At 68.8% G+C, this 55,894-nt stretch carries 56 protein-coding genes (2 of these 56 running past the window's edge); 41 read left to right on the top strand and 15 right to left on the bottom strand.

What is annotated here, in order from left to right; translation table 11 throughout:
- From SH203_RS14220 to SH203_RS14185, 8 genes are all read left to right on the top strand, one after another.
- Positions 1–115: the final stretch of an outer membrane lipoprotein carrier protein LolA gene (locus tag SH203_RS14220; protein ID WP_087121614.1), read on the top strand. It extends 569 nt beyond the left edge of the window; 115 of the gene's 684 nt are visible here — the last part of the coding sequence; its start codon lies beyond the left edge, outside the window; its stop codon occupies positions 113–115.
- 68 nt (positions 116–183) lie between these two features.
- On the top strand, positions 184–747 hold the full coding sequence (locus SH203_RS14215; RefSeq protein WP_143275742.1) for a hypothetical protein: 564 nt from the start codon (positions 184–186) through the stop codon (positions 745–747).
- On the top strand, positions 744–1,430 hold the full coding sequence (locus SH203_RS14210) for a DUF2459 domain-containing protein (RefSeq protein ID WP_087121612.1): 687 nt from the start codon (positions 744–746) through the stop codon (positions 1,428–1,430). The genes SH203_RS14215 and SH203_RS14210 overlap by 4 nt, the downstream gene beginning before the upstream one ends.
- 88 nt (positions 1,431–1,518) lie before the next feature.
- Entirely contained in the window at positions 1,519–1,974 is a 456-nt protein-coding gene (gene rbfA, locus SH203_RS14205; protein WP_087121611.1) for a 30S ribosome-binding factor RbfA, read from the top strand.
- A gap of 82 nt (positions 1,975–2,056) precedes the next feature.
- Positions 2,057–2,989: a tRNA pseudouridine(55) synthase TruB gene (gene truB / locus SH203_RS14200; RefSeq protein ID WP_087121610.1), complete on the top strand. Its 933-nt coding sequence runs from the start codon at positions 2,057–2,059 to the stop codon at positions 2,987–2,989.
- A 72-nt stretch (positions 2,990–3,061) separates the two neighbouring features.
- Positions 3,062–3,331, top strand: a complete 270-nt coding sequence (gene rpsO, locus SH203_RS14195) for a 30S ribosomal protein S15 (protein WP_087121609.1) — start codon at positions 3,062–3,064, stop codon at positions 3,329–3,331.
- Between the two features lie 241 nt (positions 3,332–3,572).
- Positions 3,573–5,804, top strand: coding sequence for a polyribonucleotide nucleotidyltransferase (gene pnp, locus SH203_RS14190; RefSeq protein WP_087121608.1), 2,232 nt, complete (start codon positions 3,573–3,575; stop codon positions 5,802–5,804).
- Positions 5,805–5,952: 148 nt separating this feature from the next.
- Complete coding sequence (locus SH203_RS14185) at positions 5,953–7,788, top strand: DUF885 family protein (RefSeq protein ID WP_087121607.1); 1,836 nt, start codon at positions 5,953–5,955, stop codon at positions 7,786–7,788.
- Between the two features lie 12 nt (positions 7,789–7,800).
- On the opposite strand, the gene SH203_RS14180 is transcribed toward SH203_RS14185, so the two are convergent.
- The gene (locus tag SH203_RS14180) at positions 7,801–8,946 is read right to left on the bottom strand and encodes a DUF1176 domain-containing protein (RefSeq protein ID WP_087121606.1); all 1,146 of its coding nucleotides are present in this window, start codon (positions 8,944–8,946) and stop codon (positions 7,801–7,803) included.
- Entirely contained in the window at positions 8,943–9,155 is a 213-nt protein-coding gene (locus SH203_RS14175; RefSeq protein ID WP_087121605.1) for a DUF2945 domain-containing protein, read from the bottom strand. The genes SH203_RS14180 and SH203_RS14175 overlap by 4 nt, the downstream gene beginning before the upstream one ends.
- A 312-nt stretch (positions 9,156–9,467) precedes the next feature.
- Here SH203_RS14175 and SH203_RS14170 point away from each other — a divergent pair, with 312 nt between their 5' ends.
- From SH203_RS14170 to SH203_RS14160, 3 genes are all read left to right on the top strand, one after another.
- Positions 9,468–10,688: an NADP-dependent isocitrate dehydrogenase gene (locus SH203_RS14170; RefSeq protein ID WP_087121604.1), complete on the top strand. Its 1,221-nt coding sequence runs from the start codon at positions 9,468–9,470 to the stop codon at positions 10,686–10,688.
- Between the two features lie 103 nt (positions 10,689–10,791).
- Positions 10,792–11,394: a DUF2939 domain-containing protein gene (locus SH203_RS14165; protein ID WP_087121603.1), complete on the top strand. Its 603-nt coding sequence runs from the start codon at positions 10,792–10,794 to the stop codon at positions 11,392–11,394.
- Between the two features lie 34 nt (positions 11,395–11,428).
- Positions 11,429–11,983: a DUF2939 domain-containing protein gene (locus SH203_RS14160; protein WP_087121602.1), complete on the top strand. Its 555-nt coding sequence runs from the start codon at positions 11,429–11,431 to the stop codon at positions 11,981–11,983.
- 233 nt (positions 11,984–12,216) lie between these two features.
- Here SH203_RS14160 and alaS read toward each other — a convergent pair whose 3' ends face one another.
- The 3 genes from alaS to SH203_RS14145 form a co-directional block, all read right to left on the bottom strand.
- Positions 12,217–14,874 carry an alanine--tRNA ligase gene (gene alaS / locus SH203_RS14155; RefSeq protein WP_087121601.1) on the bottom strand — a complete coding sequence of 886 codons (2,658 nt, stop codon included), beginning with the start codon at positions 14,872–14,874 and terminating at the stop codon, positions 12,217–12,219.
- A 111-nt stretch (positions 14,875–14,985) separates the two neighbouring features.
- Positions 14,986–15,852 (bottom strand): pirin family protein, encoded by an 867-nt coding sequence (locus SH203_RS14150; RefSeq protein WP_087121600.1) that lies wholly within the window; start codon positions 15,850–15,852, stop codon positions 14,986–14,988.
- A 38-nt stretch (positions 15,853–15,890) separates the two neighbouring features.
- Positions 15,891–16,499, bottom strand: coding sequence for a hypothetical protein (locus SH203_RS14145; RefSeq protein WP_087121599.1), 609 nt, complete (start codon positions 16,497–16,499; stop codon positions 15,891–15,893).
- A gap of 206 nt (positions 16,500–16,705) precedes the next feature.
- On the opposite strand from SH203_RS14145, the gene sdhC reads away from it, so the two are divergent.
- Genes sdhC through SH203_RS14110 form a run of 7 tightly spaced genes read left to right on the top strand, consistent with a single transcriptional unit; the run spans position 16,706 to position 21,706 of the window.
- On the top strand, positions 16,706–17,170 hold the full coding sequence (gene sdhC, locus SH203_RS14140; RefSeq protein WP_200808962.1) for a succinate dehydrogenase, cytochrome b556 subunit: 465 nt from the start codon (positions 16,706–16,708) through the stop codon (positions 17,168–17,170).
- A complete protein-coding gene (sdhD, locus tag SH203_RS14135; RefSeq protein WP_087121598.1) occupies positions 17,167–17,571 on the top strand; it encodes a succinate dehydrogenase, hydrophobic membrane anchor protein in 405 nt (134 codons plus the stop codon). Before sdhC ends, sdhD begins: the two co-directional genes overlap by 4 nt.
- An 8-nt stretch (positions 17,572–17,579) precedes the next feature.
- Entirely contained in the window at positions 17,580–19,364 is a 1,785-nt protein-coding gene (gene sdhA / locus SH203_RS14130) for a succinate dehydrogenase flavoprotein subunit (RefSeq protein WP_087121597.1), read from the top strand.
- A gap of 1 nt (position 19,365) precedes the next feature.
- Positions 19,366–20,160, top strand: a complete 795-nt coding sequence (locus SH203_RS14125) for a succinate dehydrogenase iron-sulfur subunit (protein WP_087121596.1) — start codon at positions 19,366–19,368, stop codon at positions 20,158–20,160.
- A 55-nt stretch (positions 20,161–20,215) separates the two neighbouring features.
- Positions 20,216–20,536 (top strand): 2Fe-2S iron-sulfur cluster-binding protein, encoded by a 321-nt coding sequence (locus SH203_RS14120; protein WP_087121595.1) that lies wholly within the window; start codon positions 20,216–20,218, stop codon positions 20,534–20,536.
- Between the two features lies 1 nt (position 20,537).
- Positions 20,538–21,353 carry a kinase gene (locus SH203_RS14115; RefSeq protein ID WP_087121594.1) on the top strand — a complete coding sequence of 272 codons (816 nt, stop codon included), beginning with the start codon at positions 20,538–20,540 and terminating at the stop codon, positions 21,351–21,353.
- A complete protein-coding gene (locus SH203_RS14110; protein ID WP_087121593.1) occupies positions 21,350–21,706 on the top strand; it encodes a PilZ domain-containing protein in 357 nt (118 codons plus the stop codon). Before SH203_RS14115 ends, SH203_RS14110 begins: the two co-directional genes overlap by 4 nt.
- Here the strand turns inward: SH203_RS14110 and SH203_RS14105 are convergent.
- Positions 21,703–22,551 (bottom strand): haloacid dehalogenase-like hydrolase, encoded by an 849-nt coding sequence (locus tag SH203_RS14105; RefSeq protein WP_087121592.1) that lies wholly within the window; start codon positions 22,549–22,551, stop codon positions 21,703–21,705. The genes SH203_RS14110 and SH203_RS14105 overlap by 4 nt on opposite strands.
- Positions 22,552–22,592: 41 nt before the next feature.
- On the bottom strand, positions 22,593–23,111 hold the full coding sequence (locus SH203_RS14100; RefSeq protein ID WP_087121591.1) for an S-type pyocin family protein: 519 nt from the start codon (positions 23,109–23,111) through the stop codon (positions 22,593–22,595).
- 113 nt (positions 23,112–23,224) lie between these two features.
- Between SH203_RS14100 and coaBC the strand changes: the two genes are divergently transcribed.
- Genes coaBC through SH203_RS14085 form a run of 3 tightly spaced genes read left to right on the top strand, consistent with a single transcriptional unit; the run spans position 23,225 to position 25,294 of the window.
- Entirely contained in the window at positions 23,225–24,454 is a 1,230-nt protein-coding gene (coaBC, locus tag SH203_RS14095; protein WP_087121590.1) for a bifunctional phosphopantothenoylcysteine decarboxylase/phosphopantothenate--cysteine ligase CoaBC, read from the top strand.
- On the top strand, positions 24,451–24,909 hold the full coding sequence (dut, locus tag SH203_RS14090) for a dUTP diphosphatase (RefSeq protein ID WP_087121589.1): 459 nt from the start codon (positions 24,451–24,453) through the stop codon (positions 24,907–24,909). Before coaBC ends, dut begins: the two co-directional genes overlap by 4 nt.
- 34 nt (positions 24,910–24,943) lie before the next feature.
- The gene (locus SH203_RS14085; protein WP_087121588.1) at positions 24,944–25,294 is read left to right on the top strand and encodes a DUF3147 family protein; all 351 of its coding nucleotides are present in this window, start codon (positions 24,944–24,946) and stop codon (positions 25,292–25,294) included.
- Here the strand turns inward: SH203_RS14085 and SH203_RS14080 are convergent.
- Positions 25,291–26,238, bottom strand: coding sequence for a DMT family transporter (locus tag SH203_RS14080; RefSeq protein ID WP_087121587.1), 948 nt, complete (start codon positions 26,236–26,238; stop codon positions 25,291–25,293). The two genes, SH203_RS14085 and SH203_RS14080, sit on opposite strands and share 4 nt — an antisense overlap.
- Positions 26,239–26,245: 7 nt before the next feature.
- Positions 26,246–26,758 carry a protein-export chaperone SecB gene (secB, locus tag SH203_RS14075; protein WP_087121586.1) on the bottom strand — a complete coding sequence of 171 codons (513 nt, stop codon included), beginning with the start codon at positions 26,756–26,758 and terminating at the stop codon, positions 26,246–26,248.
- A 199-nt stretch (positions 26,759–26,957) separates the two neighbouring features.
- Here secB and timA point away from each other — a divergent pair, with 199 nt between their 5' ends.
- Positions 26,958–27,599, top strand: coding sequence for a TIM44-related membrane protein TimA (timA, locus tag SH203_RS14070; protein WP_087121681.1), 642 nt, complete (start codon positions 26,958–26,960; stop codon positions 27,597–27,599).
- A 62-nt stretch (positions 27,600–27,661) separates the two neighbouring features.
- The gene (locus SH203_RS14065; RefSeq protein WP_087121585.1) at positions 27,662–28,741 is read left to right on the top strand and encodes an MltA domain-containing protein; all 1,080 of its coding nucleotides are present in this window, start codon (positions 27,662–27,664) and stop codon (positions 28,739–28,741) included.
- A 24-nt stretch (positions 28,742–28,765) separates the two neighbouring features.
- Here the strand turns inward: SH203_RS14065 and SH203_RS14060 are convergent, their stop codons facing one another.
- Complete coding sequence (locus tag SH203_RS14060) at positions 28,766–29,233, bottom strand: universal stress protein (RefSeq protein ID WP_087121584.1); 468 nt, start codon at positions 29,231–29,233, stop codon at positions 28,766–28,768.
- An 82-nt stretch (positions 29,234–29,315) separates the two neighbouring features.
- A complete protein-coding gene (locus SH203_RS14055) occupies positions 29,316–34,181 on the bottom strand; it encodes an NAD-glutamate dehydrogenase (protein WP_087121583.1) in 4,866 nt (1,621 codons plus the stop codon).
- A 447-nt stretch (positions 34,182–34,628) separates the two neighbouring features.
- Here SH203_RS14055 and SH203_RS14050 point away from each other — a divergent pair, with 447 nt between their 5' ends.
- Positions 34,629–35,534 (top strand): hypothetical protein, encoded by a 906-nt coding sequence (locus SH203_RS14050; protein WP_087121680.1) that lies wholly within the window; start codon positions 34,629–34,631, stop codon positions 35,532–35,534.
- On the opposite strand, the gene SH203_RS14045 is transcribed toward SH203_RS14050, so the two are convergent.
- A complete protein-coding gene (locus SH203_RS14045) occupies positions 35,535–36,695 on the bottom strand; it encodes an aminotransferase class V-fold PLP-dependent enzyme (RefSeq protein ID WP_087121582.1) in 1,161 nt (386 codons plus the stop codon).
- Positions 36,696–36,778: 83 nt separating this feature from the next.
- Positions 36,779–39,628: a preprotein translocase subunit SecA gene (gene secA, locus SH203_RS14040; RefSeq protein WP_087121581.1), complete on the bottom strand. Its 2,850-nt coding sequence runs from the start codon at positions 39,626–39,628 to the stop codon at positions 36,779–36,781.
- Positions 39,629–39,922: 294 nt separating this feature from the next.
- Here secA and SH203_RS14035 point away from each other — a divergent pair, with 294 nt between their 5' ends.
- Genes SH203_RS14035 through SH203_RS14010 form a run of 6 tightly spaced genes read left to right on the top strand, consistent with a single transcriptional unit; the run spans position 39,923 to position 43,312 of the window.
- A complete protein-coding gene (locus tag SH203_RS14035; RefSeq protein ID WP_087121580.1) occupies positions 39,923–40,780 on the top strand; it encodes a peptidylprolyl isomerase in 858 nt (285 codons plus the stop codon).
- Positions 40,777–42,168, top strand: coding sequence for a bifunctional glutamate N-acetyltransferase/amino-acid acetyltransferase ArgJ (argJ, locus tag SH203_RS14030; protein WP_087121579.1), 1,392 nt, complete (start codon positions 40,777–40,779; stop codon positions 42,166–42,168). The genes SH203_RS14035 and argJ overlap by 4 nt, the downstream gene beginning before the upstream one ends.
- Before the next feature lie 41 nt (positions 42,169–42,209).
- Positions 42,210–42,425, top strand: coding sequence for a hypothetical protein (locus SH203_RS14025; protein ID WP_143275741.1), 216 nt, complete (start codon positions 42,210–42,212; stop codon positions 42,423–42,425).
- Positions 42,422–42,691, top strand: coding sequence for a type II toxin-antitoxin system RelE/ParE family toxin (locus SH203_RS14020; RefSeq protein WP_159457574.1), 270 nt, complete (start codon positions 42,422–42,424; stop codon positions 42,689–42,691). Before SH203_RS14025 ends, SH203_RS14020 begins: the two co-directional genes overlap by 4 nt.
- Positions 42,688–43,098 carry a (deoxy)nucleoside triphosphate pyrophosphohydrolase gene (locus SH203_RS14015; RefSeq protein ID WP_087121576.1) on the top strand — a complete coding sequence of 137 codons (411 nt, stop codon included), beginning with the start codon at positions 42,688–42,690 and terminating at the stop codon, positions 43,096–43,098. Before SH203_RS14020 ends, SH203_RS14015 begins: the two co-directional genes overlap by 4 nt.
- Before the next feature lie 25 nt (positions 43,099–43,123).
- Positions 43,124–43,312: a Flp family type IVb pilin gene (locus tag SH203_RS14010; RefSeq protein WP_087121575.1), complete on the top strand. Its 189-nt coding sequence runs from the start codon at positions 43,124–43,126 to the stop codon at positions 43,310–43,312.
- Here the strand turns inward: SH203_RS14010 and SH203_RS14005 are convergent.
- Complete coding sequence (locus SH203_RS14005; RefSeq protein WP_087121574.1) at positions 43,309–44,211, bottom strand: methyltransferase domain-containing protein; 903 nt, start codon at positions 44,209–44,211, stop codon at positions 43,309–43,311. The two genes, SH203_RS14010 and SH203_RS14005, sit on opposite strands and share 4 nt — an antisense overlap.
- Here SH203_RS14005 and SH203_RS14000 point away from each other — a divergent pair.
- From SH203_RS14000 to SH203_RS13980, 5 genes are all read left to right on the top strand, one after another.
- On the top strand, positions 44,210–45,004 hold the full coding sequence (locus SH203_RS14000) for a ComF family protein (RefSeq protein WP_087121573.1): 795 nt from the start codon (positions 44,210–44,212) through the stop codon (positions 45,002–45,004). The genes SH203_RS14005 and SH203_RS14000 overlap by 2 nt on opposite strands.
- Positions 45,005–45,066: 62 nt before the next feature.
- A complete protein-coding gene (gene grxC / locus SH203_RS13995) occupies positions 45,067–45,324 on the top strand; it encodes a glutaredoxin 3 (protein ID WP_087121572.1) in 258 nt (85 codons plus the stop codon).
- 4 nt (positions 45,325–45,328) lie between these two features.
- Entirely contained in the window at positions 45,329–46,168 is an 840-nt protein-coding gene (locus tag SH203_RS13990) for a carbon-nitrogen hydrolase family protein (RefSeq protein ID WP_087121571.1), read from the top strand.
- A gap of 7 nt (positions 46,169–46,175) precedes the next feature.
- On the top strand, positions 46,176–46,625 hold the full coding sequence (locus tag SH203_RS13985) for a DUF1178 family protein (protein WP_087121570.1): 450 nt from the start codon (positions 46,176–46,178) through the stop codon (positions 46,623–46,625).
- Positions 46,625–47,122: a GNAT family N-acetyltransferase gene (locus SH203_RS13980; protein WP_087121569.1), complete on the top strand. Its 498-nt coding sequence runs from the start codon at positions 46,625–46,627 to the stop codon at positions 47,120–47,122. The genes SH203_RS13985 and SH203_RS13980 overlap by 1 nt, the downstream gene beginning before the upstream one ends.
- On the opposite strand, the gene SH203_RS15555 is transcribed toward SH203_RS13980, so the two are convergent.
- Positions 47,119–47,424 (bottom strand): UrcA family protein, encoded by a 306-nt coding sequence (locus tag SH203_RS15555; RefSeq protein ID WP_159457573.1) that lies wholly within the window; start codon positions 47,422–47,424, stop codon positions 47,119–47,121. The two genes, SH203_RS13980 and SH203_RS15555, sit on opposite strands and share 4 nt — an antisense overlap.
- Before the next feature lie 247 nt (positions 47,425–47,671).
- On the opposite strand from SH203_RS15555, the gene typA reads away from it, so the two are divergent.
- From typA to SH203_RS13945, 6 genes are all read left to right on the top strand, one after another.
- The gene (typA, locus tag SH203_RS13970) at positions 47,672–49,504 is read left to right on the top strand and encodes a translational GTPase TypA (protein ID WP_087121679.1); all 1,833 of its coding nucleotides are present in this window, start codon (positions 47,672–47,674) and stop codon (positions 49,502–49,504) included.
- A gap of 43 nt (positions 49,505–49,547) precedes the next feature.
- Entirely contained in the window at positions 49,548–52,247 is a 2,700-nt protein-coding gene (gene glnD / locus SH203_RS13965) for a [protein-PII] uridylyltransferase (RefSeq protein ID WP_087121567.1), read from the top strand.
- 36 nt (positions 52,248–52,283) lie between these two features.
- Positions 52,284–53,879, top strand: coding sequence for a murein biosynthesis integral membrane protein MurJ (gene murJ / locus SH203_RS13960; RefSeq protein WP_087121566.1), 1,596 nt, complete (start codon positions 52,284–52,286; stop codon positions 53,877–53,879).
- 125 nt (positions 53,880–54,004) lie between these two features.
- Positions 54,005–55,054 (top strand): tryptophan--tRNA ligase, encoded by a 1,050-nt coding sequence (gene trpS / locus SH203_RS13955; protein ID WP_087121565.1) that lies wholly within the window; start codon positions 54,005–54,007, stop codon positions 55,052–55,054.
- A gap of 75 nt (positions 55,055–55,129) precedes the next feature.
- Positions 55,130–55,822, top strand: coding sequence for a GNAT family N-acetyltransferase (locus tag SH203_RS13950; protein WP_087121564.1), 693 nt, complete (start codon positions 55,130–55,132; stop codon positions 55,820–55,822).
- Between the two features lie 14 nt (positions 55,823–55,836).
- Positions 55,837–55,894: the beginning of an OsmC family protein gene (locus SH203_RS13945; protein ID WP_087121563.1), read on the top strand. 407 nt of this gene lie beyond the right edge of the window; 58 of the gene's 465 nt are visible here — the first part of the coding sequence; its start codon is at positions 55,837–55,839; the stop codon falls past the right edge of the window.

Raw genomic sequence — 55,894 nt, 5'->3', positions numbered from 1 at the left:
CGATCCGCAAGGGGCGCGCACCCGAACTCAGCTGACCTCGCTGCAACCGGCGTCGAACCTGTCGGCGCGCCTGTTCCAGCTCAGCGATCCGACGCGCCGCCCCGGCCGCAACTGATCGCATGACGACGCGGGACGGGGTCGAGTGACCATTCCTCAACCCCTGTTCCCTTAAGGCTGTCGGTCATGAGCGCGACCGTCCCGCCGTCCGGCGTCCCATCGTTGAAGTGGACCGTGGCGGCGGGCGTCGCGGCGTTCGCCCTGTTCCTGCTGGGCGCCCTGGTCGTCGAGCCTGCGCTGAACCGGCTGATCGAGCCGCAGTCGGCGTCCGCCGGACCCCTGGCCAAGGGGCAGGTGGTGATCGGCGATCCGGTGGTTTCCGGGCGGTATGTCTCGACGGGTTCGGACGCGCGCACGCCGCTGGCGGTCCAGGTCGCAGGCGGCGGCCTGACGGTCGAGGGGGCGGGACGTCTGACCACCACGCCGCACCGTCTGGTGGGCGCCGACCAGAAGGCCGACGGGGCGCGCACCTTCGCCGAGGCCATGGGTGCGCCCGCCGCCGCCCAGATCGAAATCCGCCGGGTTCTGGCCGACGAGGACAGCCGGCTGTGCGCCGGTCAGGCCGTGGGCTGGCTGGCGCTGGCGATGCGGCGAGACGGCTTTCTGCTGATGCCCGTGCGCCAAGGACCGCCGCCCGGCGCCTTGGCGGCCCAGGATCGGCTGTGCGCCGTGCGGGACTTCGGCCGGTGATCCGCGCGCTGATCCTGGCGGCCCTGATCGGCGCGGCCGCCGCCCTGTGGACCTGGACCCGGCCGGGCATGGCGGAGACGGGCGCCCCGCGTGATGCGGTGGTCGTCCAGGTGCTGGACAACGGGTTTCACACCGACTTGGCCGTGCCGCGCGCGGCCCTGATGCGGCGCGGCGGCCCCCTGGCCCAGGCGGCGGCGGGGCTGGGGCCGGGCGACTGGATTCTGATCGGCTGGGGCGACGCGCGTTTCTATGTGGACCAGAGCCCGATTTCGGATCGTCTGCCGGACGGCGCCCGCGCCTTCTTCCGGCCGGGCAACGCCTCGGTCGTCATGCTGGACCCGGCGGCGGTCGATCCCCGACTGAGCCATGGCGAGGACAGCGCGCGGCTGACGCTGACGCAGGCGCAGTTCGACCGGCTGGCCGCCCGGGTGGAGCGGTCGCTGGCGCTTTCCCACGGCGCGGCCCGCATCGTCGCCGCCCGGCCCGGCGACGACGCCCGCTTCTTCGCCAGCCGCGAGACCTTTTCGATCCTGCATCTGTGCAACCACTGGACCGCTCAGGTGCTGAACGCCGCGGGCGTGGCGATCCGGCCGGTCCGGTCGATCACCTCGGTCGAGGTGATGCGGGCCGCGCGGGCGTCGGAAGGGGCGCGAAAACTGGACATGCGCCCGGGGCAGGACTAGACCGCCCGACTTTCGCCTATCCGGCCGGGTCCGATCCCCGGTCGAGCCGGGGATGACGACCCAGCAGGCGAACACGAAGGAGAGGCCGATGGCCCACAAGCAACATACCCGCAACGCCTCCGGCCCGGCAGGACCCAGCCAGCGTCAGCTGCGCGCCGGCGAGCTGATCCGTCACGCCCTGGTCGACATCCTGCGCGAGGAGGACATCCACGACGAGGCCCTGGTCGGCGTCTCCGTCACCGTGACCGAGGTGCGCCTGTCGCCCGACCTGAAGCACGCCACCTGTTTCGTCGAGCCGCTGGGCGCCGGGGTGGAGACCGCGCCCACCGCCGGCCACGAGAGCGAGATCATCAAGGCGCTGAACGCCCACGCCAAATTCCTGCGCGGTCAGCTGGGTCGCCGGCTGGACATGAAGTTCACGCCCGACCTGCGTTTCCGCCACGATGAAAGCTTCGACGCCGCGACCCATATGGACCGCCTGTTCGACGACCCTCGCGTCCGCGCCGACCTGGAACGCCGCGACGAAGACGAGGGCGATCAATGATCCTCCGGCCTCAAACAGCGCGACGCGCTACCGGCCGGGCGTTCGGGCCTCAAGTAGTGCGAAGCACGGTAGGCCAAGAATAATGGCCCGCAAGAAGAAGGGCGAGGTCATCGACGGCTGGGTCTGTCTGGACAAGCCGTTCGAGATGGGATCGACCGAGGCGGTCAGCCGCATCCGTCGCCTGTTCAACGCCCAGAAGGCCGGTCACGCCGGGACGCTGGACCCGCTGGCCAGCGGCATCCTGCCCATTGCGCTGGGCGAGGCGACCAAGACCGTGCCGATGATGATGGAGGCGCAGAAGGTCTATCGCTTCACGATCAACTGGGGCGTCTCGACCGACAGCGTGGACCGCGAGGGCGAGATCATCGGCCGCTCCGACGTGCGGCCCGACGTGGATCAGGTGAAGGCGGCCCTGCCCGCCTTCGTCGGCGAGATCGACCAGACGCCGCCACGTTTCTCGGCCATCAAGGTGGACGGCGCCCGCGCCTATGACCTGGCGCGCGACGGGGTGGCGTTCGAGCTGCCGTCGCGGCGCGTGACCATCCATTCGGCCGAGGTCTCGGACGCCCCGGACGCCGACCATGTCGAAATCGTCATCCGCACCGGCAAGGGCGTCTATGTGCGGTCGCTGGCGCGCGATCTGGCGGCGGTGCTGGGCGCCGAGGGCCATGTCAGCGCCCTCAGGCGCGAGCGCGTCGGCCCGTTCAGCACGGAAAACGCCGTCACTCTGGATTCTCTGGAGGAAATGGTGCATAGGGGCGCCGCCTCGGAAGGCTTGCTTGCCGTCGCGACCGCCCTGGACGACATCCCGGAGCTGGCCGTGACGGAACAGGACGCCTTCTCGCTTCGGCAGGGACGCCCGATCGTTCTGCTCCCCCGTCAGGTGGAAACCCTCAAGGATCGTCTTTCAGGCGGTTCGCGCACGGTTTCAGCCTTTCAGGGCCAGACCCTCGTCGCGCTGTGTCAGTTGCGGGCCGGCCGGTTAGAACCCGACCGCGTTTTCAATCTTTCCTGATCGCCTGATCAGGGGACTCCAACCCGGCCTCATGCAGCGCGACGCGCGGTAGGCCACCAAGGGAGACTTTCGATGTCGGTTACTGCTGAACGCAAGCACGAGATCATCGCCGATAACGCCCGCTCCGCCGGCGACACCGGCTCGGCCGAGGTTCAGGTCGCGATCCTGTCGGAACGCATCGCCAACCTGACCGAACACTTCAAGACCCACAAGAAGGACAACCACTCGCGTCGTGGCCTTCTGAAGATGGTGTCGCAACGTCGCCGCCTGCTCGACCACCTGAACAAGGTCGACGCCGGCCGCTACCAGGCGCTCATCGCCAAGCTGGGCCTGCGCCGCTAAGGCGCCGGACGAGTTTGAATAACGCTTTCGAGGCGCGGGCGGTCACGTCCGCGCCTCGTTGTGCGACTAGAGACGACCGCGCGCCTCGGACCTAAGGCGCAGACGCGAGGGCCAGGCGGTCCTCGACCGGGTCGTTCGCGATGGCGCGGCGCCCCACGGACCTCGGGACTGAACGCCCCGCGCTCCACCCCATGATGGGACCCCGCACGGAATACGCCGTCCGGGATACGAAAGACGAAATATGTTCGACATCAAACGCAAGACGATCGACTGGGCCGGACGCCCGCTGACCCTGGAGACGGGCCGCATCGCCCGCCAGGCCGACGGCGCCGTGCTGGCGACCTACGGCGAGACCGTGGTTCTGGCCACCGTCGTCTATGGCCGCGCCCCCAAGCCGGGCCTGGATTTCTTCCCCCTGACCGTCAACTACCAGGAAAAGACCTTCGCCGCCGGCAAGATTCCGGGCGGCTACTTCAAGCGTGAAGGCCGTCCGTCGGAGAAGGAGACGCTGGTTTCCCGCCTGATCGACCGTCCGATCCGCCCGCTGTTCGTCAAGGGCTTCAAGAACGAGACCCAGGTCGTCGTCACCGTGCTGCAGCACGACATGGAGAACGACCCCGACGTTCTGGGCATGGTCGCCGCCTCGGCCGCCCTGACCATTTCGGGCGTGCCCTTCATGGGCCCGATCGGCGCGGCGCGCGTCGGCCTGATCGACGGCGAGCTGGTGCTGAACCCGACCATCGACCAGGTGCCGACCTCGGACCTCGACCTGGTGGTCGCCGGCACGCAGGACGCCCTGATGATGGTCGAATCCGAAGCCAAGGAGCTGTCGGAAGAGAAGATGCTTGAGGCCCTGATGTTCGCGCACGCGGGCATGCAGCCGGTCATCGACGCCATCATCGATCTGGCCGAACACGCCGCCAAGGAGCCGTTCGACTTCCAGGCCGAAGACCACTCCGACGTGGTCGCCTCGATCAAGTCGCTGGTCGGCGAGGACATCAAGACCGCCTACACCCACGCCGGCAAGTACGAGCGTCGCTCGGGCGTCGACGCGGCCAAGAAGACCGCCGCCGCCAAGCTGGTGAAGACCGACGAGAACCCCGACGGCGTCGACGGCTCCAAGTTCTCGGCCGCCTTCAAGGAATGCGAAGCCGAGGTCCTGCGTCGCGACATCATCGAGAACGCCCACCGCGTCGACGGTCGCGCCCTGGACAAGGTCCGCGCCATCGTGTCGGAAGTCGGCGTCCTGCCGCGCACCCACGGTTCGGCCCTGTTCACGCGCGGCGAAACCCAGGCCCTGGTCGTCGCCACGCTCGGCACCGGCGAGGACGAGCAGTACATCGACAGCCTGCAGGGCACCTACAAGGAAAGCTTCCTGCTGCACTACAACTTCCCCCCCTATTCGGTGGGTGAAGCGGGCCGCATGGGTTCGCCCGGCCGTCGCGAGATCGGTCACGGCAAGCTGGCCTGGCGCGCGATCCGTCCGATGCTGCCGACCAAGGAAGACTTCCCCTACACCATCCGTCTGGTGTCGGAGATCACCGAGTCGAACGGCTCGTCCTCGATGGCCACGGTCTGCGGTTCGTCGCTGGCCCTGATGGACGCCGGCGTGCCGCTGGTCCGTCCGGTCTCGGGCATCGCCATGGGTCTGATCCTGGAGCCGTCGGGCGAGTTCGCCATCCTGTCGGACATCCTGGGCGACGAAGATCACCTGGGCGACATGGACTTCAAGGTCGCCGGCACGTCGCAGGGCATCACCAGCCTGCAGATGGACATCAAGGTCGCCGGCATCACCAAGGAGATCATGGAGCAGGCCCTGACGCAGGCCTCGGCCGGTCGCCTGCACATCCTGGACGAGATGTCCAAGGCTATGGACGCGCCGCGCACCGAACTGGGCGAACACGCGCCCAAGATCGAAACCATCAAGATCGCGGTCGACAAGATCCGTGAAGTGATCGGTTCGGGCGGCAAGGTGATCCGCGAGATCGTCGAGAAGACCGGCGCCAAGATCGACATCGGCGACGACGGCACCATCAAGGTCGCCGCCAACGACCAGGAGAAGATCGACGCCGCCAAGGCCTGGATTCAGTCCATCGCCTCGGAACCGGAAGTCGGAACCATCTACACCGGCAAGGTCGTGAAGGTCGTCGACTTCGGCGCCTTCGTGAACTTCTTCGGCGCCAAGGACGGCCTGGTCCATGTGTCCCAGATCGCTCTGGAACGCGTCGCCAACCCGGCCGACGTCCTGTCGGAAGGCCAGGAGGTCAAGGTCAAGTTCCTGGGCTTCGACGATCGCGGCAAGACCAAGCTGTCGATGAAGGTCGTCGATCAGGAAACCGGCGAGGACATCACCGACAAGATCAACGCCGAACGCGCCGAACGCGGCGAAGCCCCCCTGTCGGAAGACACCGGCGGCCGTCCCAAGCGTGACGGCGACCGCGGCGGCGATCGCGGCCGTCGTCGTCGCGACTAGGCGACGTCGAACCCGAGACGAGAGCGAGGCCCGGCGGAGCGATCCGCCGGGCCTTTTTCTTCGCGGGCCGGGCGACCCTTGCGGCGATTTCACTTGCCGCGCCCGGCCGTGCGGTCTCCATTGCCGCATCGTCCGTGGGGAGAACGTCATGCTGGATCGTCGCCGCCTTCTTCAGTCCGCCGCCCTGGGCGCGGGACTTTGCGCCGTCGGGGGCGCCGCCGTGGCCCGCCCGCAGGACGGCGACGCCGCCGGGGGGACGGACGGCGCCTTCAAGACCTTCATGGACAAGGCGTTCGAGGGCACGCTGGACCGCGCGCCCGAGGTCGTGACCATGTTCGGCCTGGACAAGGGGGCGCGCGCCGCCGCCAAGTCGCAGCTGACCGCCCCCACCCAGGCCGAGGAGGAGAGCCAGCGGGCCTTCATCCGCCAGCAGGCCGCCGACCTGGCCCGGATCGACCGCCGCGCCCTGTCGCCCCGCAATCTGAACTATTACGACAGCATCAAGGACAATCTGGACGGGGTCATCGCCACCTACGCCATTCCTTATGGCCAGGGCGGCTGGCCCAATCCGTACCGGGTCAGTCAGCAGGGCGGCGCCTATCAGTCCACGCCCGACTTCCTGGCCAATCAGCACACCATCGAGACGGCCGCCGACGCCGACGCCTATGTGGCGCGCGTCAACGCCTTCGCCGACGTGCTGCTGGCCGAGACGGATCGACTGAAGGAAGACTATGCGCTCGGCGTCGTGCCGCCCGACTTCATCCTGGCCAAGGCGATCCGCCAGCAGGACGGCGTCCTGGCGACCCCGGCGGCGACCTCGCCCCTGACCCAATCGGTCGTGGACCGCGCCCGCGCCAAGGGCCTGACCGGCGACTGGGGCGCCCAGGTCGAACGGCTTGTGACCGAGCGGGTCTATCCGGCCCTGGCCGCCCAGAACGCCGTCCTGAAGGCGGCCCAGCCGAACGCCGTGCACGAAGCCTCGGTGCGCCGCCTGCCGCAGGGCGAGCAGTATTACGCCAACAGCCTGCGCTACATCACCACGACCCGGCTGACCGCCGACGAAATCCACCGCACCGGCGTGGAACAGATGGCCGATCTCACCGCGCGCGCCGATGGGCTGCTGAAGGCGCAAGGGTTGACGCAGGGTTCGGTCGCCGAGCGGATCAAGGCCCTGGGGGACGACCCGAAGTACGTCTACGCCAACACTGACGCGGGCAAGGCCGAGCTGATCGCCAAGCTGAACGCCCAGATGGCCGACATGCAGGCCCGCCTGCCCAACGCCTTCGGCCGACTGCCCAAGGCCAAGGTCGAGATCAAGCGCGTCCCGCCCGAGATCGAGGCCGGCGCGCCGATGGGCTATTACAACTCGCCCAGCCTGGATGGGACGCGGCCCGGCATCTACTGGATCAATCTGAAGGACACGGCGGAATGGCCGTCCTGGACCCTGCCGACCCTGACCTATCACGAGGCGACGCCGGGCCACCATCTGCAGATCAGCCTCCAGCAAGAGAGCGAGTCCGCGCCGCTGCTGATGAACCTGCTGGGCTTCTCCAGCTATGTCGAGGGCTGGGGGCTATACGCCGAACAGCTGGCCGACGAACTGGGCGCCTATGAGAACGATCCGGTGGGTCAGATCGGCTACCTGCAATCGCTGATGTTCCGCGCCGCGCGCTTGGTGGTCGATACCGGCATCCATTCCAAGGGCTGGAGCCGCGAAGAGGGCATCCGCTACATGATGGAGGCCTATGGCGATCAGGAGGGCGCGGCGACGTCCGAGGTCGAACGCTATTGCGGCTGGCCGGGCCAGGCCTGCGCCTACAAGGTCGGGCACAACGAATGGGTCCGCCTGCGTGAAAAGGCCAAGACGACCCTGGGGCCGAAGTTCGACATCAAGGGCTTCCACGACACGGCCCTGGCCGCCGGCGGCGTGCCGCTGTCGGTGCTGGAGCGGATCGTCAACGGCTGGGTCGCCGCCCAAGCCTGATCGGCGGCGGCCTTACCGCGTGCGCCAGGCGACGGGCCACAGGTCGGCCGGCACGCCGGCGCATTCGCCCATGGTGCTTTCGCGCGTCAGGACGAAGCGCTGGCCCGTCCAGGTCCAGGTCTGGGCCGCGCCGCAGTCGCCGATGCCGCGCCCCTTGGCGAAGGCGGACAGGGTGCGGCTCCCGGGATCGTATCCACCGTTGACGGTGGCGTTGTCAGGCGAGGTCGGGTCCGCCCCCGGGCCGGCGGTCCCGATCAGGGCGGCGGGGCGCGGATCGCGGCCGCCGGGGCCGGTCAGATACCAGTAGTGGGTGACGTTATAGGCGCCCGAGCCGCAGGGCACGGCCCACAGTTCGGTGCGGGCGTCCAGCCGGGCGGACATGACCATGTCGCTGACGTCCGGCACGACCGATTCCTTCAGGCAGTTTCCGACCTCGGTGCGGGAACGGAGGGCGGCGGGCACGGTCTGGTTCTCATCGCCGAAGCCGGTCTGATCGACGGCGGGCCCGGCGGCGACCACGGGCAGCTGGGGGGCGGCCGGCACGGTAGAGGCCGGCTTGTCGCCGCGCCGCATCAGGGCCGTGGGCGTATCGAGGCGACCCTGTTTCTCGTCGATCCACAACAGGGCGGCCGCCGCGCCGTTCAAGGAAATGTCCTGGGCGGAGGCGCCGCGGATGGTGGCGACCTTGCCCTGGGCCAACAGGTCGATGATCGGGCGGGCATCTGAAACAATCTCGCCGATGGGCGCGTCCGCCTCGCTTGCGGCGTTCAGCGCGGCGGCGAAATCCCGGCCGTCGATGGTCAGGCCGATCCGGGGCGGCCCCTTCGCATCGCCGTCGGGCCAATAGCCGAACAGGATATGAGGTCTGGCGTCCGGGCCGGGGGCGAGCGTGATGCGGAGCCAGCCGCCGTCGCCGCCCGAGGCGAAGCCGAAGGCCCAGCAGGTTCCGTCGTTGCCGCAGGTGGCGCTCCAGTCGCGGAACTGCTTCGTCTCGCTGGCGATCTGAAGCACGGGGGCGGCTGCGACGGACGCCGTGGTCGCGGCGGCGGCCGGCCGGGGAGCGTCGGTCTTCCTGGCGGCGTCCCTGTCGCCACAGGCGGCCACGGCAAAAGCAAGGGCGGACGCGGCGACGGCCGCCATCAGGCGCGGATGGATCATGCCTTCTTCAACTCCGACGGCCTGTGCGCCGCGCGTGCGCCGGTCTTGGCGCTCTCGACGATATATTCCGGCCTATCCTTCGACGCCGCAACCTTGTGGCCCTTGATATGGGTTTCGGACGTGACCTTCCTGACCACCTTGCCGGTCGTCGCGCCCTGGCTGTGGTCCCACTTCACCTTGTCGCCGGGCTTGAACGTCTTGTCTGACATGGTCGCGTTTCCTGCTGCGTCGCTTGTCGTTCAGCGATCAGCCTGCGCATCAGTTCCGCATCGACCACCGGCGGCGGCTCGCGGAAGACGGCGATCCATTGGCGGACCAGATCGCGTTCCTCATCCGTCATTCGGTCGTCCGTCGTCGTTTCGAGGTCTGACGGAATCCGAAGGGGCGCATCGGGTTCAGCTTGACGGCGGACGGCTTTTTCCGGGCAGGGTTAACGGCGGGCCGGGGTTTGCGTGAACGCGCGGCCCCGCTATACCGCCGCCACGATATTCCTTCCCCAAAGCTCATAGGCGGACACGCGCATGGCCAAGATCAAGGTCGAAAACCCCATCGTCGACATCGACGGCGACGAAATGACCCGCATCATCTGGCAGATGATCAAGGACAAGCTGGTCTTCCCGTTCCTGGATCTGAAGCTGGACTACTACGACCTGGGCATGGAGCATCGCGACGCCACCGACGACCAGGTGACGATCGACGCCGCCCACGCGATCCAGAAGCACGGCGTCGGCGTCAAATGCGCCACCATCACCCCGGACGAGGCCCGGGTGAAGGAGTTCGGCCTGAAGAAGATGTGGAAGTCGCCGAACGGCACCATCCGCAACATCCTGGGCGGCGTGGTCTTCCGCGAGCCGATCATCTGCTCGAACGTGCCGCGTCTGGTGCCGGGCTGGACCCAGCCCATCGTCGTGGGCCGCCACGCCTTCGGCGACCAGTACAAGGCCACCGACTTCCTGATGCCCGGCCCCGGCACCCTGACGATCAAGTTCGTCGGCGAGGACGGCGAAACGATCGAACACGAGGTTTACAAGGCGCCGGGCGCCGGCGTGGCCATGGCCATGTACAACCAGGACGCCTCGATCCGCGAGTTCGCCCACGCCAGCTTCGCCTATGGGCTGCAGCGCAACTATCCGGTCTATCTGTCGACCAAGAACACCATCCTGAAAGCCTATGACGGCCGCTTCAAGGATCTGTTCCAGGAAGTGTTCGACGAACATTACGCCGCCGAGTTCAAGGCGCGCGGCCTGACCTATGAACACCGTCTGATCGACGACATGGTCGCGGCGGCGATGAAGTGGTCGGGCGGCTTCGTCTGGGCGTGCAAGAACTACGACGGCGACGTGCAGTCAGACGTGGTGGCGCAAGGGTTCGGCTCGCTGGGCCTGATGACCTCGGTGCTGATGACGCCGGACGGCAAGGTGCTGGAAACGGAAGCCGCCCACGGCACCGTGACCCGTCACTATCGCCAGCACCAGAAGGGCGAGGCCACCTCGACCAACTCCATCGCCTCGATCTTCGCCTGGACGCGCGGCTTCAAGCACCGCGCCAAGCTGGACGGCAACACCGCCCTGGACCAGTTCGCGGACACCCTGGAGAAGGTGGTCGTGGACACCGTCGAAAGCGGCTCGATGACCAAGGACCTGGCGCTGCTGGTCGGCGACCAACAGGGCTGGCTGACTACCGAAGGCTTCCTGGACAAGGTCGCCGAAAACCTGCGCGCCGCCCTGCCGGACGTCGGCTGAGCCGCCAGATTCTCCCCCGCTTCGCCGGGGAGGATTACAAGAATGAAGGCCCCGCCGGAGCGATCCGGCGGGGCTTTTCGTTGTGCGAAGGGCCAGGGCGTGCATGATCGGCGATAATGAGGATGCGTTCGTGAAGCGGCTGTTCGGAAATCTGGTGCTGGCGGCGGTCGTCGCTGTGGTGCTGGCCTTCTTCGCCGCGCCGGCGGTGGCCTTCTTCGCCATTCGGTCGGCGGCCGAGGCCAGCGACGTGGCGGGGCTGTCGCGGCTGATCGACTTCGGCGCCGTGCGGCAGGCGTTGCGGCCGCAGCTGGTCGGCCGGCCCGAGGCCCTGGCGCCCGCGCCGTCCTTCCTCGAAGACCCCATCGGCGCCTTCCGGCGACAGTGGGAACAGCAGAATCCGCTGCAGCCGCAGCCGGACGTGAACGCCTATCTGACGCCGGCGGCCCTTTCGGCCCTGTTGCGGGGCGAGGGTCGCTACGCCAACCAGCGGACCCAGGCCGCCGCGACGCCCGGAACCCGGGTCGAGAAGCCCTGGCCGCGCCCGGCCTATTGGAGCGTCAACCGGGTGCGGATGGCGGTCGCCGACCAGGGCGGATCGCGCACCCTGTTCACCTTCGAGCGGCGCGGACCTTTCGAGTGGAAGCTGGTGCATATCGGCCTGCCCGAGGGGACGGCGCCGCTGGTCGCGCCGCAGGACCGACCATGAACCGCCCCGCCATCCGTTTGCCCAAGGAGGGATCATGACCCGCAAGATCGTCGTCGGCCTCGTCATCGCCGGGATCGTCGCCCTGGCCGTCGCCCTGTTCGTCTCGCCCTTCATGGCGGCGCAGGCCATCGTTCGGGCGGCGCGCGCCGGGGATGCGGCGGCGCTGGAGCGGCAGGTCGATTTTCCCGCCTTCCGCGCCAGTCTGAAAAGCGAGCTGAACGCCCGCGCGCGGCTGGAAATCCGCGAACGGGCCAAGGGCGACCGGGGACTGGCGGCGCTGGGAATGCTGTTGGCGCCGTCGCTGGTGCAGGGGGCGGTCGACAACTTCGTCACGCCGCAGGGGGTCGCCGCCCTGGTCCGGTCGGCCGAGACGCCGGAGCCGGAACGGCCGGTGCCCGCCGACGACACCCCCGCCGCGCCCAAGGACAAGGTGCGCCAGTCCTGGGCCTATCGCGGGCTGAACCGCTTCGCCGTGACCCTGACGCGCGACGACCGGCCCGACGACGAGCTGGTGCTGATCCTGGAGCGGCGCGGGCCGTTCAGCTGGAAACTGGCCGGGGTGGACCTGACGCCCGATCCGATGATGTGAGCGGCGGCGAAATTGCACTGCACCCCGAAAAAGGTGCAAAGTGCAACACGGTGCAATTTCGATCCGACGAGCAACCGCGACGCCCTCCCTTTCCGACCGGCCATTATAGGCGCAGTCGGCGCGGCGATAGGCAGATGGTCGCTACCGGCCTCCAAACCGCTGAATCGAAAGGGTTTCGTCGTCGCCGATAGGATGGGCGCCCCTCTCCCGCCGAAGAGAAGGGCGTCATCGTTTCAGGCCAGGACCGTGCGCACGGCCGCCAGACCGTCCTCGGCCCTGGCGCCGTCGGGGGCGCCGCCCTGGGCGAAGTCGGGCTTGCCGCCCGCGCCCTGACCGCCCATCGCCAGAACGGCGGCGCGGGCCAGGTCGGCGGCGTTGACGCGGCCGGTCAGGTCCGAGGTCACGGCGACGGTGACGGCGGCCTTGCCGTCCGTCACGCCGATCAGGGCGACGACGCCCGTGCCGACCTGTTTACGGAAGTCCTCAGCCACGCCGCGCAGACCCTTGCCGTCCACCCCGTCCAGAACGCGGGCGATCAGCTTGACGCCATTGATCTCCTCGGGCGCGGAGGACGCGCCCGAGCCGCCGCCCAGGGCCAGCTGCTTCTTCAGCTCGGCGACCTGTTTCTCCAGCGTCCTGACCGACCCTTGCAGGGTCTCGACGCGGGCCGGGACGTCCAGCGGCTGGATCTTGAAGTCGCGGGCCAGGTTGCGGGCGACCCTGGCCTGACCTTCCAGATAGAGGCGAGCGGCCTCGCCGGTCAGGGCCTCGATGCGGCGGACGCCGGCGGCGACGCCGGTTTCCTGGACCACCTTGAACAGGCCGATGTCGCCGGTGCGGGCGACGTGGGTGCCGCCGCACAGTTCGACCGAATAGGGGGCGTTGCCAAGAGCCGCTTCTGGGACCAGCGAACGGCCCAGCGTCAGGACGCGGACCTCGTCGCCGTATTTCTCGCCGAACAGGGCGATGGCGCCGGCTTCGATGGCGTCAGCGGGGGCCATCAGCTTCGTCTCCGCCGGGACGTTCTGGCGGATCACGGCGTTGACCTCGGCCTCGATGGCGGCCAGCTCGTCCTCGGTGACGGGGGCCGAATGGCTGAAGTCGAAGCGGGCGCGCTCGGCGTCCACCAACTGGCCCTTCTGGGCGACCTGCGGGCCCAGCACATTCTTCAAGGCGGTGTGCAGCAGGTGGGCGGCGGAGTGGTTGGCGCGGGTCGTGGTGCGCTTGTCGGCATCGACCGACTGGGCGACGCGGGCGCCCATCTCCAGCTTGCCGGCCGTGATCTGGACCGACAGGACGTGCAGGTCGCCGGCGTGTTTCTTGACGTCCAGCACCTCGGCCTCGCCGCCCGGCCACTCAAGCACACCCTGGTCGCCGGTCTGGCCGCCGCTCTCGGCGTAGAAGGGGGTCGTGTCGAACAGAACCTCGACGATGTCGCCGGCCTCGGCCGCCTCGACGGGGGCCCCGCCGTTCATCAGGGCCAGAACCTCGCCCGAGCCTTCGACCGCGTCATAGCCGGTGAAGACGGTCGGTCCCATACGGTCGCGCACGGCCAGCCATTCGCCGGCGTTGGCCGACTGGCCCGAGCCCTTCCAGTTCTCGCGCGACCGCTGGCGCTGTTCGGCCATGGCGGCCTCGAAGCCGTCGACATTGACCGAGAAGCCGCGACGGCGGGCCTCGTCCTGCGTCAGGTCCAGCGGGAAGCCATAGGTGTCGGACAGGGTGAAGGCGGTCTGGCCGTCCAGCATGTCGCCGGGCTTGAAGCCCTGAACCGCCGTGTCGAACAGGGTCATGCCCCGACCCAGCGTGGTGCGGAAGCGGATCTCCTCCTGCTTCAGCGTGTCCTCGATGAAGGGCTGGGCGCGAGCCAGTTCGGGATAGGCGTCGCCCATTTCCGCCACCAGCGTCGGCACCAGACGGTGCATCAGCGGGTCGGCGGCGCCGAGCAGGTGAGCGTGGCGCATGGCGCGGCGCATGATCCGGCGCAGGACGTAGCCCCGGCCCTCGTTCGACGGGGTGACGCCGTCGGCGATCAGGAAGGACGACGAACGCAGGTGGTCGGCGATGACCCGGTGGCTGGCGGCGCGCTCGCCCTCGGACCTGGTCGAGGTGGCGTCTTCGGAGGCGGCGATCAGGGTCTTGAACAGGTCCGTCTCGAACACCGAATGCACGCCCTGGAGGACGGTGGTCATCCGCTCCAGGCCCATGCCGGTGTCCACGCTGGGCTTGGGAAGGTTGCGAACGATCTGGTCGTTCTCCTTCTCGAACTGCATGAAGACGTTGTTCCAGATCTCGACGTAGCGGTCGCCGTCCTCGTCGGGCGAACCGGGGGGGCCGCCGGCGATCTTGTCGCCATGGTCCCAGAAGATTTCGGTGCAGGGGCCGCAGGGGCCGCTGTCGCCCATGGCCCAGAAGTTGTCCGAGCCGGCGATGCGGATGATCTTGTCGTCGCCGAAGCCCGTGACCTTCTTCCAGATCGCGGCGGCCTCGTCGTCGTCGATATAGACCGTGACCAACAGGCGTTCGGCGTCCAGGCCGAAGTCCTGCGTGACCAGGTTCCACGCCTTCTCAATGGCGTGTTCCTTGAAATAGTCGCCGAAGGAGAAGTTCCCCAGCATCTCGAAGAAGGTCAGGTGGCGGGCGGTGTAGCCGACGTTGTCCAGATCGTTGTGCTTGCCCCCTGCGCGCACGCATTTCTGGGAGCTGGTCGCGCGCGGATAGGGCGGCTTGGCGGCGCCGGTGAAATAGTCCTTGAACGGCACCATGCCCGCGTTGACGAAGAGCAGGGACGGGTCGTTCTGCGGCACCAGCGGAGCCGAATGCACCTTCTCGTGACCGTCGGCCGCGAAATAGTTCAGATAGGTGGCGCGGATCTCGTTCAGGCTGGGCATGGGCAGGTCTTCGGCTCGGCGGTCGCAAAGGAACCGGCGTCATATAGGGTTTTGTCGGGGAACGCATCATCCCCGCGCGGCGGGGGCGGGCCAGAGAACCACGATGTCTCTTCACACCCTCGGCGGCGGGCCGAACTTGCCGGACTGATAGTCCTGGATGGCCTGGATGATCTCTTCGCGGGTGTTCATGACGAAGGGGCCGTGGCTGAAGACCAGCTCGCCGAGGGGCTCGGCGTGGCCCAGCAGGACGACGGCGTCCGTGGCGGCCGTGATCTGAACCGCGTCACCGTCGCCCAGGGCGGCCAGATTCCAGTGCGGTACGGCGGTTCCGGCGACGGAGACATCGCCCTTCACAACATAGAGGAAGACGTTGCGACCGGTCGCCACGGGCGTCTGGAAGGTCGCGCCGGCGGGCAGGCGGACGACGGCCAGATGGATGTCGATCAGGGACTGGATCGGCGCGGTCACGCCCAGCCATTCGCCGGAGACCGGCTCGACCGTGACGCCGCCCTCGGTGACGAAGGTCGGAATGTCGGCCTTCTGCAGGCCGATGTAGTCCGGCTTCGTCATCTTCAGCCGGGACGGCAGGTTGACCCACAGCTGCAGGATTTCCATCGGCCCGCCGTCACGCTTGAAGGCGGCGGGCGACAGTTCGGCGTGGATCAGGCCCGAGCCGGCAGTCATCCACTGGACGCCGCCCGCCGCGATGATGCTCTCGCCGCCGCCGGAATCGTTGTGCGCCAGTTCGCCGTCCAGGATGAAGGTCACGGTCTCGAACCCCCGGTGCGGGTGGGGGCCGAACGGCAGGCCCGCATTGCCGGGCGCATAGGTCTGGGGCCCGTGGTGGTTCAAAAACAGGAAGGGATCGACCTGGTCCAGGCCGGGACCGGGCACCGGGCGGCGCGTGATCAGGTCGCCGATGTCGTCGCGAACGGCGGCATGCAGACGAAGGACGGGGCGCGGGGCGATCTGGCTCATTCGTCACATATAGGGTGGCGGATGGAGGGTGGCCAGACTCAGCCGGGCCGGGCGACGGTGACGGGCCGGGCGCGGCCGTTCTGGACCAGTTCGCCGCTCCAGCCGTGGGCGGCGGCGCGCAGATGCAGTTCGCCGCCCGCCAGGGGCACGACGGCTGCGGCGCCGTCGAAACCGGCCGGGCCCGCCGCTCCGCCGGGCGTCGAGGCGGCCCGCGCATCCAGACGACGCCAGGCGCCCTCGATCCGCCGCCCCTCGCCCCGGTCGGTCAGGGACAGGGACAAAAGCGGCTGGCCGTCCGGGGCGGCGACGCGCCAGCGCCCGTCCAGCGGACCTGCGCGGCGATCCGCGTCGATCTCGGCCTGGGTCACGCCCTGGTCGTAGGCGATCTCGCCGTCGCCGGGGCTGAACTCATAGCTGCCGACATAGGCCTCGACCGCGACCGGCTGGGTCAGGGGTCTGCGAAGCCGATCGGCGCTCGCGTCGCCCTGGGCCTCTTCCCGGCCGAAGTCGGACGGGGGTTCGAACGGACGGACCACCGGGGCCTGATAGGTCTCCGGCGTGGCGTCCAGAAGGGCGGTCGCTTCGGGCGACGCCGTTTGCGGGGCCGACGAGATAGACGTCGCAGCGAGAAGGACGGACAGCAACATCGGCCCATCCTGCCAAATCGCGCGACCGCTCGCCTAGAGCGGGCAGGTCATTGCGCGAAAACGTGATTCGGCCGAACGGCAAGGCTTGGGCGCGTAACAATCGCCGCTTCTGGCCCGCCGTGCGTTGACACCGGCCCCACGGGGTCACAAAAGCCTTCGCAACCGCACACGGCGATTGAATTCATTCGCTTTTGAGAACCATTCGCATGACCCAGCCCAGCCCGACGCCGGGTGGCGCCGCAAACGACCGAACGGGTCGTTTCGTCACCCAACCGAACGGTCACGTCACGCCCCTGTCGCCCCATATGAGCGTCTGGCGCTGGCACGTGACCATGGCCGCCTCCATCCTGTTCCGCGCCACCATCATCGCCGCGACCGTCGGCGTGCTGTTCGTCGTGGGCTGGCTGGGCGCCCTGGCGTTCGGACCCGAGCATTACGACTGCTTCCTGATGCTGGCGGGATCGCCGCTGGGTCTGCTGGTCGGCTTCGGCCTGACGGCGGTGCTGTTCTCCTTCATCCTGAACGGCGCGCGTCACACCTATAACGACACCGGAAACGGGCTGACGCTGAAGTCGGCCAATCTGTTGTCCAACATCGCCGTCTGGGCGCCGGTCCCGCTGGCCGTGCTGTTCTGGATCGTCCTGTTCGCTGCGGGGAGGGTTTCGCTGTGAGCGGCGTCACGAAGTTCAGGAACAACGTCAAGGTTTCCGAGCGCCACGGCGCCGGCGAATGGCTGACAGAGCGGGTTCTGCTGGTGGCGCTGCTGCCGCTGGGCCTGTGGGTCGCCTCGACCGGCTTTACTCTGGCGGGCGCCGGTTACGACGCCGTCATGGCCTGGTTCGCCAATCCGCTGAACGCGGGCCTGATGGCGATTACGGCGGTGGTCTTCTTCGGCTACCTCAGCCTGGCCTGGAAGGTCGTGCTGGAGGACTATGTGCCGAACGCGGGGACGCGCGGCCTGCTGGTCGTCCTCATGAACATCGTCTTCGTCGTGCTGGCCGCCGCCAGCGTCTTCTTCATCGTGCGGCTGGCGCTGGGCTCGGCGCCGCTGCCCGCCGGCTTCGGAGCCTGAATAGACCGATGGCTGCTTACGAACTGATCGATCACGAATACGACGTCGTCGTCGTCGGCGCCGGAGGCTCGGGCCTGCGCGCCGCGCTGGGCGCCGCGCAGCAGGGGCTGAAGGTCGCCTGCGTGACCAAGGTGTTCCCCACACGGAGCCACACCGTGGCGGCGCAGGGCGGCATCTCCGCCAGCCTCGGCAATATGGGCGAGGACAGCTGGCAATGGCATATGTACGACACCGTCAAGGGGTCGGACTGGCTGGGCGACCAGGATTCTATCGAATATCTGGTCAGGAACGCCCCCAAGGCGGTCTATGAGCTGGAACACTGGGGCGTGCCCTTCTCGCGCACCGACGAAGGCAAGATCTATCAGCGCGCCTTCGGCGGCATGACCCGCAACTTCGGCGAAGGCCCGGTGCAGCGCACCTGCGCCGCCGCCGACCGCACCGGCCACGCCATCCTGCACACCCTGTACGGCCAGTCGGTCCGTCGCGAGGTGAAGTTCTTCATCGAATATTTCGCGCTGGACCTGATCATGCAGGACGGCGCCTGCACCGGCGTCACCGCGCTGCAACTCGACAACGGCCAGCTTCACCAGTTCCGCGCCAAGATGGTGGTGCTGGCGACCGGCGGATACGGCCGCGCCTATTTCAGCGCCACCTCGGCCCACACCTGCACCGGCGACGGCAACGCCATGGTGCTGCGCGCCGGCCTGCCGCTGCAGGACATGGAGTTCGTCCAGTTCCACCCGACCGGCATCTATGGCGCAGGCTGCCTGATCACCGAGGGCGCGCGCGGCGAGGGCGGTTATCTGACCAACTTGGAAGGCGAGCGCTTCATGGAGCGCTATGCGCCGACCGTGAAGGATCTGGCGCCGCGCGACATGGTCAGCCGCTCCATGACCATCGAAATCCGTGAAGGCCGCGGCGTGGGTCCGAACAAGGACCACATCTTCCTGCACCTGGACCATCTGGACCCGAAGATTCTGCACCAGCGCCTGCCGGGCATTTCCGAAAGCGCCAAGATCTTCGCCGGCGTGGACGTGACCAAGGAGCCGATCCCGGTCCTGCCGACCGTCCACTACAATATGGGCGGCATCCCGACGAACTATCACGGCGAAGTCCTGACGCTGCGTGACGGCAACCCCGACAGCGTGGTTCCGGGCCTGATGGCCGTGGGCGAAGCGGCCTGCGTCTCGGTGCACGGCGCCAACCGCCTGGGCTCCAACTCCCTGACCGACCTGGTGGTGTTCGGCCGCGCCGTCGGCCTGCGCTGCGGCGAAGTGGTGGACAAGGCCTCCGCCGTGCCGTCGGCCTCCAAGGCCCAGACCGACGCCCACATGGCCCGCCTGGACCGCTTCCGCTACGCCGACGGTTCGACCCCGACCGCCGAGCTGCGCCTGTCGATGCAGCGCGCCATGCAGGCCGATGCGGCGGTGTTCCGCACCGGCGAGACCCTGCAGCAGGGCGTGGACAAGCTGCGCGCCATCGAGGCAGCCGGCGCGGACATCAAGACCACCGACCGCGGCCTGATCTGGAACACGGATCTGATGGAGACGCTGGAGTACGACAACCTGATCGCCCAGGCGATGGTGACGATCGAGGGCGGTCTGAACCGGACGGAATCGCGCGGCGCCCACGCCCGCGAGGACTATCCCGACCGCGACGACGTGAACTGGATGAAGCACACCCTGGCCTGGAAGCGTCCGGGCGAAGGCGTCCAGATCGACTATCGTCCGGTCCACAACTACACCATGTCGGACGACATCGCCTATATCGAGCCGAAGGCGCGGGTTTACTAAGATGGTCCAGCTCACTCTCCCCAGAGGCTCCAAGCCCACGACCGGCAAGGTCCACAAGGCCGCCCCGGGCGCCAAGGACGTCAAGACCTACAAGGTCTATCGCTACGACCCCGAGGTCGATGCGGACCCGCGCTGGGACGTCTATGAGGTGCCGACCGGCGACCACGGCCCGATGCTGCTGGACGCCCTGATCCACATCAAGAACACCATCGACCCGACCCTGTCGTTCCGGCGGTCCTGCCGCGAAGGCATCTGCGGCTCCTGCTCGATGAACATCGACGGGCGCAACGCCTTGGCCTGCACCAAGGGCTGGGACGAGTGCAGCTCGCATAACATCACCATCGCCCCCCTGCCCCACCAGCCGGTGGTCAAGGATCTGGTGACGGACCTGAGCCTGTTCTACGCCCAGTACGACTCGATCCAGCCCTATCTGCAGTCGGACGAGCCGGACCCCGAGAAGGAACGTCTGCAGACCCCGGCCGAGCGCGAGAAGCTGGACGGCCTGTACGAGTGCATCCTCTGCGCCTGCTGCTCGACCTCGTGCCCCAGCTACTGGTGGAACCAGGAAGAGTATCTCGGCCCGGCGGCGCTGCTGCAATCCTATCGCTGGATCGCCGACAGCCGCGACGACGCGACCCAGAAGCGTCTCGACGACCTGGAAGACCCGTTCAAACTGTATCGCTGCCATACGATCATGAACTGCGCCCAGGTCTGCCCCAAGGGTCTGAACCCGGCCAAGGCCATCGCCGAGACCAAGAAGCTGATGGTCGCCCCCAGCCGCAAGAAGGCGGCCTGACGGATCGGACGCCGGAGGCCCTTGCCTCCGGCGCGCCCTCGGGTAAGAGCGGGCCATGGCCAAGATCACCTACATCGAACACGACGGGACCGAACACGCGGTCGAGGTCAAAAACGGCCTCAGCGTCATGGAAGGCGCGATCCGCAACAATGTGCCCGGCATCGACGCCGACTGCGGCGGGGCCTGCGCCTGCGCCACCTGCCACGTCTATGTCGACGAGGCCTGGCGCGAGGCGACGGGCAAGCCCAGCGCCATGGAGGAATCCATGCTGGACTTCGCCGAAGAGGTCGAGCCGAACAGCCGGCTGTCGTGCCAGATCCGGGTGTCGGACGCCCTGGACGGCCTGATCGTGCGTCTGCCGGAAAACCAGCACTGAAATGAGCGCCGCCGCCCTGGTCGAGACGATCGGCGGCTGGATCGACCATCGGATCATGCGGGGCGGCGTAAAGGGCGCCGTGCCGATCATCGGCTTGGCCGGCTGTCAGGGGTCGGGCAAATCGACCCTGGCGCGCGGGCTGGCCGAACGGTTCGGAGCCGCGACCCTGTCGCTGGACGACGTCTATCTGACCAAGGCGGAACGGGCGGAGATGGCGCGCGCGGTCCATCCCCTGTTCGCCACGCGCGGCCCGCCGGGCACGCATGACCTGGCGCTTCTACACGCGGTGCTGAATCGGTTGACGACGGGCGGGCCGGACGACCGGACGCCCCTGCCCCGGTTCGACAAGATGGCCGACGACCGGGTGGCCGAGGCGGTCTGGCCCGTTGTGACGGGGCGGCCCCGCGCCGTGGTTCTGGAGGGCTGGTGCCTGGGCGCCATGCCGCAGGCGCCGGCGGCGCTGGCGAAACCCGTCAATGGGCTGGAGCGGGAGACAGACCCCGACGGCGTGTGGCGACGGGCGGTGAATGCGGCCCTGGCGCGGGACTATGGCGGGGTCACGGGGCGGCTGGACGCCCTGATCTTTCTGAAGGCGCCGGGTTTCGACGTGGTGCTTGACTGGCGCTGCGAGCAGGAGGCGGAACTGACGGGCCAGCCGGTGTCGGGCGCGCGCCGCGACCAGCTTGGGCGGTTCGTCCAGCACTATGAGCGGCTGACCCGACATATGCTGGACGGCGGGATCGCGCCCGACTTCACGGTGAGGCTGAACGCGCATCGCGGGATCGTCGCGGCCGTTTCGGACGTTGAACACCCATGAGCCTGTTCAAACCCAGGACGGCGATGAAGCCGCCCGGCGAAGACCGTCGCGCCTCGCCACGCCGCGCCGTCAATGCGCGCGGGGTGGTGTGCGGCATGGACATCGAGGTCGCCTGCCTGATCGTGGACCTGTCGGACGGCGGGGTGCGGGTGCGGATGGATCGCGGATCGGCCCTGCCGCGCGAGGTGGTCGTGGTCGATGTCGCCCAAGCCGTGGCCTATCCGGCCGAGGTGGTGTGGCAGCGCGGACAGGAGGCGGGATTGCGCCAGACCGGGGCCAAGTCCCTGCGCGGCGTGACCCCGGCGCGTCTGGTTCCGGCGCGCGATGCCTGGCTGAGGGCCGGCGGACGTTAGAGGCCGGCCGGCATGCATCCGGCGTTGATGGCGATGCGGCCGACCAGACCCTTGACGATCAGATCCAGCGCCGAACCCTCGCGATAGTCGGCGGCGGCGACGAAGTTCACCCGGTCCTCCGAGATCAGGGAATAGACCTTCTTCTGATCCTTCTCGCTCGAGCGCGGATCATAGACGGCGATGGAGAAGCCGCCCTTGGTGTGCATCATCTTCATGGTGGGAACGTCGGTGTCGCCGTCGCCGATGAAGATCATCCGGTCGAACGGCACCGGGCGTTCGTCGTCGGGGATGAAGTGGTTGATGCGTTCGTGTTCCCAGTGGTTCTTCACGCCCTTGTTGATGCGGAACAGATACTGGGTCTTGGTGGTGTAGTTGACGCCCACCGCCGGCCAGGCGGCCTCGTCCTTGTCGTCATAGACGTAGTGGGAGGCGAAGACGTGGGTCAGGGCGGGGCGGATCGGCGTGCCGTCGATCATCTCCTCCAGACCGGCGGAGATGATGTAGTGTTCGATCTCCAACCCGTACCGTGCGCCGAAGGCGTTGATGCGGTCGAACCAGCTGAGGTCCTTCAGCCCCTCGAACAGGGCGACCTCGCGCCCGTGGTCGCGCAGGGTCTCGCGCGTGACCGGCGCGCCGTTCTGACGCGCGTGGTGCAGCATCAGCTGCATATACATCAGGATGCCGTCGCCGTCGGCGTCCTTGGTCAGGCGCTCGGCCTCGCCCCAGAAGGCGCCGATGTCCATGCCCACCGAGGGGATGAAACTGACCTCCTGCATGTTTCCACGGGCCAGGGTGCCGTCGAAATCATAGATCAGCGCGGTCTTCAGCGGAGCTTTGTCGGCCATCAGAGGGGGTCCGGTGCGTCAGTCGAACCCCGCCCTCTATATCAGCCGGCCGCCCCCGTCGATTGTCGCCGCCGGCCGAAGGTGGGGGCCGCCGTCTTCTGCTCGGCCCAATAGGCGGCGCCCTCCCTCGGCTTGAACATGGTGCGCGGCGTGCCGTTGCGGGCCACCACGGCGAAGGTGTTGGTGGAGGCCTGATAGATCAGGGTGTCGCCGTTCGGGCGTTTGACCGTCTCCACGTCGCGCGGCGTCTTGGTGGTGAAGGCCGTGACCTTGGCCAGATAATCCTCGGCCGAGCGCGCGCCGAAGTCGGCGCCATTGCGGTCGTAGAGACGGCTGATCTTGGCGTCGACCGTCTCGCGCCGGTTGGCGGTCAGGACGGGTTTGGCCTCGGGTGCGGAAACGGTCTCCTCGACCGGCCCGGCCGTGTCCGCCAGGGCCATCGGCCTGGCCTCGGTCGTGCGGTCTCGCGTCTCGACCGCCGAGGATCGATCGCACGCCCCCACGGCCAGCAGCAGCCCGCCCATGGCCAGCACGGCCGCCCCCCTTATCGTCGTCTTCATTCCCCAACCCCTCAAGATACCCGCGTGACGCGACGAAAGCACAACTTCACTGTTCGCGCAATGTTCTTGTCGTGCGTCTCGACGGCGTCATGCAGGGTCGCTAGATCAGGGTCATGGACAGCCGCCCCCTCACCCATCGCAAGATCCTGCTGATCGTCGGCGGCGGCATCGCGGCCTATAAGGCGCTGGAGTTGGTCAGGCTGATCGCCAGGGCGGGCGGACAGACACGGGTGATCCTGACCGAGGCGGGGGCCGAGTTCGTCACCCCCCTGTCGCTGGCCGCGCTGTCGGGCCATCCGGTGCGGTCGGGCCTGTTCCACCCCGACGACGAAACCTCCATGGGTCATATCGAGCTGTCGCGCTGGGCCGATCTGGTGGTCGTGGCCCCGGCGACGGCGGGCCTGATCGCCAAGGCCGCGAACGGTCTGGCCGACGACCTGGCCTCCACCGCCCTGATCGCCACCGACAAGCGGGTGCTGCTGGCGCCGGCGATGAACGTGCGGATGTGGGAGCATCCGGCGGTCCAGGCCAATGTCGAACGGCTGAAAACCTTCCCCGGCTTCCACGGCGTCGCGGTCGTCGGGCCGGACAGCGGCGAGATGGCCTGCGGCGAGTTCGGGCCGGGCCGGATGGCCGAGCCCGCCGCCATACTGGAGGCCATATCGGGCCTGCTGGCCGGCGCGGCCGGACACCCGCTGGCGGGGCGCAAGGCGGTGGTGACGGCGGGGCCGACGTTCGAGTCGATCGACCCGGTGCGGGGCCTGACCAACCGCTCCAGCGGCAAACAGGGCTACGCCATCGCCGCCGCCCTGGCCGAACTGGGCGCCGAGGTGACGCTGGTGTCGGGGCCGACCGCCCTGGCCGCGCCGACGGGCGTGACGCGCATCGACGTCGAGAGCGCGCTGGAGATGCAGTCGGCGACGCAGGACGCCCTGCCCGCCGACATCGCCGTGCTGTCGGCGGCCGTCGCCGACTGGCGCGTGGACATCATCGCGGGCGGCAAGATCAAGAAGGGGCCGGGCGGGCCGCCGACCCTGGCCCTGATCGAAAACCCCGACATCCTGGCGGGCGTCGCCGCGCCGGGTCCGAACCGCCCCCGTCTGGTGATCGGTTTCGCCGCCGAGACGACCGAGCTGGAGGCCAATGCGCGCGCCAAGCTGTCGAGGAAGGGTTGCGACTGGATCATCGGCAACGACGTGTCCGACGACGTCTTCGGCTCGGACGGCAACGCCGTTCTGCTGGTGACGGCGGAGGGGACGGAAAGCTGGCCGCGCCAGTCCAAGACCGCCATCGCCCGCGCCGTCGCCGCCCGCATCGCCGATCATTTCAAGGCCGCCCAATGACCCGACCGACCGCCATCCAGATCCTGCGCCTGCCGCATTCGGAGGGCCTGCCCCTGCCGGCCTATGAGACGGCCGGATCGGCGGGGATGGACCTGCGCGCCGCCGTGCCGGAGGACCAGCCCATGACCCTGGCGCCCGGCCAGCGCGCCCTGGTGCCGACGGGTCTGAAGATCGCCCTGCCGCTGGGCTACGAGGCCCAGGTGCGGGCGCGGTCGGGTCTGGCGCTGAAGCACGGGATCATCTGCCCCAATGCGCCCGGCACCATCGACAGCGACTATCGCGGCGAGTGCGGCGTGATCCTGGCCAATATCGGCGCCGAACCCTTCGTCATCCGCCGGGGCGAGCGGATCGCCCAGCTGGTGATCGCCCGTCACGAGCGCGCCGACTGGATCGAGGTCGAGGCGCTGGACGAGACGGCGCGCGGCGCGGGCGGGTTCGGCTCGACCGGGCGATAGGCGCTCTGCCGACCATGCGTGGGATCGACCGACAGTGATCTATTTCGTGCTGAAGGCCGCGATCTCGGGCCTGTTGATCGCCGCCGTGTCCACCCTGGCCAAACGCTATCCCGGCGTGGGGGCGCTGGTGGCGTCGCTGCCGCTGGTGTCCGTGCTGGGCATGATCTGGCTGTGGCGGGACCGGCCCGACGTGGAGAATATGGCGGACCACGCCCAGGCGACCTTCTGGTATGTCCTGCCGTCCCTGCCGATGTTTTTGGTGATCCCGGTGATGCTGCGTCATGGGGTTCCGTTCTGGGTGGCCTTGGCGGCAGGATGCGCCCTGACCATCGCGCTTTACGGACTGATGACCTGGATAGGCCCGCGTTTCGGGCTGCGCCTCTAGACCGGCGGCGCGGTCGGCTGGATCAGGCGTTCCTGGCGGCGGACGTGTTCGCGCCAGGCGGTGTAGAGGCCGCTGGAGGCGATCAGGGCGGCCCCGGCCAAGGTGCTGAGCGTCGGCGTCGTGGACATCAGCCACCAGCCGAAGACGACCGCGCCCACGATCTGGAGATAGTCGAAGGGCGCGACGACGGCGACCGGCGCCTTTTGCAGCGAGGCGGTCATGAACAGCTGGGCCAGCCCCCCGACGATCCCCGATCCGACCAGCAGGACGAGGGTCTGGGGCGAGCGCCAATGGCCGACGAAGGGCAGCAGGATCGCCCCCACGATCGACGAGCCGACGAAGAACCAGAAGACGATGGCGGCGACATGTTCGGTGTCGCGCAGCTGACGCAGGGTGATGGTCACGCCCGCCGTCAACAGGGCCGCCATCAGGCCGAAGGCGATCCCCACGACCGGCACGGCGTGATCCGCGCCCGGCCGCATGACGATGACCACCCCGACGAAGCCCACGGCCACGGCGGCCCAGCGACGCGGCCCGACGGCCTCCTTCAGGATCAGGAAGGACAGGATGGTGGCGAAGATGGGGGCGGTGAAGCTGAGCGTCGTGGCGTCGGCCAAAGGCAACAGCGTCAGGGTCTGGAACACGCACAGGATCGAGACGATGCCCAGGGCGCTGCGGCCGACATGGGCCAGGGGGCGGCGCGTGGTCAGGCCCGAAAGGCCGCCCGGCTGGGTCAGCACCCAGACCAGCACCACCGGCAGGCCGAAGAAGGCCCGGTAGAACAGCATCTCGGGCGCGATCACGCCGTCCAGAGACGCCAGTTTCAGCAGCGCCGCCATGATGGAGAAACAGCCCGCCGCCGCGATGCGCAGGCCGATGCCGCCGGCGATGTCCTCGCCGGCGGGAGTCACATGGTCGCGCCCCGGTCGCGCAGGGGCGGACATGGCCGGCTCAGGCCTGGCCGGTTTCGACCGGCTGCTGGGCGATCTGCTGCTGGCGCGCGATATAGATGGCGGCGAAGTCGATGGGGTCCAGCTGGAACGGGGGATAGAAGCCGCCGTCGGCCGTGGCGCCCGAGATGATCTCGCGCGCGAACGGGAACAGATAGCGCGGGCATTCGATCAGCAGCAGCGGCTCGATGTCCTGCTCCTGGACATTGGCCAGCTGGAACAGACCGCCATAGACCAGTTCGACGTGGAAGACGGGCTGGTTCTCGTGGGTCGCCTTGACCGACAGCTTCAGGTCCAGCTCGAACAGGCCGTCCGGGCGACCTTGGGCGGCCATTTCGACGCCCAGGTCGATGGCGGGCTTGCCGTCGATGCGCAGGGATTCCGGCGCGCGGGGATTCTCGAACGAGAAGTCGCGGACGTACTGGGCCAGGATGCGGAAGCCGGGGCCGGCGGGCTGGCCCTGCTGGGTCTCGCCTTGCTGGGGCTGTTCGGCGGGAGGAGCGGCGTCGGTCATGAGGCGGTCTTCTGAGCGATCTGAGGCCGATGAGGCCGGAATGAGGCGCCGCGACTACCATGCCGGGACGCTTGGCCGCAATGTCGCGCGCGCGATTGGGGGCGCGGTGCGCCTTGCCTCGCCCTATATGACACCCTAATCACGCCAGACAGCCGTCCGGCGCGCCCGTCGCCCCGTTACAGGATTTTCCGCCTTGAACCTGCCGGTCCAGTTCCAGATCGTCGTCTTCGCCGTGATCGCGGCCATCGTCCTGTTCCAGCTCTACAATGTGCTGGGCAAGCGCGTGGGGCGTCAGCCGCAGGAAGACGCCAAGACCCCCGTGGCCGGGCCGACGCCGAACGAGACCGCGGCGCCGGCGCCCGCCATCGATCCCGCGACCCTGGCCTCCATCGCCACCCTGAAGGCGCGCGATCCGGCTTTCGACCCCGCGCGGTTCCTGGACGGCGCGCGTCAGGCCTATGAGACCATCGTGCGCGGCTACGCCTCGGGCGACCGGGCGGCGCTGGCGCCCCTGCTGAAGCCCAATGTCATGGCCTCGTTCGAGGCGGGCATCGCGGCGCGCGAGACGCGCGGCGAAACGGAGTCGGTGGAGTTTCTGTTCCCGCCGCGCGCCGACCTGGAAGGGGCGGCGGCCGAGGGCGACAAGGCCGTGGCCAAGGTGCGCTTCCTGGCCGAGTTGCGCAGCCGCGTGACCAAGGCCACGGGCGAGACGGCCGATTCCGAGACGGGCGAGCCGCTGGTCGAGGAACGCCGCACCGCCGAACACTGGACGTTCGAACGCACCCTGGGCGCGGCCGATCCCAACTGGGTCCTGGCGCGCGTCGAGCCGGCCAACGCCTGATGGCCCGCCTGGGGCGGCCTGCTGTCGCAAGGCTGGGCGCCGGACCGCTGAGCCTGGCGGGGATGATGGTTCTGGCGGCCTGTTCGTCCGGCCCCACGACGCCGCAGCGGCCGCCGAACGGCGCCCTTCCCGGCGGCCCCGTCGCCTATACGCCCTCGCCGACGCCCGTTGCGCCGCCGCCCGCGCCGTCCAACGCCCTGAGCCCCGCCGTCCTGCCCGGCTGGAACGACGAGGATCATCTGGCGGCGTTCCGGGCCTATGTGGACGGGTGCGGGGCGGCGCGCGACGACGCGGCCCGCCGCGTCTGCGCCCGCGCCAAAGCCATGGCGACGACCATGACGGTCACGCCGTCGGACGCCCGCGCCTTCTTCGAAGCCAGTTTCAGCGCCGTTCCGGCCGCCACCGCCGATGGGCGGCCCGGCCTGCTGACCTCCTATTTCGCGCCCGAGTATCCGGCGCGCCGCCAGCCGGACGCCGAGTTTTCGGCCCCCGTCCTGCCCAAGCCCGCCAATCCGCGCGCGGCGGGGGACCGGGCCTATATCGAATCCGCCGCCCGGCCCGATCAGGCCCTGGCCTGGATGCGGGCCGAGGACCTGTTCTTCCTGCAGATCCAGGGCTCGGGCTATCTGACCTTCGAGGACGGAACGCGGGGACGCGCCGCCTACGCCGCCGACAACGGCAAGCCCTTCGTCGGCATCGCCCGGCCGATGGCCCAGCAGGGGCTGCTGCCGCAGAACGGCACATCGGGCGACGCCATCCGGGGCTGGCTGGCCAGTCACAGGGGGTATGAGGCCCAAGCCGTGATGGCGCTGAACCCGCGCTACATCTTCTTCCGTCTGGACCCGGACGATGACGGCCATCCGGCCGGGGCGGCGGGCGTGCCCCTGACCGAGCGACGGGCCATCGCGGTCGATCCCGCGCACTGGCGCTATGGCGAACTGGTCTGGCTGGAGGCGGACGGCGGCAATCTGCGCGGGGCCAGCGCCAGCTATCGCGGACTTGCGATGGCGCTGGACACCGGATCGGCCATTCGCGGGCCGGTGCGGGCCGATCTCTATATGGGCCGGGGCGACGCCGCCGGGGCCGAGGCGGGAACCGTGCGCCATCCCTTGCGGATGTGGCGGCTGGTTCCGAAGGGCTAAGGCCCCTCCCCTTTCGCCGAGCGCCTAGGCCAGGTCCTCGATCTCGTCCTCGGTCAGTTCGCCGGGAACGATGGTGACGGGCAGTTTGCGCCCGCCGACCTGGGCGCCGTTCTTGATGATGGCGGACACCAGGGGGCCAGGCCCGCGCGAGCCGGTTCCCGCCGCCAAAACCAAAATCTTGATGTCCGGGTCGGCGGCGACGACCTTCTTGATGGCGCCCTGGGCGTCGCCGGTCTCGATCAGAAAGACAGGGGCGGCGCCGGATCGGGCCATCGCCTCTTCACCGAGTCGATTGAGCAGGCCTTCCGCCTCCTCGCGCTGCTGGCGGGCGATCTCCTCGCGGGCGCCCGACCAGTGGGCGTCGCTGTCGGACGGCAGGACGCGCAGCATGACCACGCGCCCGCCCGTCGATCTGGCCCGGCGCGAGGCGAAGCGCAGGGCGGACGCGAACTCGGGACTGTCGTCAACGACGACGAGGAATTTTCTCGGCATGGCGGGCCCCTCAACCTGATGTCGGACGAGAAGAGGCGGCTGAACGGACAGTCCGTCAAGCCGCCTCGGTCTCAGTCGTGCATCAGACGCGCGTCGCGGCCGAGGCCAGGTCGCGGATCGTGGCGTTGGCGATGGTCAGTTTGGCGAAGGTCCAGCCCGAACCGGACTGTTCGATCTCATCCACCGAGGCGCGCACGCCCTCCACCGCCGCCTGTTTGGAGCCGATCCAGGCGTCCACGGCGCCCTCGGCCGCATCCTCGCTGACGCCCACCGACGGATCGGAGGCCCCGGCGACGGCGCGGGTCAGGGCCGCCTGTTCGTTCATCAGATCCTCGATCAGACGACGGACGGCCAGACGGTCGAAATGATCCGCGGACGGAATGGAGCCGGCGGCGGCGCGCAGGCGGTCGAAGTCGAAGGCGGCCCCGACCTGGTGATACAGGCGCGCCATGGCCGCGACCGGCCAGCCCGTCTCCTGCGCCAGATCGCCGATGTCGGAGGCGGCGACCAGCGGACGCATGATGGCGATGCTGCGCACCAGATCCTCGGGCGCGCCCAGGTCGGCGAAGGTCTTGACCCGCGCGTCCAGCCGCCCCTGTTCGAACCGCGACAGCACCGGCGCACCCTCGGCCTGAAGGGCGTCGGCGATGGGGCGATAACGGTCGATCAGGCCCTGGACCGACACGCCGGCCTTGGCGCGGCGGGCCATCCAGAAGGTCTGGCGACGCAGGACCATGGCGATCTCGCGATAGAGGGCGACCTGGGCCTTGGCCGAAATCTTCAGGTCCAGACCCGAGACGGCGTCCCAGGCCTCGTCCAGACGGAAGACGCGGCGCGCGGCCTCGAAGGCGATGATCAGGGCGGTGGTGTCGCATTCCGCCGAGCCGCGCAGGCGGTCGGGGAAGGTCGGGCCGCACATATTGACCACTTCGTTGGCCATGACGGTGGCGATGATCTCGCGCCGCAGCCGGTGGCTCTTCATCTCCGGCTCGAACCGGGCCAGGGCGTCGGGGAAGTAGCGGACCAGAATCTGTTCGAAGAAGGGGTCCTCGGGCGCGTTCGAGGCCACGATGTCGTCGGACAGCTCCAGCTTGGCGTAGGCGGTCAGGACCGCCAGCTCGGGCCGGGTCAGGGCGATGTCGCCCGCCATCATCTCCTTGACGCGGACGTCGTTGGGCAGGCCCTCGACCTTGCGGTCCAGCTTTCCGCGCGCCGACAGCGCCTGCATGAACCGCTGCTGGGCGTCGAGCGCGCCGGACCCTTCGGCCTGCTGCAGGGTCAGGGCCAGGGTCTGGTCGTAGTTGTGGGCCAGCACCTTCAGGCCCACCTCGTCGGTCATGGAGGCCAGAAGCGGCGTGCGCTCGTCCACCGGCAGGACGCCGTTGGTCACGGCCGAACCGACCAGGATCTTGATGTTGACCTCGTGGTCGGAGGTGTCGACCCCGGCGGAGTTGTCGATGGCGTCGGTGTTGATGCGGCCGCCGTTCTGGCCGAACACGATGCGGCCCGCCTGGGTGAAGCCCAGGTTGGCGCCCTCGCCCACCACCTTGACCCGCAGCTCGTCGCCGTTGATCCGCAGGGCGTCGGTGCCCTTGTCGCCGACTTGGGCGTCGGTCTCGGCGGGCGATTTCACATAGGTCCCGATGCCGCCGAGGTACAGCAGCTCGGCCGGGGCCTTCAGGATGGCGCGGATCAGGCTGACCGGGTCCATCTGATCGTCGGCGATGTCCAGCGCCGCCTTGATCTGGGGCGTCAGCTGGATCGACTTGGCCGAGCGGGAGAAGACGCCGCCGCCTTCCGAGATCAGGGCCTTGTCATAGTCCTGCCAGGACGAGCGCGGCAGGTCGAACAGCCGCTTGCGTTCGGCCCATCCGGTCACATGATCCGGGTTCGGATCGATGAAGATGTCGCGGTGGTCGAAGGCGGCGACCAGGCGCGTTGCCTGGGACAACAGGGCGCCGTTGCCGAAGACGTCGCCGGACATGTCGCCCACGCCGACCATGGTGAAGGGCTCGGTCTGGATGTCCTTGCCCATCTCGCGGAAGTGGCGTTTGACCGCCTCCCAGGCGCCGCGCGCGGTGATGCCCATGGCCTTGTGGTCGTAGCCGACCGAGCCGCCCGAGGCGAAGGCGTCGCCCAGCCAGAAGCCGTAGGCGGCCGAGACGCCGTTGGCGATGTCGGAAAAGGTGGCCGTGCCCTTGTCGGCGGCCACGACCAGATAGGGGTCGTCGCCTTCCCAGGCGATCACATCGGCCGGATGGACGACCGAGCCGTCGGCGGCGATGTTGTCGGTGATGTCCAGCAGGCCGGACAGGAAGGTGCGATAGGCGCGGATGGCCTCGCCCTGGATCGCCTCGCGGTCGGTCGTGCGCGGCAGCTGCTTGGGATAGAAGCCGCCCTTGGAGCCGACCGGCACGATGACGGCGTTCTTGACCTGCTGGGCCTTCACCAGACCCAGGACCTCGGTGCGGAAGTCGTCGCGACGGTCGGACCAGCGCAGGCCGCCGCGCGCGACCGGGCCGAAGCGCAGGTGGACGCCCTCGACGTGCGGCGCCCAGACGAAGATTTCGCGATAGGGCTTGGGCAGGGGCAGGTCGTCCAGCTCGCGCGAGGCGATCTTGATCGCGATGTGAGGCTTGGGCTGGCCCTCGGCGTCGCGCTGGAAATAGTTGGTGCGCTTGATCGCGCCGATCAGGGCGGCGATGCGACGCAGCGCCCGGTCGTGATCCAGGCTTTTCACGTCCTGAAGCAGGGCCGTGATCCTGCCCTCCAACTCGGCGACGGCGGCGGCGCGGTCGTCGGCCGATCCGCCGGCGGCCGGTTCGAATTTGGCCTTGAACAGCGACAGCAGGGCGCGGGCCACGTCGGGATATTCGCGCAGGGCCTCTTCCTGCACCGTCTGGGACGGATCGAGGCCCGTCTGCTGGCGATAGTGGGCCAGGGTGCGGATCAGGGCCGCCTCGCGCCATTCGACGCCCAGTTCGACCACCAGCCGGTTGAAGCCGTCGCTTTCGTTGCGGCCGGTCCAGACGGCGGCGAAGGCATCCTCGAACGGCCCCCTCACATCGTCGAAGACCAGCGGCTCGCCGCGCGGGTCCTCCATCAGGAATTCATGGATGTGGATTTCGGTGTCGCCCAGCGGACGGATGGCGTTGCCGTATTCCTCCAGCGTCTTCAGCCCCATGTCGGCCAGGATCGGCAGGACGTCGGACAGGGGCACGGCCGAGCCGCGACGATAGAGCTTGAAGCGGAACTGCAGGCGGCTGTCGTCCGGGGTGCGGAAGGCGCGCACGGCGACCGGCTCGCCCTCGCCCGGCGCGCCGGTGTCGTTCAGCCGGGTCATGAATTGCAGGTCTAGCGCCGCCTCGTCGGCGTCGTAGCGGTCGCGATAGCCGGCGCCGAAGGCCCGCGCCCATTTGGCGCTGATCGGCCCGACCGAAACCTCTTCCACGCCCGAGCGGCGCAGGCCAGCCTCGAAGCGGTCGACCCAGCCGCGCCCGGCCTCGGCGACGTCGGCCTCAAGCTGGACGGGATCGGGGATCGGGTGTTCGCCCGGCGTCACGCCGATGATGTAGTGGACCCGCACCAGGGGCGCGTCGGACAGTTGCGGATACCAGGCCGAGATGCGGCCGCCCCAGGCGCGGGCGACGATCTGGCCGATCCGCTCGCGCACGGCCGCGTCGAACTTCTCGCGCGGGATGAAGCACAGGACCGAGACGAAGCGGTCGAACGGGTCCTGACGCGAGAACAGGCGGATGCGCGGGCGGTCGTAGAGGTGCAGGATGCCCAGGGCGATGGACAGAAGCTCGTCCTCGCTGATCTGGAACAGCTCGTCGCGGGGGTAGTTCTCCAGAATGTTCTTCAGGCGTTTTTCGTTGTGGCTGCCCGGCGCCTTGTCCGCGCGGGCCAGGGCGTTGGCCACCTTGCGACGCAGCAGCGGCACCTCGGTCGCCAGCTGGTCGTAGGCCTCGGACGTGAACAGGCCGACGAAACGGGTCTCGCCCGTCGCCTTGCCGTCCGGCCCGTACCGCTTGACCCCGACGTAATCCATATAGGCGCGGCGATGGACGCGCGAGCGGGCGTTGGCCTTGGCCACCGTGACCGGCTCGGACAGGTCCAGCTGGCGGCGCATCTGATGCGTCAGGACCGCGGGCTCGGACGCGCGGCGCAGCACGGTGCGCTCGGGATCGGACAGGATGCCGAGGCCCTGACCCGACTGGCTCAGCGGAGCCTCGGCCTCGTAGTCGCCGCCGGCGGTGCGCGGATAGTCGTAGTCGCGCGCGCCCAGGAAGACGAAATGATCGCTCTTCAGCCATTTCAGGAAGGCGATGTTTTCGGCCAGAACCGCCGGATCGACGGCGGACGGCGGATCGGCCTCCAGACGCTGGACCGCCTGGCGCATCAGGCCGGTCATGGCCTCATGGTCGGCGACGGCGGCGTGGACGTCGGCCAGGCTCTGGGCCAGGCCCTCGCCCAGAACGTCGCGACGCTCCTGCGGCACGCTGTCGATGACCAGCATGATGATCGACAGACGGCGGCCGTCCATCTCGATCACCGGGTGGAACAGGGCGCGCACCGAAACGGCGGCCTCGGCCAGGGCGCCCATGACGCTGTCGACCAGGAAGGGGGCGTCGGGCTGGATGATGCGGACCAGATCGTAGTCCAGCGCCGCGCCGTCCACGCCGTGCATCGGGCCGACGGTGACGGCCGGGGCGGCGACATCGGCGCCGTAGGCCTTGGCGGCCGTCCAGGAGGCGGCCAGCAGGGCGGCCAAATCCTCGCCGCCCAGTTCCGGCGTCTCGTCGGCGGCGTAGTCCTCGTAGGCCTGGGCCAGATAGACCTTCTCCGTCGCGCCCGGCCCGGTTCCCACGATCCGGGCGAAGGCCGCCTCCAGCGCGGCTTCGGTGATCGGCTGGACGACGGGTTGGCGCAGATCGGGGGCGGTCATGGACGAGCAGTCTCGAACAACGCGGCGGGGCCGCTGGAGGCGCGGCGCGACGTGGCGCCACAACTGCTGACTAGGCCAGGACCGGTCGCGCGGGAAGCCCCTGGCGACCGATCATTGTAATGATCAGTGATCAGCTTGGAATTATTGTGCAGCGCCACAAAGCAGAAAGCCGCCGGACTGGGGGAGTCCGGCGGCCTGCGCGAGCGGCGCCTGGAGGGGAGGGGAGGGCGCCGATCTCGCTTGGCTGCGGTACGGAGGGGGGTGTCCCGCAGCTTCGAGAAGGGAGATGGGAAGGCCGTTTCGCCGTTCAAGGGCGCGGTCGCGTGATTTTTCGCGACATTTTCGTCCAGGCGCGCGACGTGTCGAAACAGGCTGCGGCGCCGACAACGGATTTCGGCGTCGGGCGTTGATCGTGTTCTAATGGCGAAGCTGGAGCATCACGTCCCTATGCGTCGATTTATCCTGGGGTCCATCGTCGCGGCCGTAATCGGCCTGCTGCTCGCCGGCGCGGGCTATTGGGCCTATTGGAACTTCTACTCCCGGTTCCAGCCGGTCACGATCAGCCGCGACGCCGCCGAGGTGCAACGGCTGCTGGACGAGGCGTCGTGGGTGTCGGACGGCAGCGGCGGCCAGCCGCTCTACATCGTCACCTATCGCGACAGCGCGTCGGGTCGTCGCTATCTGCGCGACGAGGCGCCCAAGCTGAAGGCCGCCGGGGTGGAGACGCGCTTCATCCTGTTCGCCCGGCCCGATGCGGAGGGGGCGTCGCGATCCACCGCCGCCGAACGGGCCACGGTCGCGGAACTTTGGCTGAGCCGGGACTGGCCGCTCTACGAACGCTGGATGGCCACCCCGTCCCGAAGCTGGACCGCCGCCGGACTGCCCCAGGCGGACGGCAATCTGGCGCGCTCGGCGGTGATCGAGGGCGGACGGCGGTTCGACGAACAGCTGAGCCGGATGCTGCGGGCCTCGGGCGTGAAGATCAGCTATCCGCTGATCCTGTGGCGCGACCGGGACGGGTTTCTGAAGGCCTGCGGCTGCGCCGACAGCCGGGCCTGGGCCTTCATCCGCGACGATGTCGGGGCGCCAGATCGGCTGGGCGCGCCGATGGATGCGGCAACCGCGCTCGACGAAGACCCGGCCGCGCCGGAGGGCGGAGCGCCGGCCATGCCCTATCCCGACCTGCCGACCATTCCGCCGGTGACTGCGCCGCCGAACGGATCGCCCGCCGCGCCGCCCGCCCAGGTCCAGAACCCGAGCCCGGCGCCCACACGGCCCGCATCCCCGTCCACGCGGCCCCCTTCGCGCGCGGCGCCCGCGCCCAGCCAGCAGGAAGACACCACCTTTTATTGATCAGAGGGCGGCCGAGGCGGCGATCAGCCGATCCACGTCCTCGGCGTCCTGATACAGGCCGAAGCCGAAACGGATCACGTCGTCGCGGACATCGGTGACGACGCCCGCCCGCCTCAATCCGGCGCACCAGGCGGGGGCGTCGGGGTGGCGCAGCGCCAGGAAACGGGCGCGGGGCGCGAGGCCCTCGACGGGATTGAGGATTTCAGCCTCCGCCAGCGGACCTGCGCGCCCTTCGATCACCGCCGACTGGAACCGGGCGGCCAGATCGCGGGCGTGGGCGGCGACGGCGGCGGTGTCCAGCCCCTGCTCGCCCAGTATCCGCCGCGTCGCATTGAAACGATACAGGGCCGAACAATCGAAGGTCGCGCCCCAGAACCGGCCGCCGTCGCTGCGATACTGAACCCCGCCGGGCGGCCCGCTCAGATCGCCGAACTCCGCGAACCAGCCCGTGACGACGGGCCGGGGGCAAAAGCCGGGCGGGGCGTGCAGGAAACAGGCGCCCTCGCCCGCCATGGCGTATTTATAGCCGCCTGCGACATAGAAGACCCGGTCCGCCAAGGCCGACAGGTCGGTCGGGGTCGCCATGAAGCCGTGATAGCCGTCGACCAGAACCCAAGGCCCTTCGGGCCGGGCCAGGTCGGCTAAATCGCCGATCCGGTCGAACAGGCCGCCGGTGCGGAAGAAGACCTGGCTGACCACGATCCAGTCGTAGCCACCGGCCCGGGCCTGGGCGACGAAACGCTCGGCGAAGGTGTCGAAGGGCGCCAGGGGCACGCGCGTCACCACCGCCGCCCCGACCTCTTCCCACCGATCCGCCTGACGCCGGAAGGAATGGAACTCGCCGTCGGTGGACAGCATCCGCACCGGCGACCGCTCCACGCCCGAGAACAGGCGCAGCAGGAAGTCATGGGTGTTGGAGGAGAAGACGACGGTGTCGGGCGACGGCAGGTTCAGCTCGGCGGCGACCTGCGCCTGAGCCTCTGGGATCACCTGGCCGAACACCAGATCCCATTTGTGATCCGCGTGCCGGTTGGCGTCGAGCCACGCCTGCTGCTGGGCCTCAAAACTGGCGTCAGGCCAAAGGTGATGGCTGTGCGCCGCGAAATGCAGCCGATCCGGCGCCGCCGACAGGGCGCGGGAGAAGAGGGATTTATAGGCCATCCCTCTTCTTTAGGACATCTCACCCCGCGCTCAAGCAGCGAGCCGCTGCGCGGCGAGCGATAGCGCCGCGCGTAGCGCGCCTCTTAAACGAGAGCGCCGTGGCAGTGTTTGAACTTGCGGCCGGAACCGCAGGGGCAGGGCGAGTTGCGGCCGGTCATTTCCCAGCCGGGCGGCAGCATCTCGACCGGCAGTCTGGCGCGGTCGTCGCCGATCAGCGTCTGTTCCGGGTTCTGGGCCGAGGGATTGGCCATCTCATTCTCGCCGGTGCCGGGGTTCAGGTGGATTTCCTGAAACTCGGGCAGTTCGGGCGGGGCCTGGAAGCGGAACTCCACCGTCATCAGCCAGCGGGTGACATTGTGGCGCAGGTCGTAGAGCAGGCTCTCGAACAGGGAGAAGGCTTCGGTCTTGTACTCCTGCAGCGGGTCGCGCTGGCCATAGCCGCGCAGGCCGATGACGCCGCGCAGATGGTCCAGGTGAACCAGGTGTTCGCGCCACTGCATGTCGATCATTTGCAGCATGAACTGCTTTTCCAGACCGCGCGTCTGTTCGGCGCCGATCATGTCCAGACGTTCGGCGGCGCGGGCGTCGGCGGCTTCCAGCAGCCGTTCCTCGATCTCCTCGTTCGACACGCCTTCCTCGGCGGCCCAGTCGTGCAGCGGCAGCTCAAGGCCCAGGGTCGAGCGGACCCGCTCGTCCAGACCGTCGATGTCCCACTGTTCGGCATAGGCCTTGGGCGGCATGTAGCGCTCGACCAGGTCGGAGACCACGTCGCGGCGGAAGTCACCCACCAGCTCGGACAGGTCCTCGGAGTCCATGAACTCCTGACGCTGCTCGAACACGGCCTTGCGCTGGTCGTTCACGACGTCGTCGTATTTCAGCAGGTTCTTGCGGATGTCGTAGTTGCGGGTCTCGACGCGCTTCTGGGCGGTTTCGATGGCGCGGTTCAGCCAGGGGTGGGTGATGGCCTCGCCCTCGGCGACCCCAAAGGTCTTCATGATCGAGTCCAGACGGTCGCCGGCGAAGATGCGCAGCAGATCGTCCTCGCAGGACAGGTAGAATTTCGACACGCCGGGGTCGCCCTGACGGCCGGTGCGGCCGCGCAGCTGGTTGTCGATGCGGCGGCTCTCGTGGCGCTCGGTGCCCAGGACGAACAGGCCGCCGGCCTCCAGAGCGATCTTCTTCTGGACGGCGATCTCGGCCTTGAACTCGGCTTCCTTGGCCATCTCCATCTCGTGGGAGACTTCGACCGCCATGTTGCGCTGCTCCAGCAGCCACTTCTGCATCTTCATTTCGAGGTTGCCCCCGAGTTGAATGTCGGTGCCGCGGCCGGCCATGTTGGTGGCGATGGTCACGGCGCCGGGCAGGCCGGCGTCGGCGACGATATAGGCTTCCTGTTCGTGCTGGCGCGCGTTCAGGACGCTGTGCGGAATGCCGCGCAGCCTGGTCTCGTAGGTGATGTCATAGGCGGCGTCGCCGATCTTCTCGGCTTCCTTTGTCTTGCCCGCATACTCCCGCTTCAGCGTGCGCGAGACCTCGACCTTGTGCTCATAGCGGTTCAGCAGCTCCGACAGCTGTTCCGACCGTTCGATGGACACGGTGCCGACCAGGATCGGCTGGCCCGCCAGATGGCATTCGGCGATCTGGCGGGCGATCGCCTGGTTCTTCTCGTCGTGGGTGCGGTAGACCTCGTCGTCGAAGTCCTTGCGCTGGATCGGGCGGTTGGTCGGCACCTCCAGCACGTCCATCTTGTAGATGTCGCCGAACTCCTGGGCCTCGGTCGCCGCCGTGCCGGTCATGCCCGACAGCTTTTCGTAGAGGCGGAAGTAGTTCTGGATCGTCACCGAGGCCAGGGTCTGGTTCTCGGGCTGTATCTTGACGTCCTCCTTGGCCTCAATGGCCTGGTGCAGACCTTCGGACAGGCGGCGTCCGGTCATCATCCGGCCGGTGAATTCGTCGATCAGGACGATCTCGCCGCCCTTGATGATATAGTCCTTGTCGCGCTGATACAGGGTGTTGGCGCGCAGGGCCTGGTTGGCGTGGTGGACCAGGCTGATGTTGGCGGCGTCATAGAGGCCGGTGGTGTCGACGGCGAAATGGCCACCCGCCTCCAGCGCCTCCTCCATCCGTTCCGAACCCAGTTCGGTCAGCAGGACCTGTTTCTGCTTCTCGTCCAGCTCATAGGTGTCCTTGTCCCGGATCAGGTCTTTGATCAGGGCGTCCAGCACCTTGTAGAGGTCGGAGCGGTCCTCGGTCGGACCAGAGATGATCAGGGGCGTGCGCGCCTCGTCGATCAGGATGGAGTCGACCTCGTCGACGATGGCGAAGTTGTGCGGACGCTGCACCATCTCGCGCCGGTCATAGACCAGGTTGTCACGCAGATAGTCGAAACCGAATTCGTTGTTGGTGCCGTAGGTGACGTCGGCGTTATAGGCCTGTTGGCGTTGACCCTGGCTCAGGCCGTTGACGATGACCCCGACCTCCAGGCCCAGGAAGCGATAGACCTTGCCCATCGTCTCGGCGTCGCGGCGGGCCAGATAGTCGTTGACGGTGATGACGTGCACGCCCTTGCCGGTCAGGGCGTTCAGATAGACGGGGGCCACGGCGACCAGGGTCTTGCCCTCGCCCGTCCGCATCTCGGCGATGCCGCCTTCGTTCAGGATCATGCCGCCGGCCAGCTGCACGTCGTACTGACGTTGGCCCAGCACGCGCTTGGAGGCCTCGCGCACCACAGCGAAGGCTTCGGGCAGGATTTTCTCCAGCGTGTCGCCGTTGGCCAGTCGGTCCTTGAAGGCGTCGGTCATCATCCGCAGTTCGTCGTCGGACAGGGCGGCGAACTTTGGCTCCAGCGCATTGATGCGCTGGGCGTGGTCCTGGAAGGACTTGACCTTGCGGTCGTTGGAAGAGCCGAAAAATTTCTTGGCGAAGCCGAGCATGATGGGTCCGGTAGCGGTCGAGCGTCTGCGAGCTGAGCGGCTCTGAAATCCCGTGAGGGCGGCGATAGGGACGCCGCGAGAGAGGTCTGGACCGATGACGGCCCCGGTGCGCCGGAAACGGGCGCGCGCGAAGGGCCGCGCAGACGATCAAAACCCCTCGACTTGGGCGCAGGGCGGACTTAAGCACCGGCCTAACCCCTGTCAACGCGAGGGGCTTTCGGCCGCCTGCGACGGAGCGCCCCCTTGAACCCATTCCGGCGACCCTCAAACCCACGAAAAACCACGCTTCTGGCGGTGCTTCTGGCCGCCGGCCTGACGACGGCGGCCTGTTCGCGCGGCGGGGGCGACCGCCCGCCCGAACCCGGCGACCGGGCGGTGGCGACGGTGCAGGACCGGACCATCTGGGCCTCGGACGTCAAGCGCGAGGCGGTGGCGCAGGGGTTGATCGGCGAGGGCGAGCCGCTGGACATCACCTCGGACCTGTTCCGCCGGGTGCTGGACGAGGTGATCGACCAGAAGCTGCTGGCGGGCGAGGCGCAACGGCGACGGCTGGATTCCTCGCCCCTGGCCCAGCGCCGGCTGGAGGCGACGCGCGAACGCATCCTGGGCGACATGCTGGTGGAGAGCGTGGTGGACAAGGCCGTGTCCGACCAGGCGGTGCAGACCCTTTATAACGAGCAGCTGCGGCTGGCGAAGACCGCCGAGGAGATCCGGGTGCGGCTGATCCTGTCGCGCACCCGGCCCGAAGCCGAGGCCGTGATCGGCATATTGGGCCAGGGCGCCGGGTTCGAGGCGGTGGCCATGGAACGCTCCATCGACGAGGCGACGCGCTTCTCGGGCGGCGATCTGGGCTATTCGACGCCGGACGTGATGCCCCAGGCCTATGCCGACGCCCTGCGCGACAAGCCCGCGGGCGCCCTGGTCGGGCCGTTCCAGACCGAGGGCGGATGGGCGGTGCTGCGGGTCGAGGACCGGCGCAAGGAGACGCCGCCCACCCTGGAGCAGGCCCGGCCGCAGATCGTGCGCTATCTGACCTACGAGGGCGTGCGCCAGCTGCTGGAGCAGTTGCGCGGCAAGTCCAAGGTCGATGTCCGATTGCCCGCCCCGCCGACGCCGCCCGCCCAACCCTCTCAACCGGCCGCACGACCATGACCAAGACCCCCTCCACGACCGGCCAGAAGATCGAACACGCGCTGGAAAAGGCGCTGGACCCGTTCGCAACGGCGCTGAAGCGCGCGACGCGCACGCCGGGATCGGAGCCGACGGCGACGACGCCCACGCCGGCGGCCGCCGGAAAGCCCGGCCTGGCGATCTCGCCTCTGGCCGTGCCCTTCCCGACCATTCCCCCCATCGGCGGGGTCGAGATCGCCACCGCCCGAGCGGGCTTCTACAAGCACGAGCGCGACGATCTGGTGGTGTTCCGCTTCGCGCGCGGCACCAGCTGCGCCGGGGTCTTCACCCGCCACAAGATCGGCTCGGCGCCGGTCGACTGGTGCAAGAAGCAGCTGGGCTCGGCCGAGGGCGGCAAGGACGTGCGCGCCCTGGTGGTCAACGCCGGCTGCGCCAACGCCTTCACGGGGAAGGCCGGCGCCGATGCGGCGCGGCGCACGGCCTCCGAGGTCGCCAAACGCTTCGGCTGCCGCCAGCGCGACGTCATGCTGGCCTCGACCGGGGTGATCGGCGTGGTGCTGGACGAAAAGAAGATCATCGCCAAACTGCCCGAGATCGAACAGGGCATGGATTCCGACGCCTGGGCCAGGGCCGGTCGCGGCATCATGACCACCGACACCTTCCCCAAGGGCGCCTACGCCGAGGCCGAGATCGAGGGCTACAAGGTCCGCATCGCCGGGATCGCCAAGGGATCGGGCATGATCGCCCCGGACATGGCCACCATGCTGGCCTTCATCGTCACCGACGCCGACATCCATCCCAATGTGCTGCAGGCGCTGCTGGGCCTGCACGTCCGCACCACCTTCAACAGCGTGACCGTGGACGGCGACACCTCGACCAACGACACGGCCCTGCTGTTCGCCACCGGCACGTCGGGCGCGCCGCGCATCGGCCGGGTCGGCGACCGGCGGCTGAAGAGCTTCTCCGCCGCGCTGGACAAGGTGATGCTGGACCTGGCGCACCAGCTGGTGCGCGACGGCGAGGGCGCGACCAAGTTCGTCAAGGTGACGGTGGACGGCGCCGCCAGCCCCGCCTCGGCCCGCAAGCTGGCCAAGTCGATCGCCGACAGCCCCCTGGTCAAGACCGCCATCGCCGGTCAGGACGCCAACTGGGGCCGGGTGGTCATGGCCGTCGGCAAGACCGAAGAGCCGGTGGATCGCGACCATCTGGCCATCTGGTTCGGCCCGCACGAAGCCGCCGTCGACGGCGCCCCGTCCCCGACCTACGACGAGGCCAAGATGACCGCCTATATGAAGAACCCCGAAATCGACATCACCGTCGACGTGGGCTCGGGCCGGGCGTCGGCGACGGTTTGGACCTGCGACCTGACCAAGGGCTATATCGAGATCAACGGGGACTATCGCAGCTGATTTCATGTTAGGATGAGGTCATGAGCGCCAGGCCGAAACTCTTGAACCGCTATGCCGACGAGCTTCCGCCGTTCGTCAGCAACGCATTGAATGCGGATCTGGACAGCGAACATCCGTCCGAAGACGCTTTGGAATGGCTACGGCTTCAGCATGACCGCGCGCTTGCCGACCCCCGGCCGGCCCTGACATCGGAACAGGTGCGCCTGAATCTTCTGGCCCGGCACGAGGCGCGGTTGAAGCGCGACGCGAAGGCGTGAGCCGCAAACTCGTCTGGCTGCCGAGCGCGGAGTTCGATCTTGAGGCGATCTACGACCTGATCGCTTCGGACTCTCCACAGGCGGCGTATGACTTCGTCGAGGACATCCGACAGCGCTGCGAGGCCTTCGCCGATTTTCCCTTCATGGGCCGCAGCCATGATGGACGAATATATCAGTTCACCTTTGATCGACGGGTGCGCGTCAACTACGCGGTTACAGACGACGACGTGCAGCTTTCCCAATTCCGCTACCTCGGCCAACAATGACAGAACCTCTGCCCACCGTGCTTGTCGTCGCCGTCGCCATGATCGACGTGGACGGGCGGGTTCTGATCGCCAAACGTCCCGAGGGCAAGAAACTGGCGGGCCTGTGGGAGTTTCCGGGCGGCAAGGTCGAGGCGGGAGAACGGCCCGAACAGGCCCTGATCCGCGAGTTGAAGGAAGAGCTGGGCGTCGACGTCAGCGAAAACTGTCTGTCGCCGTTCGTTTTCGCCAGCCACGCTTACGATTCGTTTCACCTGTTGATGCCATTGTATCTGTGCCGACGGTGGGACGGGGTGGTCACGGCGCGTGAACACGACGGCCTGGCCTGGGTGAAGCCGGACAAGCTTTCGGACTATCCCATGCCGCCGGCGGACGAACCTCTGGTCGCCTGGTTGCGCGACCTGCTGTAACCACCGCCGACCAGGGAGGCCGGCCATGCGACGTCTTACCGGCCGGTTCCTGCGCGACGAGAGCGGCGCCACCGCCATCGAATACGGCCTGATCTGCGCCCTGATCTTCCTGGCCATCGTGGGCTCCGTGGGCGCCATGGCGAACAGCCATAACGGCGGCCTGGCCGCAACCGCGGACAAGATCAGCACCGCCATCAAGGCCACGATCGGCTAGTCCGGCTCCTCGCCCGTCAGCTCGCGAACGCCGAGCGCATCGGCCAGCCGCGTCTTGGCCGAGCCGCGCGGCAGGGGCTTCTGCTGGCTTTCGTGCGGTTTCCAGCCCGCCAGGTGAATGATCTCGAACGTCGCGGGAATGCGCCCGTCCTCCAGCCCGTGGCGTTCGGCGTAGAGGGCCGCCGCGCGGGCGACGATGCGGCGGTTCAGCGGGCGCATCGTCCCCTGCAGCACATTCGTCTCGCCCATGGCGCGCAGGTCGCGGATCAGGGCGAACAGGTCGGAATAGCGCACCGTGAACCGATCCACGTCCGATACGGGCAGGGCGAAACCGGCCCGTTGCAGCAGGGCCGCCCCGTCATAGCCGTCGGCGAAGGGCGAAACCCGCGCCTGGGCGCCGCCGCGCTCGGCCAGTTCCGCCTCGGTCAGAACCCCGCGAAGCTCCTTCAGCGTGCCCGCGCCGAACAGGGCGCCGATGAAAAGACCGTCGGGCTTCAGCGCACGCCGGATCTGGGCCAGGGCGCCCGGCAGGTCGTTGGCGCAATGCAGCGTCAGCAGGGAGACGATCAGATCGGCCGAGCCGTCCGCCAGCGGCAGGGCCTCGGCGCCGGGGGCCGCGCGCTGGGCCGGGGACAGCGGCGTCACGACCGGCCCCAGGCGCGCGGCGGCGTCGCTGGTCCTGACCGCGCGTTCGAACACGCCTGAATGGGCGGACAGATCGACCGCGACGGGAAAGTCGCGCAATATGGCTTCCAGGCTCTCGGCGGCGTTGGCGGCGGCGCGGGCGTGCAGGAAGTCGGCCTGGGCGAACCGGGCGGCGGACCGCGCCAGCCGCGCCTGACGCCGCAACGGATCGAAGATGCGCGGGGGGCCTTCGGAAGGGGATTGAGGGGCGGTCATGGACGCACAGGATGGGGGTTGGCGACGCGCCTGGGAAGGGGCGGGGCGACAGTTGCGCGGCGCGGGGCGTGGTCTGGCCGACCTGATCCTGCCGCCGATGGCGCACGACAGCCGCGAGGCGACGGCCGCAGCCGGCCTGACGCCGGACGCCTGGAGCCGGATCAGGTTTCTGGAGGCGCCGGTCTGCAACGGCTGCGGGGCGGCGTTCGAATACGACGGCGGCGCCTTCGCCGAGGATCGTTGCGCGGCCTGTATCGCCCGGCCCTACGCCTTCGAACGGGCGCGGGCGGCCTGTCTGTACGACGAAGCGTCGCGCGGGCTGATCCTGCGGTTCAAACATGGGGACCAGCAGCAGTTCGCGCCGCTGTTCGCGCAGTGGATCGGACGCGCCGCCGCCGATCTGGTCGAGGCGGCGGATGCGGTCGCGCCCGTGCCGCTGCATCCGCTTCGTCTGTTGTCGCGGCGCTTCAACCAGGCGGCCGAGATCGCCCGGCCGCTGGCCCGTCACGCCAACCGCGACTATCTGCCCGACGCCCTGATCCGCACCACCCATACGACCAGCCAGGGCGGCAAGAGCCAGCGCGGACGGCGTCTGAACGTCAAGAAGGCCTTCGCCGTCACCGACGCGGGGCGGCGACGCATCCGGGGGCGGCGCATCCTTCTGATCGACGATGTGTTGACCACGGGCGCGACCGGAGAGGCCTGCGCCCGCGCCCTGCTGGACGCCGGCGCGCGGGCCGTGGACCTGGCGGTCGTGGCCCGGGTGCGAAACGCCCGCGAAATCGTTATGTAACCCCATCGCGCTTCTCGGCGGCGGCCTGCCGCACGGGAGGGCCCAAGCTTCGGAGAACTGATTTGGCCGACGTCGTCATCTACACCAAGCCCGGCTGCCCCTACTGCTTCAGCGCCATGTCGCTGCTGAAGAAGAAGGGCGCGGACTATACCGAGATCGTGGCCTCCAACGATCCCGCCAAAAAGGCCGAGATGGTCGAGAAGTCGGGCGGGCGCATGACCTTCCCGCAGATCTTCATCGGCGGCCGGCACGTCGGCGGGTCCGACGACATCCACGCCCTGGATCGCGAGGGCAAGCTCGACGCGCTGCTGGCGGCCTGATCGCGTGAGCGGCGGGCTCGACATCGCCCTGATCCAGACCCGCACCCCGGCGACGGCGGCGGCGGGACTGGCCCATGTCGACGCCCTGATCCGCGAGGCGGCGTCGGGTGGGGCGCGCTTCGTCCTGACGCCCGAGGGGACCAATCTGCTGGAGCAGAGGCGCGGCCGCCGCGACGCCGCCCTGACCGACGAGGATCAGGACGCTGCGGTTCTGGGCCTGCGTCAGCTGGCGGCGGAGCTGGGCGTCTGGCTGCTGATCGGATCGGCCATCGTGCGGTCAGGCCATACCGGGGATGGTCGGGCGGCCAATCGGTCGCTGCTGGTCGATCCGTCGGGCGCGATCACGGCGCGGTATGACAAGCTGCACGTCTTCGACGTCGATCTGCCGAACGGCGAGCGATACCGCGAAAGCGCTTCGGTGCGGCCGGGCGACGCGGCGGCGGTCGCCGATACGCCCTGGGGCCGTCTGGGGCTGACCATCTGCTACGACATCCGTTTTCCCCATCTGCACCGCCAGTTGGCGAAGGCGGGGGCGTCGATGATCGCGGTTCCCGCCGCCTTCACCGCCCCAACCGGCGAGGCCCATTGGGAGACGCTGCTGCGCGCCCGCGCCATCGAGACCGGCGCCTTCGTCCTGGCTCCGGCGCAGGGCGGGCTGCACGAGGACGGGCGGCGCACCTGGGGCCGCTCCACCGTCGTCGGGCCGTGGGGCGAGGTGATCGCCAAGGCCGATCACGACGACCCTTGCATCGTGCGGGCGAAACTGGACATGGAGGCGGTGACGCGCGCCCGCGCCGCCATACCCGCCCTGACCCACGACCGCGACTTCCTGCCGCCCGCCTGATCCGTTCATGATCCGATACGCCCTGAAATGCGACCAAGACCACGGGTTCGAGGCCTGGTTCGGCTCGTCGTCCGATTATGACGACCAGGCGGCGCGGGGCCTGGTCGAATGTCCGTTCTGCGGTTCGCGCGGGGTCGACAAGGCGGTCATGGCGCCCTCCGTCAGCGGAACGAAGCGCGCGAACGCGACGCCCGATCCGGCCGCGCCCGAGGCCATGCGCAAGATGCAGACCCTGATGATGGCGGCGGCCCGCGAGGTGCGCGCCCATGTCGAGGCCAACTTCGATTACGTCGGCGACGCCTTCGCCCGAGAGGCGCGCGACATCCACGAAGGCCGATCCGAAAAGCGGGAAATCTACGGCGAGGCCACGCCCGCCGACGTCAAGAAGCTGAAGGACGACGGCGTTCCGGTCTCGGCCCTGCCCGATGCGCCGCCCGACCCGTCGAAGGTGAACTGATGACCCTGGAATGGCGGCCCATGCGGCCGGACGACATCGAAGCGGTGACGGCGGTGGCGCGCCTGTCGTTTCCCAATCATTTCGAGGACCGGGCCTGTTTCGAGAACCGGCTGGCCCTGTATCCGCGCGGATGTTTCGTTCTGGCGGATGGGGATGGGTCGGCGCGCGGCTATCTGATCGCCTATCCGTGGAAGACCGATAGCGCCCCGCCGCTGAACACGGTGGTCGAGGGACTGCCGGCCGAGGCGACCCTGATCTATCTGCACGACCTGGCCCTGCATCCCGAGGCGCGGGGCGGGGGCGTGACCGGCGCGATCGTGGAGCGGCTGGCCGCACAGGCCGTCGAGGACGACTGGCCCGCCATCGCCCTGGTCGCGGTCAACGACGCGGTCGGCTTCTGGTCGCGCCACGGCTTCGTCGAACAGCCGGCCGAGGCCATGGCGGCCAAACTGGCCAGCTACGGCCCCGACGCCCGCTATATGCTGCGGGCGCTCTAGGGGCGATTGAGCGCAGTCTGGCCGCCCGCCCGCACGAAATCGCCACGTTGAGGCCGGGGCAGGGCGACATAGGCCCGGCGTCGCATCTCGCGCTCGCAGACGCGAGGATCGCCGAGGCTGTCGGGCGTCAGGACGGCGCGATGGAGCGCGCACCAGTCGCGACTGGCGACCCGAATCCGTCCGGCCAGGATCAGGGCCTCTCCCGGCCGGGCCATGTTCAGGCCCCGCGCATCGACATGCATGTCCGGGGCCTCGCCGGCGAACAAGGCGCCGGCGAGGGCGGCGGCGAACATCAAACTCATCGTCTTCTCCAATCCGAGGACAGGCCCTGGGGTCAGGCCGTTGCTCGAAAGAGGAGCCGTTCGACGGCTTCGGATGCGGCGGGGCGGATGAAATATCGGTAAGGCGCGATCATCGCCGCCGACGCCCGCTCTGGTGTTTCTGTCCACATGCCTGTATGAGGCCCGCGAAACTTTCTCCCCCCAATGCCTGCATCCCTTGCAGCGGCGCGGATTCTCCGCGACCGAACACAGTCCGGCCGAGCCCTTCATGAACCTGCGCAACGTCGCCATCATCGCCCACGTCGACCATGGCAAGACCACCCTGGTGGACCAACTTCTGGCCCAGTCCGGCGTGTTCCGAGCCAATGAGGCGACGACCGAGCGCGCCATGGACTCCAACGATCAGGAGAAGGAACGCGGCATCACCATCCTGGCCAAATGCACCTCGGTGCTGTGGAACGGCAAGGCGGGCGAGACGCGCATCAACATCATCGACACCCCCGGCCACGCCGACTTCGGCGGCGAGGTCGAGCGCATCCTGGGCATGGTGGACGGCTGCGTCATCCTGGTCGACGCCGAAGAGGGCGTCATGCCCCAGACCAAGTTCGTGCTGACCAAGGCGCTGAAGATGGGCCTGCGCCCGATCCTGTGCATCAACAAGGTCGACCGCGCCCACGCCGACCCGGACCGCGTCCACAACGAGACCTTCGACCTGTTCGCCGCCATCGGCGCGACGGACGAGCAGCTGGACTTCCCGCACATCTACGCCTCGGGCCGCAACGGCTGGGCGACGCTGGACCTGAACCAGCCCAACGACAACCTGGCCCCGCTGTTCGACCTGATCGTCGACCACGTGCCGCCGCCCGCCGTCCAGGCCAACAAGGACAAGCCGTTCCGCATGCTGGACGTGCTGATCGAAAGCGACCCGTTCCTGGGCCGCCTGCTGACCGGCCGGATCGAGAGCGGCAAGGCCGTTCCCGGCATGGCGATCCATGCCCTGGACCGCGAAGGCAAGGAAATCGAACGCGGCCGCATCACCAAGGTGCTGGCCTTCCGCGGCCTGAAGCGCCAGCCGCTGGACGAGGGTTCGGAAGCGGGCGACATCGTCGCCATCGCCGGCATGTCCAAGGCGACCGTCGCCGACACCCTGTGCGCCATGGAAGTGACCGAGCCGCTGGACGCCCAGCCGATCGATCCGCCGACCATCTCCATGACCGTCTCGGTCAACGACAGCCCCCTGGCCGGCCGTGAAGGCGACAAGGTCCAGTCGCGCGTCATCCGCGACCGCCTGCTGAAGGAAGCCGAGGCCAACGTCGCCATTCGCGTGACCACGACCGAAGGCGGCGACGCCTATGAGGTCGCTGGCCGCGGCGAACTGCAGCTGGGCGTTCTGATCGAGAACATGCGTCGCGAAGGCTTCGAGGTTTCGATCTCGCGTCCGCGCGTCGTGTTCAAGGAAGGCGAGAACGGCGAGAAGCTGGAGCCGATCGAAGACGTCATGATCGACGTGGACGACGAGTTCACCGGCGTGGTCATCGAAAAGCTGTCGGCCCGCAAGGCCGAGCTGGCCGACATGGGCCCGTCGGGCGCCGGCAAGACCCGCATCAGCCTGAAGGCGCCGTCGCGCGCCCTGATCGGCTATCGGGGCGAGTTCCTGACCGATACGCGCGGTTCGGGCGTGCTGAACCGCGTGTTCAGCCACTATGAGCCGCACAAGGGCGCCATCGCCGGCCGTCTGAAGGGCGTGCTGATCTCGAACTCGGACGGCGACACGGCGGCCTTCGCCCTGTGGAACCTGGAAGATCGCGGCGTCATGTTCGTCGGCGCCGGGGAAAAGACCTATCAGGGCATGATCATCGGCGAGAACGCCCGCTGGGACGACCTGGACGTCAACCCGATCAAGGGCAAGCAGCTGACCAACGTCCGCGCCGCCGGCAAGGACGAGGCCGTTCGCCTGACCCCGCCGCGCCAGATGTCGCTGGAACAGGCCATCGCCTATATCGACGACGACGAGCTGGTCGAGGTCACGCCCAAGTCCATCCGTCTGCGCAAGCAGGTGCTGAACCCCTCGTTCCGCAAGAAGCGCGTCCGCCCGGAATAATCGCCGACTGACGCGACGAGGGTTTGAGGCCTATACCGGCGACATGACCCCCGCTTCGCCCAGCCTGGACGACCGACTAGACGAGGCCGCCGCCGCGCACGATCCGCGCGCGGCGGTCTCTTTCGTTCTGCGCGAAGCCTATGAGGCCGCCCGCACCCGCGCCGAGCGCAAGCTGGACGCCGGGTCGAAGGGGCGCGAGGTCGCCCGCCTGTACGCCGCGGCCGCCGACGACATGCTGACGGCCCTGTGGCGGGTGGCGACCGAGACCCTGTTTCCTGTTTCGCCGGTCGAGAGCGAACGGCTGTCGCTGGTGGCGGTGGGCGGCTATGGGCGGGGCGTCCTGGCGCCCTTCTCGGACCTGGACCTGCTGTTCCTGCGCCCCGCCAAGGCGACGCCGCGCGGCGAGAGCGTGATCGAATTCGTCCTCTACGTCCTGTGGGACCTGGGGGCGAAGGTCGGGCCGTCGGTGCGCTCGGTCGAGGAATGTCTCAGCCTGTCGCGCACCGACATGACGGTGCGGACCACGTTGTTGGAGGCGCGACCGCTGGCCGGCGATCAGCGCCTGGCCGAACTGATGATCGGCCGGTTTCGCGACATGGTGTCCAAGTCCGACCCGCGCCCCTTCATCGCCGCCAAGCTGGAAGAACGGGCCGTGCGGCACGAGAAGGCCGGTTCGACCCGCTACAAGGTCGAACCCAACGTCAAGGACGGCAAGGGAGGGCTGCGCGACCTGAACACCCTGTACTGGATCGCCCGGTCCCTGGCCCCGGAAAGCCGGCTGGGCGCGACGGTGATGGACGAGCTGTTCACCCCGCGCGAACGGCGCACCTCGGACGAGGCCTTCGACTTCCTGTGGCGGGTGCGCATCCATCTGCACCTGATCGCGGGGCGGGCCGAGGAGAAGCTGACCTTCGACATGCAGCCCGAGGTGGCGCGGCGCATGGGCTGGCGCGGGCGGGGCGACGAACCGGCGGTGGAGCGGTTCATGCGGCGCTACTTCCTGGTGGCGCGCGACGTCGGCGCCCTGACCCGCGCCATGTCGGCCAAGCTGGAGGCGCGGCATCAGAAGACGGCGCAGGGGCTGTCGCGCCTGATGACCCCGTTCCGCCCGGCGCGGCGCAAGCTGGACATCGACGGATTCTGGATCGACCAGGGGCGGCTGTCGGTCGAGGGGCCGGAGGTGTTCGCCGCCGATCCGGTCAAGCTGCTGACCCTGTTCGTCGCCGCCGACAAACAGGATCTGGACCTGCACCCCGACGCCTTTTCGGCGGTGACGCGGTCGCTGTCGCTGGTGACGCCCCGGCTGAGGCGCGATCCGGCGGCGACGCGCGCCTTTCTGGACGTGCTGGCCCACGGGCAGCGGCCCTATCGCGTGCTGACCATCATGAACGAGACGGGGTTGCTGGGACGGTTCCTGCCCGAATGGGGCCGGATCGTCGGCCAGACCCAGTTCAACATGTACCACGCCTATACGGTGGACGAGCATACGCTGCAGGCCATCGGCGTCATCAACGACATCGCGCGCGGCAAGCTGAAAGACGACCACCCGCTGGCCACCGAGATCGTGCAGCTGATCTCGGACATGGAGGCCCTGATGCTGGGGATGCTGTTGCACGACGTAGGCAAGGGTGGCGAGCGGGGGCAGCTGGAGGACGGGGCCATCGCCGCGCGCCGGGCCTGCGAACGGCTGGGCGTCGATCCGCGCCGGATCGAACTGGTCGTCTGGCTGGTGCGCAGCCATCTGACGCTCAGCGATTACGCCCAGAAGCGAGATTTGTCGGACCCGGCGACCATTCGCGCCTTCGCCGAACTGGTCGGCGATCCCGAGCGGCTGCGGATGCTGCTGGTCCTGACCGTCGCCGACATCCGGGCCGTGGGGCCGGGCGTGTGGAACGGCTGGAAGGGTCAGCTGATGCGGACCCTCTACAATCAGGTCGCCGCCCTGTTCCGGGGTGAGGACGTGGCACGCGAAGACCCGTTGGCGGCCCATCCGGCCCTGGTCCGGCGCGCGCGCGAAACCGGGGCGGCGGCGCAGGCGTCCCCGACGGCGCCGGTTCAGGGACTGGCGGTCCAGACCACCGAAATCTCCATCGCCGCCGCCGACCGGCCCGGCCTTTTCGCCGACCTGGCCCAGACCATGGCGGCCCTGGGCGCCGACGTCACCGATGCGCGGGTGGCGACCGAGGACGGAGTGGTGCTGGACGTCTTCCGCGTTCAGGACGGGGCGGGCGCCCCCTATGGTCAGGCCGAGCCGCGTCGGCTGAAGACCCTGGTCGAGGCGCTGGAGAAGGCCGCGCGCGGGGAAGGCCGGATCGGCCAGGCGCCCCAGCCCGCCGGAAACGCCCGAAAGGCCGCCTTCGAGGTCCGGCCCGTGGTCATGGTCGACCACCACGCCAGCGAGGCGGCCACGGTGATCGAGGTGTCGTGCGCCGACCGACCCGGCCTGTTGGCCGACCTGTCGCGCGTGTTCAACGACGAGGGCCTCGGCATCCGCTCGGCCCATGTGGCCAGCTATGGCGAGCGGGCGGTGGACAGCTTCTATGTCGTGGACCGCAAGGGACGGAAACTGACGTCCGAACAGCGGATCGCCGAGCTGCGCACGGCGCTGGAGGCCGTGCTGGACAGCCGCGCGCCCGCGCCGGCGGGTCGCAAGGTGCGCTCGGCCCGGGCCAGCGCCCGTGACGTGTCCGAACTGGGCCGGCGGGCGCGCAAGCCCGTATCGCCGGGCGAGCAAGCGCGCTAAGCGAAATCGATCTTCCGCTCTCTGTCGAATGTCCGCATGAGCCTCGCCCGCAACACCCTGGTCCAGTCCAGCCTGACGCTGGGCAGCCGAATTCTCGGCTTCGTGCGCGACATGGCGCTGGCGGCGCGGTTCGGCCAGGGGCCGATGATGGACGCCTTCACCACGGCGTTGATGCTGCCCAATATGTTCCGGCGTCTGTTCGCCGAGGGCGCCTTCGCTCAGGCGTTTGTGCCGGTTTATGGCGGGGTGCGCGCGCGTGAGGGTGAGGACGCGGCGGCGGTGACGGCGTCCGAGGCGCTCAGCTTCATGCTGGCGGTGGTCGCGGGCTTCTGCATCCTGCTTCAGGTGATCATGCCGTGGATCATGCCATGGCTGCTGTCCGCCTATCAGGGCCAGCCCGAGGTGCTGCGCGCGGCGGTGACGGCGACCCAGCTGGCCATGCCCTATCTGGCCTGCATGACCGTGGCCTCGCTGCTGTCCGGCGTGCTGAACACCGGCGGCCGGTTCGCCCTGTCCGCCGCCGTGCCGGTGTTCCTGAACCTCTGCACCCTGGCCGCCCTGATGCCGCCGCTGGTCCTGCCGATTCCGCAGGAGACGGTGCTGATGATGGTGACGGCGGCGGTGACGATTTCCGGCCTGATCCAGGCGGGCTTGTTGTGGTGGGGCGTGCGGCGGCTGGGCGTGCGGCTGAAGATCGGCCTGCCCCGGATCACGCCCAATGTGCGCCACACCCTGGCCCTGGCCGTACCGGGCGCCCTGGCCGGCGGGGCGCTTCAGATCAACTCTCTGGTGTCGCAGTTCCTGACCGGCTCGGACGAGGGCGCGCGCTCGGTGCTGTATAACGCCGACCGTCTGTACCAGCTGCCGCTGGGTCTGGTCGGGGTGGCCATCGGCCTGGCTTTGGTGCCGCGCCTGACCAAGGCCTTCGTTTCCGGCGACCATGAAGGCGGGCAGAAGACGCTGGACGACGGGATCAACCTGGCCATGGCCTTCACCCTGCCGGCGGCGGTGGCCCTGTTCGTCATTCCCTTCTTCATCATCGACGCGACGGTGACGCGCGGGGCCTTCACCTCGGCCGACGCCAGCCGCACCGCCGACGTATTGCGCCAGTTCGCCTGGGGCGTGCCGGCCTTCGTCCTGGCCAAGGTGCTGACCCCGCCCTTCTTCGCGCGCCAGGATACGCGGCGGCCGATGATCTTCGCCGTCGCCAGCGTGATCGTGACCGTCGTTCTGGGGTCGGCCCTGTTCTTCTGGTTTCGCGCGCAGGGTTGGGACGGCGTGCTGGGCCTGGCCATCGCCACCAGCACCTCGGCCTGGATCAACGTCGGCCTCTTGGGCGGGGTGCTGATCCGCGAGAACAGCTGGCGGCCGTCGCCCGCCTTCCTGTCGCGCTTCGCCCGCGTCGTCGCCGCCAGCGCCATGATGGCCGCCCTGCTGTTCGCCGCCGGCGTCTTCTATCCGCAGCTCAGCCGCATCTTCCTGGCCAAGGAGATCGCGGTGCTGGCGGTGTGCGGCGCGGGGGCCGGGCTTTACGGCGCCTGCCTGATGGCCTTCCGCGCCGTCACCCTGTCGGAGCTGAAGGCGACCCTTCGTCGCGAGCCCGGCGGCGGCATGGCGTCCGGTCTGGACTGACCGGCGGAGAACCGATAAGCGCGAGGCCATGACGATCTCGGGCCCGACTTCCGACCGGCGATGGCGCGGCTGAACCGCCGCACCCGTCGCCACGCCTGCCTTTCGACCTTTCGAGACCCGATTTCATGACCGATCAAACCCCGCCGACCGCCGCTCCGGCCTATGACGGCCCGCGCCGCATCCTGTCCGGCATCCAGGCCTCCGGCGCCCTGCACCTGGGCAACTACCTCGGCGCGCTGAAGCGTTTCGTCGAGCTTCAGGACCAGGGCGCGCCTGTCTTCGTCTTCGTCGCCGACATGCACGCCATCACCGTGTGGCAGGACCCGGCCAAGCTGGCCGCCCAGACGCGCGAGATCGCCGCCGCCTATCTGGCCTCCGGGCTCGATCCGGCGAAATCGATCATCTTCCCCCAGTCGTCGGTGCGCGCCCACGCCGAACTGGCCTGGGTCTTCAACTGCGTCGCCCGCCTCGGCTGGCTGGACCGGATGACCCAGTTCAAGGAGAAGTCGGGCAAGCATAAGGAAAGGGCCTCGGTCGGCCTCTACACCTATCCGGTGCTGCAGGCGGCGGACATCCTGCTCTACAAGGCGACCGAGGTTCCGGTCGGCGAGGACCAGAAACAGCATCTGGAGCTGACCCGCGACATCGCCGCCAAGTTCAACAACGACTTCGGCGTTCCCGGCTTCTTCCCCGTGCCCGAGCCCGTCATCCAGGGCCCGGCGACGCGCGTCATGTCCCTGCGCGACGGGGCGGCCAAGATGTCCAAGTCCGATCCGTCGGACAACAGCCGCATCAACCTGACCGACGACGCGGACACCATCGCGTCCAAGATCAGGAAGGCCAAGACCGATCCCGAGCCGCTGCCGGAAACCCTGGACGGCCTGAACGACCGCGCGGAGGCCCGGAACCTGGTCGCCATCTACGCCGCCCTGTCGGGCCAGACGCGCGAACAGGTCATCGCCGAGTTCGGCGGCCAGGGCTTCGGCGCCTTCAAGCCGGCGCTGGCCGATCTGGCGGTGTCGTCCCTGGCGCCCGTCACGGCGGAAATGCGACGCCTGCTGGATGACCCGGCCGAGATCGACCGCGTGCTGGCGGACGGCGCCCGTCGCGCCGCCGAGGTCGCCGATCCGGTGGTCGACGAGGTCAAGAAGATCGTCGGCTTCTGGCGCCCCTGAATCGCTGGCGATTTTCGGACGCGGCGTCCAGGCGGACCGTTCCGCCCGGCGCTGTGAACGCCTAGATCAGCGCGCATGAACCATCCTCTCGACCGCGCCGTCTGGAACGCGCTGACCACCCGACTGTCATCGTTCGCAACGCCGGACTCCAGCCCCCGGGCGGTTCGCATCGACCCCGAGGTCGGGGTCTTCATGGCCTGCGCCGACGGTTCGCCCGACAGTCTCGCGGCGCTGGGCGACCTCGCCCGAACACATCCCGGCGCAGGTCTGATCGAGGTCGAAGGCAGCCCCATCGCCGACGTCCTGCCGGACGGGATCGGTGTCGTCGGCCGTATTCCTCTGGTGCAGATGACCGCGAGCGCCCTGACGGCGGGCGGGCCGTCGATAAGCTATGAGACCCTGACCGAGGCCGATGCGCCGGCCATGCTGGCGCTGGCGACCCTGACCCGGCCCGGTCCCTTCCGGTCGGCGACCCGCAAACTGGGGCCATTCATCGGGGTGAAACAGGACGGGCAGCTGATCGCCATGGCCGGGCGGCGCCTGCGGGTGGACGGCTTTACCGAACTGAGCGGGGTCTGCACCCATCCCGACCACCGCGGTCGGGGTCTGGCCGCGGCCCTGTCGCGCGCGGTCGCCGCCGAGATTCTGGCCAGCGGAGAGACCGTCTTCCTGCACGCCTTCGCCGACCACGCGGCGACCATCGCCTTTTATGGTTCGCTGGGGTTCGAGGTTCGGGCGCGGATGACCTATACGGTTCTGGCGGACTGACGGAGGAGCGCGACATGGGCGTCTATGAGGCCAGGATCGTCTGGGAACGCGGCGATCAGCCCTTCCTGGACA

It is taken from the genome of Brevundimonas sp. SH203, from assembly GCF_002157625.1.
Taxonomy (GTDB): Bacteria; Pseudomonadota; Alphaproteobacteria; order Caulobacterales; family Caulobacteraceae; genus Brevundimonas.
This window is presented reverse-complemented; position numbering and strand designations above follow the sequence as displayed.

Coding starts and splice junctions, on each gene's coding strand:
- rpsO (WP_087121609.1), top strand. CDS start 3,062: ATGTCGGTTACTGCTGAACGCAAGCACGAGATCATCGCCGATAACGCC.
- SH203_RS14170 (WP_087121604.1), top strand. CDS start 9,468: ATGGCCAAGATCAAGGTCGAAAACCCCATCGTCGACATCGACGGCGAC.
- secA (WP_087121581.1), bottom strand. CDS start 39,628: ATGCTCGGCTTCGCCAAGAAATTTTTCGGCTCTTCCAACGACCGCAAG.
- sdhA (WP_087121597.1), top strand. CDS start 17,580: ATGGCTGCTTACGAACTGATCGATCACGAATACGACGTCGTCGTCGTC.
- SH203_RS14015 (WP_087121576.1), top strand. CDS start 42,688: ATGACAGAACCTCTGCCCACCGTGCTTGTCGTCGCCGTCGCCATGATC.
- murJ (WP_087121566.1), top strand. CDS start 52,284: ATGAGCCTCGCCCGCAACACCCTGGTCCAGTCCAGCCTGACGCTGGGC.
- SH203_RS14000 (WP_087121573.1), top strand. CDS start 44,210: ATGGACGCACAGGATGGGGGTTGGCGACGCGCCTGGGAAGGGGCGGGG.
- truB (WP_087121610.1), top strand. CDS start 2,057: ATGGCCCGCAAGAAGAAGGGCGAGGTCATCGACGGCTGGGTCTGTCTG.
- SH203_RS14100 (WP_087121591.1), bottom strand. CDS start 23,111: ATGAAGACGACGATAAGGGGGGCGGCCGTGCTGGCCATGGGCGGGCTG.
- SH203_RS15555 (WP_159457573.1), bottom strand. CDS start 47,424: ATGAGTTTGATGTTCGCCGCCGCCCTCGCCGGCGCCTTGTTCGCCGGC.
- SH203_RS14165 (WP_087121603.1), top strand. CDS start 10,792: ATGATCGGCGATAATGAGGATGCGTTCGTGAAGCGGCTGTTCGGAAAT.
- SH203_RS14080 (WP_087121587.1), bottom strand. CDS start 26,238: ATGTCCGCCCCTGCGCGACCGGGGCGCGACCATGTGACTCCCGCCGGC.
- SH203_RS14120 (WP_087121595.1), top strand. CDS start 20,216: ATGGCCAAGATCACCTACATCGAACACGACGGGACCGAACACGCGGTC.
- glnD (WP_087121567.1), top strand. CDS start 49,548: ATGACCCCCGCTTCGCCCAGCCTGGACGACCGACTAGACGAGGCCGCC.
- SH203_RS14180 (WP_087121606.1), bottom strand. CDS start 8,946: ATGATCCATCCGCGCCTGATGGCGGCCGTCGCCGCGTCCGCCCTTGCT.
- SH203_RS14215 (WP_143275742.1), top strand. CDS start 184: ATGAGCGCGACCGTCCCGCCGTCCGGCGTCCCATCGTTGAAGTGGACC.
- rbfA (WP_087121611.1), top strand. CDS start 1,519: ATGGCCCACAAGCAACATACCCGCAACGCCTCCGGCCCGGCAGGACCC.
- SH203_RS14045 (WP_087121582.1), bottom strand. CDS start 36,695: ATGGCCTATAAATCCCTCTTCTCCCGCGCCCTGTCGGCGGCGCCGGAT.
- SH203_RS14175 (WP_087121605.1), bottom strand. CDS start 9,155: ATGTCAGACAAGACGTTCAAGCCCGGCGACAAGGTGAAGTGGGACCAC.
- SH203_RS13950 (WP_087121564.1), top strand. CDS start 55,130: ATGAACCATCCTCTCGACCGCGCCGTCTGGAACGCGCTGACCACCCGA.
- argJ (WP_087121579.1), top strand. CDS start 40,777: ATGACCAAGACCCCCTCCACGACCGGCCAGAAGATCGAACACGCGCTG.
- coaBC (WP_087121590.1), top strand. CDS start 23,225: ATGGACAGCCGCCCCCTCACCCATCGCAAGATCCTGCTGATCGTCGGC.
- alaS (WP_087121601.1), bottom strand. CDS start 14,874: ATGCCCAGCCTGAACGAGATCCGCGCCACCTATCTGAACTATTTCGCG.
- SH203_RS13985 (WP_087121570.1), top strand. CDS start 46,176: ATGATCCGATACGCCCTGAAATGCGACCAAGACCACGGGTTCGAGGCC.
- SH203_RS14050 (WP_087121680.1), top strand. CDS start 34,629: ATGCGTCGATTTATCCTGGGGTCCATCGTCGCGGCCGTAATCGGCCTG.
- SH203_RS14150 (WP_087121600.1), bottom strand. CDS start 15,852: ATGAGCCAGATCGCCCCGCGCCCCGTCCTTCGTCTGCATGCCGCCGTT.
- SH203_RS14005 (WP_087121574.1), bottom strand. CDS start 44,211: ATGACCGCCCCTCAATCCCCTTCCGAAGGCCCCCCGCGCATCTTCGAT.
- SH203_RS14065 (WP_087121585.1), top strand. CDS start 27,662: ATGATGGTTCTGGCGGCCTGTTCGTCCGGCCCCACGACGCCGCAGCGG.
- pnp (WP_087121608.1), top strand. CDS start 3,573: ATGTTCGACATCAAACGCAAGACGATCGACTGGGCCGGACGCCCGCTG.
- SH203_RS14055 (WP_087121583.1), bottom strand. CDS start 34,181: ATGACCGCCCCCGATCTGCGCCAACCCGTCGTCCAGCCGATCACCGAA.
- SH203_RS14125 (WP_087121596.1), top strand. CDS start 19,366: ATGGTCCAGCTCACTCTCCCCAGAGGCTCCAAGCCCACGACCGGCAAG.
- secB (WP_087121586.1), bottom strand. CDS start 26,758: ATGACCGACGCCGCTCCTCCCGCCGAACAGCCCCAGCAAGGCGAGACC.
- SH203_RS14115 (WP_087121594.1), top strand. CDS start 20,538: ATGAGCGCCGCCGCCCTGGTCGAGACGATCGGCGGCTGGATCGACCAT.
- dut (WP_087121589.1), top strand. CDS start 24,451: ATGACCCGACCGACCGCCATCCAGATCCTGCGCCTGCCGCATTCGGAG.
- SH203_RS14185 (WP_087121607.1), top strand. CDS start 5,953: ATGCTGGATCGTCGCCGCCTTCTTCAGTCCGCCGCCCTGGGCGCGGGA.
- SH203_RS14010 (WP_087121575.1), top strand. CDS start 43,124: ATGCGACGTCTTACCGGCCGGTTCCTGCGCGACGAGAGCGGCGCCACC.
- SH203_RS14110 (WP_087121593.1), top strand. CDS start 21,350: ATGAGCCTGTTCAAACCCAGGACGGCGATGAAGCCGCCCGGCGAAGAC.
- SH203_RS14145 (WP_087121599.1), bottom strand. CDS start 16,499: ATGTTGCTGTCCGTCCTTCTCGCTGCGACGTCTATCTCGTCGGCCCCG.
- SH203_RS13980 (WP_087121569.1), top strand. CDS start 46,625: ATGACCCTGGAATGGCGGCCCATGCGGCCGGACGACATCGAAGCGGTG.
- SH203_RS14105 (WP_087121592.1), bottom strand. CDS start 22,551: ATGGCCGACAAAGCTCCGCTGAAGACCGCGCTGATCTATGATTTCGAC.
- typA (WP_087121679.1), top strand. CDS start 47,672: ATGAACCTGCGCAACGTCGCCATCATCGCCCACGTCGACCATGGCAAG.
- SH203_RS14060 (WP_087121584.1), bottom strand. CDS start 29,233: ATGCCGAGAAAATTCCTCGTCGTCGTTGACGACAGTCCCGAGTTCGCG.
- SH203_RS14160 (WP_087121602.1), top strand. CDS start 11,429: ATGACCCGCAAGATCGTCGTCGGCCTCGTCATCGCCGGGATCGTCGCC.
- trpS (WP_087121565.1), top strand. CDS start 54,005: ATGACCGATCAAACCCCGCCGACCGCCGCTCCGGCCTATGACGGCCCG.
- sdhC (WP_200808962.1), top strand. CDS start 16,706: ATGACCCAGCCCAGCCCGACGCCGGGTGGCGCCGCAAACGACCGAACG.